Origin of the sequence: Microbacterium halophytorum (genome assembly GCF_002970975.1) — a bacterium.
Lineage (GTDB): Bacteria > Actinomycetota > Actinomycetes > Actinomycetales > Microbacteriaceae > Microbacterium > Microbacterium halophytorum.
Genome location: NZ_PNFA01000012.1, coordinates 1 through 57,104, shown reverse-complemented (window position 1 = coordinate 57,104; position 57,104 = coordinate 1). Strand labels below are relative to the sequence as shown.

General features: G+C 69.9%; 48 protein-coding genes and 1 pseudogene (1 of these 49 running past the window's edge). 27 read left to right on the top strand and 22 right to left on the bottom strand.

Annotation, left to right across the window (positions count from 1 at the left end; translation table 11 throughout):
• The 3 genes in view from aztC to aztB are tightly spaced (at most 26 nt apart) and all read right to left on the bottom strand, a layout consistent with a single transcriptional unit that may run on beyond the window.
• Positions 1-657 carry the 5' portion of a zinc ABC transporter substrate-binding protein AztC gene (gene aztC, locus C0010_RS11480; protein ID WP_105567230.1) on the bottom strand. The gene continues 258 nt to the left of window position 1, outside the view, so 657 of the gene's 915 nt are visible here — the first part of the coding sequence; it begins with the start codon at positions 655-657; its stop codon lies off the left edge, out of view.
• A complete protein-coding gene (locus tag C0010_RS11475) occupies positions 654-1,871 on the bottom strand; it encodes an ABC transporter (RefSeq protein WP_198410818.1) in 1,218 nt (405 codons plus the stop codon). Before C0010_RS11475 ends, aztC begins: the two co-directional genes overlap by 4 nt.
• Before the next feature lie 26 nt (positions 1,872-1,897).
• Positions 1,898-2,782 carry a zinc ABC transporter permease AztB gene (gene aztB, locus C0010_RS11470; RefSeq protein WP_105567229.1) on the bottom strand — a complete coding sequence of 295 codons (885 nt, stop codon included), beginning with the start codon at positions 2,780-2,782 and terminating at the stop codon, positions 1,898-1,900.
• A 51-nt stretch (positions 2,783-2,833) separates the two neighbouring features.
• Between aztB and C0010_RS11465 the strand changes: the two genes are divergently transcribed.
• Positions 2,834-3,472: a metal ABC transporter ATP-binding protein gene (locus C0010_RS11465; RefSeq protein ID WP_105567228.1), complete on the top strand. Its 639-nt coding sequence runs from the start codon at positions 2,834-2,836 to the stop codon at positions 3,470-3,472.
• A 7-nt stretch (positions 3,473-3,479) separates the two neighbouring features.
• Here C0010_RS11465 and C0010_RS11460 read toward each other — a convergent pair whose 3' ends face one another.
• The gene (locus tag C0010_RS11460) at positions 3,480-4,880 is read right to left on the bottom strand and encodes an MFS transporter (protein WP_105567227.1); all 1,401 of its coding nucleotides are present in this window, start codon (positions 4,878-4,880) and stop codon (positions 3,480-3,482) included.
• A gap of 189 nt (positions 4,881-5,069) precedes the next feature.
• On the opposite strand from C0010_RS11460, the gene C0010_RS11455 reads away from it, so the two are divergent.
• Positions 5,070-6,347, top strand: coding sequence for an MFS transporter (locus C0010_RS11455; RefSeq protein ID WP_105567226.1), 1,278 nt, complete (start codon positions 5,070-5,072; stop codon positions 6,345-6,347).
• A gap of 114 nt (positions 6,348-6,461) precedes the next feature.
• Positions 6,462-7,400, top strand: coding sequence for an NAD(P)-dependent oxidoreductase (locus tag C0010_RS11450; RefSeq protein WP_105567225.1), 939 nt, complete (start codon positions 6,462-6,464; stop codon positions 7,398-7,400).
• A gap of 66 nt (positions 7,401-7,466) precedes the next feature.
• Here C0010_RS11450 and C0010_RS11445 read toward each other — a convergent pair whose 3' ends face one another.
• The 3 genes from C0010_RS11445 to C0010_RS11435 are packed head-to-tail and all read right to left on the bottom strand — an operon-like array spanning position 7,467 to position 11,325.
• Positions 7,467-8,795: an enolase C-terminal domain-like protein gene (locus tag C0010_RS11445; RefSeq protein WP_105567224.1), complete on the bottom strand. Its 1,329-nt coding sequence runs from the start codon at positions 8,793-8,795 to the stop codon at positions 7,467-7,469.
• Entirely contained in the window at positions 8,792-10,375 is a 1,584-nt protein-coding gene (locus C0010_RS11440; RefSeq protein WP_105567223.1) for an aldehyde dehydrogenase (NADP(+)), read from the bottom strand. The genes C0010_RS11445 and C0010_RS11440 overlap by 4 nt, the downstream gene beginning before the upstream one ends.
• A 23-nt stretch (positions 10,376-10,398) precedes the next feature.
• On the bottom strand, positions 10,399-11,325 hold the full coding sequence (locus C0010_RS11435; protein ID WP_105567222.1) for a 5-dehydro-4-deoxyglucarate dehydratase: 927 nt from the start codon (positions 11,323-11,325) through the stop codon (positions 10,399-10,401).
• A gap of 477 nt (positions 11,326-11,802) precedes the next feature.
• Here C0010_RS11435 and C0010_RS11430 point away from each other — a divergent pair, with 477 nt between their 5' ends.
• From C0010_RS11430 to C0010_RS15395, 4 genes and pseudogenes are all read left to right on the top strand, one after another.
• A complete protein-coding gene (locus C0010_RS11430; protein ID WP_105567221.1) occupies positions 11,803-13,374 on the top strand; it encodes an ABC transporter substrate-binding protein in 1,572 nt (523 codons plus the stop codon).
• Positions 13,375-13,405: 31 nt separating this feature from the next.
• On the top strand, positions 13,406-14,395 hold the full coding sequence (locus C0010_RS11425) for an ABC transporter permease (protein WP_105567220.1): 990 nt from the start codon (positions 13,406-13,408) through the stop codon (positions 14,393-14,395).
• Positions 14,388-15,350 carry an ABC transporter permease gene (locus C0010_RS11420; protein ID WP_105567219.1) on the top strand — a complete coding sequence of 321 codons (963 nt, stop codon included), beginning with the start codon at positions 14,388-14,390 and terminating at the stop codon, positions 15,348-15,350. Before C0010_RS11425 ends, C0010_RS11420 begins: the two co-directional genes overlap by 8 nt.
• Positions 15,254-16,083: pseudogene (locus C0010_RS15395) on the top strand (sulfite exporter TauE/SafE family protein). Before C0010_RS11420 ends, C0010_RS15395 begins: the two are co-directional and overlap by 97 nt.
• A 99-nt stretch (positions 16,084-16,182) precedes the next feature.
• On the opposite strand, the gene C0010_RS11410 reads toward C0010_RS15395, so the two are convergent.
• On the bottom strand, positions 16,183-17,160 hold the full coding sequence (locus C0010_RS11410; RefSeq protein ID WP_105567218.1) for a 2-hydroxyacid dehydrogenase: 978 nt from the start codon (positions 17,158-17,160) through the stop codon (positions 16,183-16,185).
• Complete coding sequence (locus C0010_RS11405; RefSeq protein WP_232531923.1) at positions 17,154-18,449, bottom strand: enolase C-terminal domain-like protein; 1,296 nt, start codon at positions 18,447-18,449, stop codon at positions 17,154-17,156. The genes C0010_RS11410 and C0010_RS11405 overlap by 7 nt, the downstream gene beginning before the upstream one ends.
• 116 nt (positions 18,450-18,565) lie before the next feature.
• Here C0010_RS11405 and C0010_RS11400 point away from each other — a divergent pair, with 116 nt between their 5' ends.
• Together C0010_RS11400 and C0010_RS11395 are read left to right on the top strand one after the other, a co-directional pair.
• The gene (locus C0010_RS11400) at positions 18,566-19,477 is read left to right on the top strand and encodes a LysR family transcriptional regulator (protein WP_105567216.1); all 912 of its coding nucleotides are present in this window, start codon (positions 18,566-18,568) and stop codon (positions 19,475-19,477) included.
• A 108-nt stretch (positions 19,478-19,585) separates the two neighbouring features.
• A complete protein-coding gene (locus C0010_RS11395; RefSeq protein ID WP_105567215.1) occupies positions 19,586-21,232 on the top strand; it encodes a dipeptide ABC transporter ATP-binding protein in 1,647 nt (548 codons plus the stop codon).
• Positions 21,233-21,247: 15 nt separating this feature from the next.
• Here the strand turns inward: C0010_RS11395 and C0010_RS11390 are convergent, their stop codons facing one another.
• From C0010_RS11390 to C0010_RS11380, 3 genes are read right to left on the bottom strand one after another with little or no spacing between them, the layout of a single operon-like run.
• Complete coding sequence (locus C0010_RS11390) at positions 21,248-21,922, bottom strand: FadR/GntR family transcriptional regulator (protein WP_105567214.1); 675 nt, start codon at positions 21,920-21,922, stop codon at positions 21,248-21,250.
• Positions 21,922-23,052 (bottom strand): L-talarate/galactarate dehydratase, encoded by a 1,131-nt coding sequence (locus tag C0010_RS11385; RefSeq protein ID WP_105567213.1) that lies wholly within the window; start codon positions 23,050-23,052, stop codon positions 21,922-21,924. The genes C0010_RS11390 and C0010_RS11385 overlap by 1 nt, the downstream gene beginning before the upstream one ends.
• Positions 23,053-23,105: 53 nt before the next feature.
• The gene (locus C0010_RS11380) at positions 23,106-23,996 is read right to left on the bottom strand and encodes a LysR family transcriptional regulator (protein ID WP_105567212.1); all 891 of its coding nucleotides are present in this window, start codon (positions 23,994-23,996) and stop codon (positions 23,106-23,108) included.
• Between the two features lie 182 nt (positions 23,997-24,178).
• Between C0010_RS11380 and C0010_RS11375 the strand changes: the two genes are divergently transcribed.
• The 3 genes from C0010_RS11375 to C0010_RS11365 all read left to right on the top strand — a co-directional run bounded on the left by C0010_RS11375 (position 24,179) and on the right by C0010_RS11365 (position 27,265).
• Positions 24,179-25,228 carry a type 2 periplasmic-binding domain-containing protein gene (locus tag C0010_RS11375; protein ID WP_105567211.1) on the top strand — a complete coding sequence of 350 codons (1,050 nt, stop codon included), beginning with the start codon at positions 24,179-24,181 and terminating at the stop codon, positions 25,226-25,228.
• A gap of 72 nt (positions 25,229-25,300) precedes the next feature.
• Complete coding sequence (locus C0010_RS11370) at positions 25,301-25,717, top strand: tripartite tricarboxylate transporter TctB family protein (RefSeq protein WP_105567210.1); 417 nt, start codon at positions 25,301-25,303, stop codon at positions 25,715-25,717.
• 9 nt (positions 25,718-25,726) lie between these two features.
• Positions 25,727-27,265 (top strand): tripartite tricarboxylate transporter permease, encoded by a 1,539-nt coding sequence (locus tag C0010_RS11365; protein WP_105567209.1) that lies wholly within the window; start codon positions 25,727-25,729, stop codon positions 27,263-27,265.
• Between the two features lie 57 nt (positions 27,266-27,322).
• Here the strand turns inward: C0010_RS11365 and C0010_RS11360 are convergent, their stop codons facing one another.
• The gene (locus tag C0010_RS11360) at positions 27,323-28,618 is read right to left on the bottom strand and encodes an FAD-binding oxidoreductase (protein WP_105567208.1); all 1,296 of its coding nucleotides are present in this window, start codon (positions 28,616-28,618) and stop codon (positions 27,323-27,325) included.
• A 99-nt stretch (positions 28,619-28,717) separates the two neighbouring features.
• Between C0010_RS11360 and C0010_RS11355 the strand changes: the two genes are divergently transcribed.
• The 5 genes from C0010_RS11355 (at position 28,718) to C0010_RS11335 (ending at position 33,777) form a co-directional block, all read left to right on the top strand.
• A complete protein-coding gene (locus C0010_RS11355) occupies positions 28,718-29,581 on the top strand; it encodes a sigma-70 family RNA polymerase sigma factor (RefSeq protein WP_105567207.1) in 864 nt (287 codons plus the stop codon).
• A 154-nt stretch (positions 29,582-29,735) separates the two neighbouring features.
• Positions 29,736-31,592 carry a molecular chaperone DnaK gene (gene dnaK / locus C0010_RS11350; protein WP_105567206.1) on the top strand — a complete coding sequence of 619 codons (1,857 nt, stop codon included), beginning with the start codon at positions 29,736-29,738 and terminating at the stop codon, positions 31,590-31,592.
• Positions 31,592-32,200, top strand: a complete 609-nt coding sequence (locus C0010_RS11345; RefSeq protein WP_105567205.1) for a nucleotide exchange factor GrpE — start codon at positions 31,592-31,594, stop codon at positions 32,198-32,200. The genes dnaK and C0010_RS11345 overlap by 1 nt, the downstream gene beginning before the upstream one ends.
• Before the next feature lie 72 nt (positions 32,201-32,272).
• Positions 32,273-33,220, top strand: coding sequence for a DnaJ C-terminal domain-containing protein (locus C0010_RS11340; protein ID WP_105567204.1), 948 nt, complete (start codon positions 32,273-32,275; stop codon positions 33,218-33,220).
• 125 nt (positions 33,221-33,345) lie between these two features.
• Positions 33,346-33,777 carry a heat shock protein transcriptional repressor HspR gene (locus tag C0010_RS11335; protein ID WP_105567203.1) on the top strand — a complete coding sequence of 144 codons (432 nt, stop codon included), beginning with the start codon at positions 33,346-33,348 and terminating at the stop codon, positions 33,775-33,777.
• A 30-nt stretch (positions 33,778-33,807) separates the two neighbouring features.
• Here C0010_RS11335 and C0010_RS11330 read toward each other — a convergent pair whose 3' ends face one another.
• The gene (locus C0010_RS11330) at positions 33,808-34,392 is read right to left on the bottom strand and encodes a hypothetical protein (protein ID WP_105567202.1); all 585 of its coding nucleotides are present in this window, start codon (positions 34,390-34,392) and stop codon (positions 33,808-33,810) included.
• Positions 34,393-34,542: 150 nt separating this feature from the next.
• On the opposite strand from C0010_RS11330, the gene C0010_RS11325 reads away from it, so the two are divergent.
• Together C0010_RS11325 and C0010_RS11320 are read left to right on the top strand one after the other, a co-directional pair.
• Positions 34,543-35,058 (top strand): adenine phosphoribosyltransferase, encoded by a 516-nt coding sequence (locus tag C0010_RS11325; RefSeq protein WP_105567201.1) that lies wholly within the window; start codon positions 34,543-34,545, stop codon positions 35,056-35,058.
• A gap of 15 nt (positions 35,059-35,073) precedes the next feature.
• Complete coding sequence (locus C0010_RS11320; protein ID WP_105567200.1) at positions 35,074-36,126, top strand: VanZ family protein; 1,053 nt, start codon at positions 35,074-35,076, stop codon at positions 36,124-36,126.
• Between the two features lie 44 nt (positions 36,127-36,170).
• On the opposite strand, the gene C0010_RS11315 is transcribed toward C0010_RS11320, so the two are convergent.
• The 3 genes from C0010_RS11315 to C0010_RS11305 form a co-directional block, all read right to left on the bottom strand.
• Positions 36,171-37,448, bottom strand: coding sequence for a winged helix-turn-helix domain-containing protein (locus C0010_RS11315; RefSeq protein ID WP_232531922.1), 1,278 nt, complete (start codon positions 37,446-37,448; stop codon positions 36,171-36,173).
• Positions 37,449-37,571: 123 nt separating this feature from the next.
• A complete protein-coding gene (locus tag C0010_RS11310; RefSeq protein WP_232531921.1) occupies positions 37,572-38,063 on the bottom strand; it encodes a GNAT family N-acetyltransferase in 492 nt (163 codons plus the stop codon).
• 127 nt (positions 38,064-38,190) lie between these two features.
• Positions 38,191-39,630, bottom strand: coding sequence for an NCS2 family permease (locus tag C0010_RS11305; RefSeq protein WP_105567197.1), 1,440 nt, complete (start codon positions 39,628-39,630; stop codon positions 38,191-38,193).
• A gap of 256 nt (positions 39,631-39,886) precedes the next feature.
• Between C0010_RS11305 and C0010_RS11300 the strand changes: the two genes are divergently transcribed.
• The 3 genes from C0010_RS11300 (at position 39,887) to C0010_RS11290 (ending at position 42,024) form a co-directional block, all read left to right on the top strand.
• The gene (locus C0010_RS11300; RefSeq protein WP_105567196.1) at positions 39,887-40,639 is read left to right on the top strand and encodes an SDR family NAD(P)-dependent oxidoreductase; all 753 of its coding nucleotides are present in this window, start codon (positions 39,887-39,889) and stop codon (positions 40,637-40,639) included.
• Positions 40,640-40,750: 111 nt separating this feature from the next.
• On the top strand, positions 40,751-41,296 hold the full coding sequence (locus C0010_RS11295; protein ID WP_105567195.1) for a PadR family transcriptional regulator: 546 nt from the start codon (positions 40,751-40,753) through the stop codon (positions 41,294-41,296).
• Complete coding sequence (locus C0010_RS11290; protein ID WP_105567194.1) at positions 41,293-42,024, top strand: alpha/beta fold hydrolase; 732 nt, start codon at positions 41,293-41,295, stop codon at positions 42,022-42,024. The genes C0010_RS11295 and C0010_RS11290 overlap by 4 nt, the downstream gene beginning before the upstream one ends.
• A 182-nt stretch (positions 42,025-42,206) precedes the next feature.
• Here C0010_RS11290 and C0010_RS11285 read toward each other — a convergent pair whose 3' ends face one another.
• The 5 genes from C0010_RS11285 to C0010_RS11265 form a co-directional block, all read right to left on the bottom strand.
• Positions 42,207-43,142: a 2-hydroxyacid dehydrogenase gene (locus C0010_RS11285; RefSeq protein ID WP_105567193.1), complete on the bottom strand. Its 936-nt coding sequence runs from the start codon at positions 43,140-43,142 to the stop codon at positions 42,207-42,209.
• A 178-nt stretch (positions 43,143-43,320) separates the two neighbouring features.
• Entirely contained in the window at positions 43,321-48,372 is a 5,052-nt protein-coding gene (locus C0010_RS11280; RefSeq protein WP_105567192.1) for a lamin tail domain-containing protein, read from the bottom strand.
• Positions 48,373-48,577: 205 nt separating this feature from the next.
• Positions 48,578-49,282 carry a phosphoribosylformylglycinamidine synthase subunit PurQ gene (purQ, locus tag C0010_RS11275; protein ID WP_105567191.1) on the bottom strand — a complete coding sequence of 235 codons (705 nt, stop codon included), beginning with the start codon at positions 49,280-49,282 and terminating at the stop codon, positions 48,578-48,580.
• Positions 49,279-49,527, bottom strand: coding sequence for a phosphoribosylformylglycinamidine synthase subunit PurS (purS, locus tag C0010_RS11270; protein ID WP_105567190.1), 249 nt, complete (start codon positions 49,525-49,527; stop codon positions 49,279-49,281). Before purS ends, purQ begins: the two co-directional genes overlap by 4 nt.
• Before the next feature lie 132 nt (positions 49,528-49,659).
• The gene (locus C0010_RS11265; protein ID WP_105567189.1) at positions 49,660-50,631 is read right to left on the bottom strand and encodes a DUF308 domain-containing protein; all 972 of its coding nucleotides are present in this window, start codon (positions 50,629-50,631) and stop codon (positions 49,660-49,662) included.
• A gap of 465 nt (positions 50,632-51,096) precedes the next feature.
• On the opposite strand from C0010_RS11265, the gene C0010_RS11260 reads away from it, so the two are divergent.
• The 5 genes from C0010_RS11260 to C0010_RS11240 all read left to right on the top strand — a co-directional run bounded on the left by C0010_RS11260 (position 51,097) and on the right by C0010_RS11240 (position 56,938).
• The gene (locus C0010_RS11260) at positions 51,097-52,371 is read left to right on the top strand and encodes an ABC transporter substrate-binding protein (RefSeq protein ID WP_105567188.1); all 1,275 of its coding nucleotides are present in this window, start codon (positions 51,097-51,099) and stop codon (positions 52,369-52,371) included.
• A gap of 8 nt (positions 52,372-52,379) precedes the next feature.
• Positions 52,380-53,441, top strand: a complete 1,062-nt coding sequence (locus tag C0010_RS11255; protein ID WP_105567187.1) for a carbohydrate ABC transporter permease — start codon at positions 52,380-52,382, stop codon at positions 53,439-53,441.
• Positions 53,438-54,334 (top strand): carbohydrate ABC transporter permease, encoded by an 897-nt coding sequence (locus tag C0010_RS11250; protein WP_105567186.1) that lies wholly within the window; start codon positions 53,438-53,440, stop codon positions 54,332-54,334. The genes C0010_RS11255 and C0010_RS11250 overlap by 4 nt, the downstream gene beginning before the upstream one ends.
• Positions 54,331-55,767, top strand: a complete 1,437-nt coding sequence (locus tag C0010_RS11245) for a GH1 family beta-glucosidase (protein ID WP_105567185.1) — start codon at positions 54,331-54,333, stop codon at positions 55,765-55,767. Before C0010_RS11250 ends, C0010_RS11245 begins: the two co-directional genes overlap by 4 nt.
• A gap of 136 nt (positions 55,768-55,903) precedes the next feature.
• Positions 55,904-56,938, top strand: coding sequence for a LacI family DNA-binding transcriptional regulator (locus tag C0010_RS11240; RefSeq protein WP_232531920.1), 1,035 nt, complete (start codon positions 55,904-55,906; stop codon positions 56,936-56,938).
• Positions 56,939-57,104 lie beyond the last annotated feature (166 nt).

Here is a 57,104-nt window from a genome sequence, read left to right as displayed (position 1 = left end):
GCCGCTCGGGATCACAGCACCGACCGTCTCGAACCCGTACCGGTCCGCGAGGTATCCGAAGACGTGGTGGTTCGTGACGAGCGCCCTGTTCGACTCGGGGATCCCCTCGAACGCGGCCGTCATCTCGTCGTCCAGCGCCTCCAGGTCGTCGAGGTAGGCATCGACGTTGCCGTCGATCGCGGCGGCGTCGACGCCGGGAAGCTCGGCGAGCGTGTCGCCGAGGGCGCTGACGACGCTCGCCATCCGCTCGGGATCGGTCCAGAAGTGCGGATCATCGCCGGTGGCGCCGTCGGCGGAGAAGGCCAGCGGCGTGATGTGCTCGCCCGCCACGAAGCGGGGGGCGCCGGAGCCCGCGGCGGTCTCGAGATGCTGCTCGACGTTCTCCTCCAGCCCCAGGCCGTTCGAGACGAGCAGGTCGGAGTCGGCCAGGCGGGCGGCCTCCTGGGCCGAGATCTCGAACGAGTGCGGGTCGGCGTTCGGCTTCATCAGCACCGTCACCTCGGCCTCGTCTCCGGCGAGCTGCGCGGCGACGTCGCCCAGGATGTTCGTCGTGACCGTGATGGTCGGGCCGCGGTCTCCGGCCGGGGCACAGCCCGAGGCGGCGCCCGCGGCGACCAGCGCGGCGGCGAGGGAGAGACTCCGGATCGCGCGGCTCATCGGCCGAGCTCCGTCGCGACGAACGGGGAGGTCGGGGTCGTCAGCTCGCGCGCGACGCGCGCGCCGTCGGCGTAGTCGATCTCGTAGACCGTTCCGTTGGCCGGGTCGGAGAGGTAGGCCCGCTGCGTATCGACGACGAGGTCGACCTCGTCGCCGGCGGCGAGGCTCTCCGCGACGAGGGGGTCGCTCGACCCGAGCAGGGCGCCCTGCTCGTCGAAGACGAGGACCCGCCCATCGGCGCCGAGGGCGACGACGCGGCCCGCGTCGTCGTCCGCCGCGACCACGTCGACCAGCTCGGCCTCGGTGTCCGCGTGCGACCATGAGCGATCTCGGGTGTCGAGCAGCCAGAAGCCCGATGCGCCCGCGAGGCCCGCGACCGTCGGCCGGTTCTTGCGGCCGGCGAAGCCCGCTGCGCGTGCCTCCGCGTCCTCCGGGTACGGGATCGCCTCCACGCGGGGGTCGTCGATGCGACCCGTCACGAGGATCGCCCCGTCGGCGCATCCGACCACGGTTCCGACGCGCGTCGTGACGGCACCGGACGGCTCGGCGCAGTTGATCGGTTCGATCTCGGCGCCCGACGCGTCGCGCACCGCGGCGCCGTCGGGCGTGGCGACGATGGCGCCCGTGTCGAACGGCGCGGCGACGCCCTCGCCTGCGCCGGTGTCGATGCGGAAGCGCTCCGAGACCTCGCCGTCCGCGAGCGCCTCGTTGTCGAGCAGGACCGCTTCGCCGGATCCGGAGAAGAACAGGCCGGTGCCGCCCGCGGTCGCCAGCGGCGCACCCGTGACCGTGACCGGTCCGGCACCCTGGACCGACCCGGGCAGTGCCGCCTCCGCCCTGTAGTAGTGGAAGTGGTCGCCGTGGTCCCAGCTCCAGCGCCCGCCGTCGATGATGTCGACGCCGTCCGCTGTCGTGACGAACGCGTAGCGGCCGTCTGATGCGATCGCCTCGGGCGGGCCGACCGTGCCGAGCTCCTGGGTCTCGTCCGTGAGCAGGTCGAGCAGTCCGACGTTCCCGCCCGCGTCGACCGAGACGAGCTGTGACTGCGGCTCGGCGACCTGTGCGGCCCCCGACACGTCGCCGTGGCCGGCCGGAGCGGAGTCTTCGGGCGGGGCGCCGTCGGCAGGCGCGGCCGGTTCGGCCGAGCAACCGGCGAGCAGGGCGGTGAGGGTGAGCGCGGCGAGGGGCGCCGCGGACATGATGCTGCGTGGCATTGCTGCTTTCTGTGTGGGTGTGCGGCTCAGGCGGCCGCGGGTTCTGCGGTTCGGTGCGCGGGCGCGGATTCCGCGCCGAGGTGCCCCGCGCGGGCGGTGCGGGATCGGTGCCATGCCCCCGCCGTCAGCGCGGACAGGCCGGCGAACACGATCGCCGTGCATGCGATCGTGGGGCCCGCCGCCGTTGCGGCGTACCACGAGACGGTCAGGCCCGTCGCGACGGCGGCGATGCCGAACACCGCGGCCAGCGCCATCGTCGAGGGGAGGGAGCGCGCCCAGCGGCCGGCCGCGACCGCCGGGGCGAGCAGCATGCCGACGACGAGGAGCGAACCCACGCTCTGGTACGACGCGATCACGGCGATCGTGACGAGGGCGGTGAGCAGCGTGTGCGCGAGCCGTGGCCGCATCCCGAGGGTGTGGGCGACGCGCCGGTCGAAGGCGGCCGCGATGAACGAGCGGTGGAAGGCGACGGCGATCGAGGCGACGACGACGAGGGCGACGGACAGCGTCGCGATATCTCCCCACCCGATCGCGAGGATGTCGCCGAAGAGCATGTTCGTCGCATCGGTCGCGAAGCTGCGCGAGTGAGAGACGATGATGACGCCCAGAGAGAGCATGCCGACGAACAGCAGCCCGATGCTCGTGTCCCACGAGAGCCTGCCTCGGCGCTGCAGGAGGCCGATCGCGCCGCTCATCGCCGCCCCGCTGATCGCCGCGCCCCAGAGCGGGGGAGCGCCGACGAGCGTCGCGATCGCGACGCCGGGCAGCATGCCGTGGCCGATGGCCTCGCCGAGGAACGCCATGCCGCGCACGACGACCCAGGTGCCGACGATCGCGCAGATGATCGCCACGAGGGAACCGCCGACGAGGGCGCGCAGCATGAACTCGGAGGAGAAGGGAAGGTCGAGCATATGCCGGCAAGCGTAACGCAATTCAGAATCATTATCGATTAGGATCGAGGAATGCCCGACATCCTGCTCCGAACGAGGAGACTCTGCTTCGCCTACGACGACGTCGACGTGCTCCACGACATCGACGTCGAGCTCGAGGCGGGCGCGATCACGGCGATCGTGGGGCCGAACGGCAGCGGGAAGTCGACGCTGATCGAGCTGATGGCGGGCACGGCCGTTCCCCGCCTCGGCGTCGTCGAGCGGTTCGCGACCGTCGCGTTCGTCGTGCAGCGCACCGCCATCCTGGACACGCTGCCGCTCTCGGTCCGCGATGTCGTCGACCTGGGCACGTGGGGCCGCGACGCCGCCGGCAGTTCGCGATCGGAGCGTCGCCGGGCGGTCGCAGAGGCGATGGAGCGCGTGGGCGTGGCCGACCTCGCCAGGAGATCCATCCACGAGGTCTCCGGAGGCCAGCGGCAGCGCGCCCTGATCGCCCAGGCGCTCGCGCGCACGGCGCGCACGGGGGGAGTCCTGCTCCTCGACGAACCGAGCGCTGGCCTCGACTCCGAGAGCAGGGGCACGATCAGGGGAATCCTCGCGGAGGAGGCGTCCCGCGGAAGGGCGATCGGGTGGGTCACGCACGACGACGAGGACGTTGCGGGCGCGGACGCCGTCATCCGGCTGCGGGCGTCCGCCGCCGTCGCCGAGTGACCGCGGCTCAGGCGGCGCGCGCGGGCGCCTTGATCGGCAGCACCAGCACGAGCCCGATCGCCAGGATCGCGACGATGCCCAGCACGCCGTAGGCGGTGTTGGCGAACAGGACGACCAGGAGCGTCCACGCGGCCGACGACATCCAGCTCGTGACGCGACCGGTCGTGGCGTACAGCCCGAAGATCTCGCCCTCGTGGCCGGCGGGAGTGACGCGCGCGAGGAACGAGCGGGAAGCCGACTGCGCGGGGCCGACGCAGCAGCACAGCAGCAGCCCGAAGACCCAGAAGACGATCTTGCCGGAGTCGAGGAGCACGAAGATGAGGGTGCCCGCGACGATCATCGTGCCGAGCGCGGCGACGATGATCGCCTTCGGCCCGAAGCGGTCGTCCCAGCGGCCCGCGAGCAGCGTCGACAGGCCGGCGACGAGGTTCGCCGCGAGCCCGAACACCGCGAGTTCGAGGAACTCGAAGCCGAACACCACGCCGGCGATCACCGCGCCGAACGTGAACACCCCGCTCAGTCCGTCGCGGAACACGGCACTGGCCAGCAGGAACCAGAACGTCGGTCGGGTCTCGGGCGAGCGGTACAGAGCGATCACGTCGCGCACGAGAACGGCGTATGCGGCGAAGAAGTTCACGCGGCGCTCCGGGGTGCCGAGCGGCTTCGGCTCGGGCACCGCGAGGAACACGGGGATTGTGAACACGATGCCCCAGACGGCGCAGCCGACGGCCACGAGCCGGAACGGAAGGCCGTCGTCGGTCGGCAGGCCGAACCAGTCCATGGCGTAGAAGACGATCACGAGCGTGAGGGCGATGACGCCGCCGAGGTAGCCGAAGCCCCAGCCGAGCCCCGAGATGCGGCCCACGTTCTTCGGCGTCGCGATCGAGACGAGCATGGCGTTCGAGTTCACGGTGCCGATCTCGCTCGCCACGGCGCCGAGGCCGAGCAGGGCCACGCCGAGCCAGAACAGCCCCTGCCCCGGTTCGACGAACCACAGGCCGAACGAGCATCCGATCACGCCTGCCGTGCCGATGCCGAGCCACAGCTTCTGCTTGCCGGCCGCATCGGCCTGCTGCCCGAGCACGGGGGCGAGCAGCAGGATGAGCAGGCCCGCGATCGTCGTGCCGATGCCGAGCCCGCTCGTCAGTTCGGCGATCGCGGCGTCGTGCGCCGCGCCATCGGGCAGCGCCTGCTGCTCCGGCGGGAGGAACGCGTCGGTCGTCAGGTACAGCGGCGTGAAGATGAAGGTGACGAGCACCGTGTGGAACGGCTGCAGCCCCCAGTCCCAGAACGCCCACGCGAAGACCTTCGACCGCTTGGTCGGTTGCTTGTCGAGCTGGTCGGCGAGCCCGAGGATCGGCAGCGCCGAGCTGTCGGCGGTGGCTTTGGGCCTGTGTGGGTCGGTCACGGTTGCGGCTCCCGGGTCGTGTCGCTTCGCATCGTCGCGGAGCTGCGCGGGCCGGCCCCTGGCCGGTGCCGCTCAGCCCCACCATATCCGCGACATCAGACACGGCCCGGATGAACGCGAGGTTGCCGTTCGGCAGATTCCAAGGCGATCCGGCGTCCCGAGCGCCCAGCGGGCTCATAGGGTGGGGGGATGACCTCCTCGACACTCTCGAGGGGTGCGGCGATGCGGGCGCTCCTCTCCCTCGCCATCGGCGCCTTCGGCATCGGCATGACCGAGTTCGTCTCGATGGGCCTCCTCCCCGGTATCGCGGAGGACCTGCTCCCGATGCAGTACCAGGCCTCGCCGGAGGACGCGATCGGCCAGGCCGGCATCCTGATCAGCCTCTACGCTCTCGGCGTCGTCATCGGTGCCCCCACGATCGCCGCGTTCGTCGCGCGGTTCCCCCGGCGCACCGTGATCGTCTGGCTCGTCGTCGCGCTGCTCGTGTTCAACGCCCTCACGTTCATCCTGCCGACCTTCGGCACGGTCGCCGTCTCGCGATTCCTCGCGGGTCTGCCCCACGGCGCCTACTTCGGCATGGCCGCCGTGGTGGCCGCGTCGCTGTACGGGCCGGAACGGCGCGGCCGCGCCATCGCGATCGTGATGAGCGGCCTGTCGGTCGCCAACCTCATCGGTGTTCCGGCCGGCACGCTGCTCGGCCAGCACATGGGCTGGCGCGCCGCCTACGGGATCGTCGCCATCGTGTTCGCCCTCGCGCTCGTCCTCATCCGGATCAGCGTTCCGCAGCAGCAGGGCGACGCCGACAGCACCTTCCGCCGCGAGCTCGGCATCTTCCGGATCGGCCAGGTCTGGTTCACGCTCGCGATCGCGGGCATCGGGTTCGGCGCGTTCTTCGCCGTGTACAGCTACATCGCGACCATGGTGACCGAGGTCGCGGGCGCACAGGAGTGGGTCGTGCCCGCGACGCTCGTCGCGGTCGGCGCCGGCATGGTGATCGGAAACTTCGCCGGCGGCGCGCTCGGCGACAAGAGCGTGCGCGGCACCCTGCTCTACGGCCTCGTCGTGCTGTTCGCGGCCGGTCTCGCGGTCGGCCTCGTCGCCGAGAACATCGGCCTCCTGATCGGTGCGCTGTTCGTCTTCGCCCTCACCTCGGCGACGGCCGTTCCCGCCGTGCAGCTGCGCCTGTTCGACGTGGCGCAGAACTACCTCGCCATCGCGTCGTCGCTGAACCACTCGGCGCTCAACATCGGCAACAGCCTCGGCGCGGCCCTCGGCGGCGCCGTGATCGCGGCCGGATGGGGCTACGTCGCGCCCGCATGGGTCGCGGCCGCGCTCGCCGCGATCGGCGTCGTGATCGCGCTCATCGCGTTCGGGGCGGAGCGCCGCCGCACGACGCAGGTGATCGGAGAGCTCGAGCGCGAGTTCGACGACCGGAGCGTCGGGACGGACACGATCCCGACCGTGTGAGCCGTCGCCATCCGATGCGGATCGAGAACGCATCGATGGCGAGCGAGAACGCATCGATCGCCGGCGTACGGGGCATGGAGCGGCGCATAGTCTGAAGCCGTCGAAAGGACTGCAATGAAGCTTCTCATTCCCGACAGTGTCAGCCTCGAGCGCGATGTCGACCCCCGAGTCGAGGTGTGCGTGTACGACGCCTCGCTGCCGATCCCGGATGAGCACGAGGACACCGAGATCTTCGTGGCGTGGGGGAACAATGCGGCGAATCTCGAGAGCGCGACGCGGCTGCCTCGCTTGAAGTGGGTGCAGGCGCTCAGCGCCGGGGCGGAGAAGATCACCGGCGCGGGGTTCGCGGACGACGTCGTGATCGCCAACGGCTCCGGCGTGCACAATCGCACGGTGGCCGAGCACGCGACGGCGCTCGCTCTTGCCCTGCTGCGCCGCCTTCCCGCCTCCGCGGCGGCCCAGCGCGAGCACGTGTGGTCGAGCGAGCTCGGCGGCATCCAGCCGATGCATCCGTCCGGCGCCGTCACCTCCCTCATCCGGGCCCGCGTGCTGGTCTGGGGCTTCGGACAGATCGGCCAGCACCTCGCCCGCATCCTCGACACGATCGGTGCGGACGTTCGGGGGGTCGCGCGCAGCGCGGGCGAGCGCGGCGGCTTCGAGGTGATCGCGGAGACGGACATCGAGGCTGCGCTGCCCGAGACCGATGTACTGATCATGATCCTCCCCGGCGTCGCGGCTACGAAGGACTCGCTGAACGCCGCGCGCCTCGCCGCGCTCCCGAAGCACGCTTGCGTCGTCAACGTCGGCCGCGGCACCACCGTCGACGAGGTCGCCCTGGTCGATGCCCTCGAATCCGGATCGATCGCGGGAGCCGCGATCGACGTCACGGCGGTCGAGCCCCTCCCCGCCGAATCACCGCTGTGGGACGCCCCGAACCTCATCATCACACCGCACGCCGCGGGCGGACGCCCCGACCTGGGGCCCGAGCTGATCCGCGAGAACCTGGCGCGCTACCTGGCGGGGGAGCCGCTGAAGAACGTCGTCAAGCGCTGACGCACACGACAGAGCGCAAGGGGCCGCGGCGAGGATCATCCTCGCCGCGGCCCCTTCACATCCGGTTCAGCGCACCAGGCAGGGGCGCTTCGGGTCGAACTCCCACCCCTCGACGAGGTACTGCATCGCGGCGGCGTCATCGCGCTGGCCGAGGCCGTGCTCGAGGTAGAGCTCGTGGGCCTCCGCCAGGCGATCGCGGTCGATCGTGACGCCGAGGCCCGGAGCGGTCGGCACCTCGATCGCGCCGTCGATGATCTTCGGCGCGTTCGTCGTGAGGTCCTGGCCGTCCTGCCAGATCCAGTGCGTGTCGAGCGCCGTGATCTCGCCGGGGGCCGCCGCGCCGACGTGCGTGAACATCGCCAGCGAGACGTCGAAGTGGTTGTTCGAGTGCGAGCCCCAGGTCAGGCCGAAGTCATTGCAGAGCTGCGCGACGCGCACACTGCCCGCCATCGTCCAGAAGTGCGGGTCGGCCAGCGGGATGTCGACCGCGTTCGACCGGACGGCATGGGCCATCTCGCGCCAGTCGGTCGCGATCATGTTCGTCGCGGTCGGCAGGCCCGTGCGGCGGCGGAACTCGCTGACGACCTCGCGCCCGGAGAACTTGCCCTCCGCTCCGCAGGGGTCCTCGGCGTACGCCAGAACGCCCTTCAGCCGCTCGCCGATGCGCACGGCGTCCTCGAGCAGCCATCCGCCGTTCGGGTCGAGGGTGATGCGGGCCTCCGGGAACCGCGCGGCCAGCGCCTCGATCGCGTCGGCCTCCTCGTCGCCCGCGAGCACGCCGCCCTTGAGCTTGAAGTCGCTGAAGCCGTAGCGCTCTGCCGCGGCCTCCGCGAGGCGCACGACGCCAGCCGGGTCCATCGCCTTCTCGCGGCGCACTCGCTCCCACGCGTCGTCGCCGGCCGGCTCGCGCAGGTACGGCAGGTCGGTCGCGTCGGGGTCGCCGACGTAGAACAGATAGCCCAACATCGGCACGCTGTCGCGCTGCTGGCCCTCGCCGAGCAGCTCCGCGACGGGCACGCCGAGCTCCTGTCCGTGCAGGTCGAGCAGGGCGGACTCGAGGCCGGTGACGGCGTGGATCGTCGTGCGCAGGTCGAACGTCTGCAGGCCGCGGCCGCCGGCGTCGCGGTCGGCGAAGCGCGAGGCGACCGCGCGCAGCAGGGAGCGGAATCGGGCGACGGGCTGGCCGATGAGGATCTCGCCGGCCTCCGCGATCGTCGACCGGATGGGCTCACCGCCCGGCACCTCTCCGACGCCCTCGCGGCCATCGGAATCGGTGATGATCGCGATGTTCCGCGTGAAGAACGGTCCGTGTGCGCCCGAGAGGTTCAGCAGCATCGAGTCGTGCCCGGCGACGGGCACCGCCTCGACCTTGGTGATCGTGGGTGCGGGCATCAGGCGGTCTCGATCCGGCCGTCGACGAGGCGCGGAACGCCCCAGGGGTTCGCCTCCTGCACGGGCTCGGGCAGCAGCGCCTCCGGCAGGTTCTGGTAGGCGACGGGGCGCAGGAAGCGCTCGATCGCGAGCGAGCCGACGCTCGTCGTGCGCGAATCGCTGGTCGACGGGAACGGGCCGCCGTGGACCATCGCGTGGCCCACCTCGACGCCCGTCGGCCAGCCGTTCGCGAGGATGCGGCCCGCCTTGCGCTCGAGCACGGGGATGAGCGCCCTGGCCTCGGCGGCATCGGCATCGGTCAGGTGCAGCGTGGCGGTGAGCTGACCCTCGAGGCGCTCGGCCGCTGCCGGCAGTTCGGAGACGGTGTCGTACCGGATGATCAGCGACGCCGCGCCGAAGATCTCCTCGTGCAGCACGTCGTCGGCCAGGAACCGATCGAGCGAGGCCGAGTGCACGACAGGGGCGGGGGCGTACGGGCCCTCGCCCTCCGAGCCGCGCGCGGCGACGTCAGCATGCTCGTCGCGGGTCGCGACGCCCTCTCGCCACGCGCCGGCGATCGACGGCGACAGCATCGTGAGGCCGCTCGCCGCCGTGATCGCTCTCTGCACGGCGGCGACGAACGCGTCGCCCTGCTCGCCCCGCGGAACGAAGACGTTCCCGGGCTGGGTGCACAGCTGGCCGCTCGAGCCGAGCGCGCTGGTGACGTAGCCGGCGGCGAGTTCGTCGACGCCGTCGGCGATCGCGCCGGGCAGGATGAAGACCGGGTTGACCGAGCTCATCTCGGCGTAGACGGGGATGGGCACCTCGCGCGATGCCGATGCGGCCACGAGCGCCATGCCGCCCGAGCGCGATCCGGTGAAGCCCACGGCCTGGATGGCGGGGTCCGTGACGAGCGACTGGCCGACGGTGCGGCCGGGGCCGAAGATCGCGGAGAAGACGCCGGGGTGCAGGTCGTGCGCCTTCACGGCGCGGGTGATCGCCGCGGCGACGATCTCGCTCGTGCCGGGGTGCGAGCTGTGCGCCTTGAACACGACGGGGCAGCCGGCCGCGAACGCGCTGGCGGTGTCACCGCCCGCCGTCGAGAACGCCAGCGGGAAGTTCGAGGCGCCGAAGACGGCGACGGGGCCGAGCGCGACCTTCCGCTGCCGGATGTCCAGGCGCGGCATCGGGGACCGCTCGGGCTGGGCGAGGTCGACGCGCACGCCGCGGAACAGGCCGCTGCGCACGACGCCCGCGAACATCCGGAGCTGGCCGGAGGTGCGGGCGACCTCGCCCGTGAGGCGGGGCGCGGGCAGGCCGGTCTCGGCGGCGGCGCGCTCGATGATCTCGTCGCGCACGGCGTCGATCTCGTCGGCGACCGATTCGAGGAACGCCGCGTGCTTCTCGGGCGGAAGCGTCGAGAACGACGGGAATGCGGCGGCCGCGGCCGCCGTCGCCTCGTGGAGCTGGTCGACGTCGATCTGCGAGTACGCGGGCTCGAGGCTCTCGCCCGACGCAGGGTCGATCGCCTGGAACGGCTTGCCGGTGCCCGCGACGGTGCGGCCGGCGATGACGGAATGTCCGGTGAGCTCAGTGGAAGTCATGTGTAGATCCTCTCGCGATCGGGTCAGGCGCGGGCGATACCGGCGGCGCTCATCAGGCCCCGCAGGTCGGCGATGTCCTGCGGGCTGAGGTTCTTCAGCGGCGCGCGGACGGGGCCGACGGGGCGGCCGATGACCTCGAGGCCGGCCTTCACGATCGAGACGCCGAAGCCCTGGCCCCGGTCCCGGATGTCGAGGTACGGCAGGACGAAGCTCTTCAGCTTCGCGGTGACGGCGGCGCGGTCCTGGGCTCGGACGTCCGCGTAGAACTCGAGCGCGAACTCGGGGGCGAAGTTGAACATCGCCGATGAATAGGTGCTCATGCCCATCTGGAGCAGCGGCAGGGCGTACGTCTCCGCGGTCGGCAGGCCGCCGAGGTAGAAGAGGCGGTCGCCCGCCTTCGCTGTCACCTTGGCCAGGTGCTCGATGTTGCCGATCGCGTCTTTGAAGCCGATGAAGCTCTCGTAGCGGTCGGCGAGGGTCGCGACGGTGTCGGCCGAGTAGATCGCATTCGCACGGTTGTAGACGATGAGCGGGAGCTCGGTGGCCTCCGCGATCGCGCCGACGTGGGCGACGAGGCCCTCCTGCGAGCACTCAGTGAGGTACGGGGGCAGCACCAGCAGACCCGCGGCGCCCGCCTCCTCGGCGGCCTGCGCGTTCGCGACGGCGTTCTTGGTCCACCCGCCCGCCGAGCCCAGAACGGGAACCTCGGCACGGGCCGACTCGACGGCGGCGCGCACGACGCGCGCGTTCTCCTCGGGGCTCAGGCTGAAGCCCTCGCCCGTGCCGCCGGCCGCGAACAGGCCGTGCACGTCGTAGCTCGCCTGCCACGCGACGTGGTCGCGATACGTCGCCTCGTCCACCTCGAAGTCGGGCGTGAACGCCGTCGCGGGGAACGACAGCAGGCCGTCCTTGAGGTGCTCGGCGAGCTCCGCCGGGGTGAAGTTGGTCACAGTGTGCTCCTTTTCCGGGCTTGTTCCTACTGTTCACGCTATGGGTGAATCGATACTCAAACAAACCTGATTCGATATAGAGCGATACCCTGTGGGTATTACTCCATGAGGCTATCGCGCGTACCGGGGTGTCTCGAGGCGATGGCGCTCCTCCGGTCGACCGCAACGGCATCGTTCCGGCGCCCGCCCGAGGCTCGTATCCACTGCAGCCTCGGACATGCGTGAGACTACGAGTGGCGACCGATGCGCGTCTATGAGCAAGTTCGCATGGATCAATACGCCCCGTGTATCCATTCGCATTCTGGTGCGGGATTCCGCGCCTCTGCGGCGGCAGGTTGCCGGCGCATCCGGTGCGCGGCGGACGTCGGCGGGCAGGCAGGCGCCCGCCGGCCCCTTGACCCCTCCCTGCGCGCGGTGCGACATTCTGAACAGCCGAGGACCAATGGCGGCCTCGGCGATCCCTACCTGGAGGAACCGATGAAGACTTCTCCCCATCACCGCAGCCTCGCGCGCATCGGCACGGCCGTCGTCGCGATCGCATCGTTCTCAGTTCTGGCCTCGTGCTCGGTCGCGAACTCCGAGTCGACCGACGGGGGCGCCGGCGGTGGAGCCGACGACAAGCTCACCGTCGTGCTGCCGCAGGAGCCGCCCACGCTCGAGGCGTGCGACTCGAACCTGACGTCGACCGGTGTGGTCGTCAGGAGCACTGTCACCGAGCCCCTGGTGGAGAGGAACCCGTCCACCGGCGACCTCGAGCCGCTCCTCGCGACCGAGTGGGAGCAGTCCGGCGACACGGAGTGGACATTCCGCCTGCGAGAAGGCGTCACGTTCCAGGACGGCGAGCCGTTCGACGCGGAGGCGGCTGCGCACTCGATCGATCGTGCGGTCAACGGCAGCCTGGGCTGCGACGTCGAGGGGTATGTCTTCGGCGACCCGGATCTCGAGCTCGAGGTGGTCGACGACCTGACGCTGAAGGTCACCACCGAACAGCCCGACCCGATCCTCCCGCTCAAGCTCTCGTTCATCGAGATCGTGTCGCCGGCCACCCCGAGCGACGAGATGCAGCGCGAGCCCGTCGGCACCGGACCGTACGCGATCTCCGACTGGCAGGCGGGAACGAGCATCACTCTCGACCGGAACGAGGACTACTGGGCCGATGCGCCCCAGGCAGCTCAGGTCGAGTATCAGTGGCGAGACGAGGGCACGGTCCGGGCCGCCATGGTGACGAACGGCGAAGCGGACATCGCGCTCGGCCTCGGGCCGGAGGACGGCGCGGGCGAGCTCGGTGTGAGCTACCCGAACAACGAGACGATCGCCCTCCGCTTCTCGGGCGAAACGGCGCCGTTGGACGACATCCGGGTGCGCCAGGCGATCAACTACGCGATCGACAAGGAGGGGATCGTCTCCTCGCTCTACCCGGACGGCGACAAGGTCGCGGCCGAGCTGATCCCCGAGGGCATCGTCGGTTACAACGCGGATATCGAGCCGTGGCCGTACGACCCGGAGAAGGCGAAGGAGCTCATCGCTGAGGCGGAAGCGGACGGCGTTCCGGTGGACACGACGATCGTGATGCCCGTGCGCAATGCACAGTTCCCGAAGGTGTCGGAGCTCGGTGAGGTACTCGCGGCCCAACTGACTGAGATCGGCCTGGACGTCGACATGCGGATGATGGACACGGCGCAGCACCTCGAATACCAGAACAAGCCGTTCGTGACGGACCAGGGCCCTGTCGCCATGCTGATCCAGCACGGCAACCAGGCGGGAGATGCCCAGTTCTCCGTCGAGCAGTACTTCCTCACGGGCGCGCACCAGGCGGAGTTCGGCGACCCCGGCCTCGACGCACTGATCGAGGACGCGGCGACGCAGTCGGACGAAGCGCGCCAGGCCGCGTACGAGGAGGTGTTCCAGTACGAGCGCGACAACGTCGTCGCCATCGCCCCGCTCGCGCATCAGACCGTGATCATGGCGATCGCGGACCGTGTGAGCTACGAACCCAACTCGTCGACGGGCGACGAACTGCGGATCAAGGAGATCTCGCTCGCGGGTTGACCGCGGCGAGAACGAGTGAAGGAGGGCGAGCATGTGGACCTACCTGAGGAGACGGATCCTCCAGAGTGCTCTGCCTCTCGTGGCCGTGATCCTGGGCGTCTTCGTGCTCGCCCGCCTCACCGGCGACCCGTCGAACCTGTACCTGCCGCTGAGCGCGACCGACCAGATGCGGGAGGACTTCGCGGCGGCGAACGGCCTCGACCAGCCGATCTGGAAACAGATGGCCGACTACTTCTGGGGCGTGCTGCACCTGGATTTCGGGACGTCGCTGCGCACGGGTGAGCCGGCGTCGACCATGGTGATGCGGGCGTTCCCCGCGACGCTCCAACTGGCGGGGACGACGATGCTGCTGGCGATCGTGATCGCCGTGGTCTTCGGCAGCTGGGCCGCGCTGAAGCCCAACGGCATCGCCGACCGAATCGTCAGCTTCTTCGCGATGGTGGCTGCCGCCGTTCCGGACTTCTGGGTCGCCATCCTGGGCATCTGGATCTTCGCGATCACGCTCCAATGGCTGCCGACATCCGGTGTCGACGCCGGCGGGGCCTCGTGGGTCCTGCCGATTGCGACGCTGATGCTGCGGCCGGTCGGCGTGCTCGCTCAGATCGTGCGCGGATCCATGGTCACCGTTCTCGGCCAGCCGTATGTGAAGGTCGCCAAGAGCCGGGGCGCGGGTCAGCTCCGCATCGTGACGCACCATGCCCTGCGGAACGCGGCGGCGCCCGCCCTCACGGTTGCCGGCGACCTGACGGTCGGCATGATCAACGGAGCCGTGATCGTCGAAACCATCTTCGGATGGCCCGGCATCGGGAAGCTGATGATCGATTCGATCCTGCAGCGCGACTTCGCGGTGCTGCAAGCGGCGGTGCTGATCACGGCGATCGCGATCTTCCTGCTGAACATCGTCATCGATATGGGGTACGCGCTGCTGGATCCCCGGGTGCGACCAGTCACGAAGCAACGGAAGTCTATGGCGGGCGGCGCCCCCGAGAACAAGAAGAAGGAGGAGGCGGCCGATGTCTGACGTCACACCCACCGTCACCGTCCTGACGAACAGGGCGAAGCAGAGGAGCGACAGGCCGAGCCTGTTCCGACTGCTGCTGAAGGACCCGTTCGCATCTACGGCGTCCGTGATCCTCCTCCTGATCGCCCTCGCCGCAGTCTTCGGGCCGATCCTGCTGGGCGACCTCGCCCAGCGGCAGGATCTCGTGGCGCGCAACCTGCCACCGTTCAGCATCGATGCGGGTTGGGAGTACATTCTCGGAAGCGACTCCCTCGGCCGCAGCATGTTCGCGCGCATCGTCGCCGCGACGGGCACGACGCTCGGCGTCTCGATCTCGGCGGTGCTCGTGTCGGGCATCGTCGGGTCGGTATGGGGGATGTGGGCGGGCTTCCATCGCGGCTGGCGCGAGACCGTCTCGATGCGCGTGGCCGACGTGATCATGAGCTTCCCGTCGCTGCTTCTCGCCGTTGTGATCCTGTACGTCTTCAATCCGAGCGCCGCGAACATCGTGCTCGTGCTGGCGATCACCCGCATCCCGATTTACCTCCGCACGGCTCGCGCGGACGCGGCCGAATTGCGGTCTCGGATGTTCGTCGACGCGGCGCGGAACTTCGGCACGAAGCAGCGCACGATCGTCTTCCGCCATATCGTGCCCAACGTTCTGCCCACGCTCGTCACGCTCGCGACGCTCGAGCTCTGCTACGTGATGCTCGCCGAATCGTCGCTGAGCTTCCTCGGCATCGGCATCCAGCCGCCCGAGGTCAGCTGGGGTCTGATGGTCGCCCAGGGGCGCCAGTACCTCGCCGAGGCATGGTGGCAATCGGTTCTCCCCGGTGTGGCGATCGTCATCACCACGGTGTCGGCGAACGTGCTCGCTGCATGGCTCCGGCTCGCGACCGACCCCGGTCAGCGCTGGCGCTTGCAGCAGAAGAAGAAGCGTCGCCGGATGATCGCCTCGGTCGGCGCGCGCGGCTGACCCGAATGGCGACGACGGAGCTCATCCTTCTGTCGATCCCGATCTTCTTCGCCGCCTGCCTGCAGGGGTCGATCGGGTTCGGCATGGGGATGGCCGCGGCGCCGTTCATCGCGATCGTCGATCCCGAGCTGCTGCCGGTGTCGATCATCCTGCTGGCGATCGTCGTGAGCGGTGTCGTGATGCTCCTCGACCGCAGCGGGCTCGACTTCCGCGGCGCCGGTTGGGCCCTGGCCGGTCGCGTCCCGGGAAGCCTGGCGGGCGCTGGCCTCGTCGCCGTCATGTCCTCGGCGCTGCTGTCGTGGTTCGTCGCGGCGACGGTGCTCGTCGGCGTGCTCGTCTCGCTGCGCGGTTGGGCGCCTCGGGTGACGCGCACGTCGCAGGTGATTGCGGGGCGCTCTCCGGACTGATGGGCACCACCACCTCCATCGGGGGAGCGCCAATGTCGATTCTCTGGCAAGCGTCAGAGGGGCCGAAGCTCCGGGGAACGATGGCCGCGTTCTTCCTGGCGGGGTCCGCGTTCTCTCTGGGCGCGCTCCTGCTCTTCGGTGCGATTTCGCACAGGACCATCGTCTTCGCCGCGTGGATGCTGATCCCGGTGGTGCTGGGCCTCGTCGCATCACGCTTCCTGAACCACTACCTGAACCGGAAGAGGACGAGGGCGATCGCGCTCGCCGCATCGTCGATCGGCGCGAGCGCGCTCATCGTGACGCAGACCGTCGAACTGTTCGCCTGAGGATGGCCAGCGCGAGAGCACCGGGATCCGAGTTCGGGCACCGATCCATCGCTGCCGCGGGCGGTCATCGGCAGCGCCCGAGCCGTCGGATCAGTGCCTTCAGTGGACCCGGCGTTCGAGGGGCTGGCCGCGGTCGAGGAGATCGATATTCCGGGCGATATCGGCGGCGCGCTGTTCGAACACCTCGCGCGCGTGGCCCGAGAAGTGCGGCGTCAGCACGGTGTTGCCCAGCGCCGCGAATCGGGCGACGGATGCCGGCGGCGTCGTGCCGTCCGGGGCGCCCCACCACACGTCGATCCCGGCACCGGCGAGGCGACCGGATACGAGGGCGTCGAAGAGTGCATCCTCATCCACCACGGGTCCTCTGGCGACGTTCACGAGCACGGCATCCGGTCTCATCACCGCGAGCGCTGCGGAGTCGATCAGCCCGCGGGTCTCGTCGGTGAGCGGTACCGTGACGACCACGACGTCGCTCTCCGCGAGCATCTCCTCGAGCCCGTCGTCTGCGTATACGCGGTCGGCAGCGGCGCCCTCCGGCAGCGGCGCCTCCGGTCGGCGCCGGGTCGCCGTGATGCGTGCGCCGAAACCGGCCGCGAGCCGTGCGACGGCCTGGCCGATCTCACCGAAGCCGACGATGCCGAACGTCGAACCGGCCAGCGTGCGGTGGAACGGCGTGCCGGGAGCCGTCGCGACCGTACGCCACTCGCCCCTGCGCATCTGCGCGTCCGCCTCCAGGGCGCGCCGCCGCAGCATCAGGGCGGTCATGATCACGTGCTCCGCGATGGCGGGGCCGTGGTGCCCCGTCGTGCAGATCGCAGCATCGGAGGGGATCGCCTCACGGTCGATCCGGTCGATGCCTGCGCCCGAGGCGTGGAGGAGCCGGGCCGACGGGGTGATCGGCATGTCCTGCGGCGTCAGGACTGAGCAGACGACCACGTCGGCGCCATCGGTCGCCGCGCGCTTCGAGGGGAAATCCGCGGCGTAGTGCCATGAGTGCCTGCGCTCAGTGCGCTCGAGATGCTCGGCGAACCCGGCGATGATCGGGTCGGTGACGGCGATGCGCAAGGGCCTCACCATCGCGGGGCCGTGTTCTCGAACGACGGGTCGAACCGCTTCATATACCCCGTATCGTCGCGTTCGCGGATGCCGCAGTCGATGTATTGGCGGTGGAGGCGTTCGAGGCCCTCGGTGTCGAGCTCGACGCCGAGGCCCGGGTCGTTCGGCACGGCGAGGGCGCCGCCGTCGAACGCGAACGTTCCGGGTGCCACGACGTCCTCGTCCTCGCGCTTCCACGGCCAGTGCGTGTCGCACGCATAGTCGAGGACCGGCGTTGCGGCCGCGAGGTGGGTCATCGCCGCGAGACTGATGCCGAGATGCGAGTTGGAATGCATCGACAGCCCCCAGCCCATGGCCTCGGAGATGCCGGCGAGCAGCTTGGAGCGCTCGAGCCCGCCCCAGAAATGGTGATCGCTGAGCACGATGTCGATCGAGCCGAGCCTCACCGCTTCTGCGATGTGCTCGAAGGCGACGACCCACATGTTCGTGGCGAGGGGGAGCGACGTCCGGCGGCGCACTTCGGCCATCGCCTCGAGCCCGACCGTCGGGTCCTCGAGATACTCGAGCACGTCCTTCAAACGGTCGGCGATGCGAACGGATGTGTCCACGCTCCAAGCGCCGTTCGGATCGATTCGCAGCGGCACCTCGGGGAATGCCTCGCGCAGGGCCAGCATCGCCGCAGCTTCTTCGTCGGGTGCGAAGACACCGCCCTTGAGCTTGAGCGCACCGAAGCCGTAGCCGTTGATGAAGCTCCGCGCCTGCTCAACGATCCCCTCCGGATTGAGTGCCGGGCCCCAGCGGTCCGCACCGGCGCTGGGGTGTCCTTCCCACTTGTAGAAGAGGTAGCCGCTGAACGGAACGCGCCCCCGCACGCGGCCGCCGAGCAGCTCGCTCACGGGCACTCCGAGGATCTTGCCTCTGATGTCGAGGGCGGCGACGTCGAACGGACTCAGCACGCGGTCGGCCGTGCTGGTTCCCGTGACCATCCCGGACATGCCGTGCCCGCCGGTCACGGACCGTTGCGCGAGGGCCCTCGCGACGCGGGTGCGCATGTCGTTCGCCGCGAACACGTCGCCGCCGAGCACTGCTTCGGCAGCGAGGGCGAGGCGCGCGAGGTGCGCCGCGTCGCCGTACGTCTCGCCGAGGCCGACAGCGCCGCCGCCCGTGCGCATCTGCACGATGGCGCGCAGCGCGAACGGCTCGTGGACGCCGACGGTGTTCAGCAGCGGCGGGTCCGCGAATGCGACGGGGGTGATCCGGATGTCCCGGATGGCGTTGTCTCCCACGGCCGTTCCCGCAGGTGCGGCCACGAAGATCTCCTCTGACATCTCATCTCCACATCGTTGTGCGCTCAGCCCGACGCTATGGTCGATATTGATGACGGCGCAAGCCAAAGTGTGCACAGATCAATACGGGGAGTGGATGGATGTTTTCTCTCGTGCAGCTGGAGTGCTTCATCGCCGTGGCCGAGGAGCTGCACTTCGGCGCGGCGGCGAACCGGCTGAAGATGACGCAGCCGCCGCTGAGCAGGCAGATCCAGCAGCTCGAGCGGGAGCTCGACACACCGCTGTTCGCCCGGACGAGCCGCCGCGTCGAGCTGACCCAGGCGGGCAAGGCGCTGCTCCCGAACGCGCGGCGTCTGATCGATCTCGCGGCGAAAGCCGTCGCCGATGTCAGGTCGGTGGGCCAAGGGGCGTCGGGGACGATCACGATCGCGTACACCGCGATGGGAGGGCAGGCCGTGATGCCTGAGCTCCTGCGCAAGGCCTCGGCGGCCTTCCCGGATGCGACGATGCTGCTCAGAGAGCTGGTCACGGTCGAGCAGGTCGAGGCGATCGAGAAGGGTACCGTCGACATCGGCATCATGCGGCCTCTGCTGAGCCGACCACAGATCCGGACACGCCCCGTGTACCGGGAGAAGCTCGTCGCGGCGGTGCCCGGCGAGTCCGACATCGCGCACCGCGGCGAACCGGTGAAGCTGATCGACCTGATCGACGAACCGATGCTCATGTACTCACCGGGTGTCGCGCGCTACTTCCATGACCTGATGCTGTCGATGTTCGTCGCGAGCGGCGTGCATCCGCGCATCGCGCAGTACGCCGGGCAGGTGCCGACTCTCCTCGCGCTCGTCAGCGCCGGGCTCGGCGTCACGTTCGTCCCCGCCTCGGCGTCGCGGATCTGTCCCAGCGCCGTCGTCCTCCTGCCCGTGGCAGAGAACGACCCTTCGGACCGCGTGAATCAGGTGGAGCTCGACGTCGCGTGGAGCGTCGAGAACCAGAACCCTCTCGTGCCAGCGGTCCTCGCCCTCATCGACGAGGCGCGGGACGGCCTGGCCTGATCGATGCGGGTCCTGCATATAGCTATGCGGATCTTGCTGTTGATCGGATGAATCCGCGTCCTTAGTGTGAGATGGTCATCGCCAGCGCTCAACGAGGAGGACGGCTAGATGGTCGAAGCGAACACGGCACCTGCCGCCGAGGCGCTGTTGCGCGTCGAAGGGCTGCGGGTCAGCTACTACATCGGCGACCGCGAAGTCGATGCGGTGCGCGGCGTCGACCTGACCGTCCGCCGTGGCGAGGTCGTCGCGATCGTCGGCGAGTCGGGCTCGGGCAAGAGCACCGTGGCTCAGACGATCATGAATCTGCTGGCTCCGAACGCGGAAGTGCGGGAAGGCACAATCGCGTTCGACGGTGAGAGCCTGCGCGGCCTCAGCGAGGCGCGGTGGCGGGATCTGCGAGGGCGCGTGATGGGGCTCGTGCCGCAGGATCCTGCGCTGAGCCTGAATCCGGTTCGGAAGGTCGGGGTGCAGGTCGCCGAGCCGCTCGTCGTGCACGGGCTCGGCTCGAAGCGCGCTGCGGAGGAGAAGGCCGTCGAGCTCCTCGAGATGGCCGGGCTGACGTACCCGGCCGAGCGCGCCAAGCAGTATCCGCACCAGTTCTCGGGCGGGATGAAGCAGCGCGCCCTGATCGCCGGCGCGCTCGCGGCTGAGCCGGCGCTCCTGATCGCCGATGAGCCGACGAGCGCCCTTGATGTGACGGTCCAGAAGCAGATCCTCGACCACCTCGCGCACCTCGCCGAAGAGCTCGGAACCGCCGTGCTGCTCATCACGCACGATCTCGGCATGGCCGCTGAACGCGCCGACACGGTCGTTGTGATGCGCAAGGGTGAAGTCGTCGACTCCGGCCCTGCGGCGCAGGTGATGACCGAGCCGTCGCACGAGTACACGCGGGCCCTGATCGACGCGGCGCCGCGGATGCACGGCCACGAGCGCCGTGCCGAGGCGACGCGTGAGCGCATCGCCTTCGCGGATGAGCCGATCGTGTCGATCCGGAACCTGACCAAGATCTTCCCGCTGCCGAAGGGTGAGGGCGGCCGGAAATCGCTCACGGCCGTCGACGACGTGTCGATCGATGTTCGTCGCGGGGAGACGCTCGCGGTCGTCGGCGAGTCCGGCTCGGGAAAGAGCACGCTCGCACGGCTCGTGCTGCGCCTGGACGACCCGACCGCGGGGTCGATCTCGTACGGCGGCGCGGACATCACCACGACCAAAGGTGAGGAGCTGCGACAACTGCGCCGTCGCTTCCAGATGGTGTACCAGAGCCCCTTCGACTCGCTGAACCCCCGGATGACGATCGAGCAGCTGATCACGGAGCCCCTGCTGTCGTTCGGCGAAGGCGACAAGGCGTCGCGCGCTCTGCGTGCGCGGGAGCTCGCCGATCAGACTGCTCTGCCCGGCGGAATGCTCGATCGCTACCCGGATGAGCTCTCCGGTGGGCAGAGGCAGCGCGTCGCGATCGCTCGGGCCCTGGCGCTGGACCCTGAGTTCATCGTGCTCGACGAAGCCGTTTCGGCCCTCGACGTCTCAGTGCAGGCGCAAGTGCTCAGGCTCCTGGACGACCTTCAGCGCGAACGCGAGCTCACCTACATGTTCATCACGCACGATCTCGGGGTCGTCGCGGAGAACGCGGATCGTGTCGCGGTTCTGAAACACGGGGTGCTCGTCGAATCGGGCGACACCGGTGCGCTGTTCACGAACCCGCAGGAGGAGTACACCCGGATGCTGCTCGACGCGGTGCCCGCCTTCACCGCCTGACGGCGGGCGCTCGCCCTACGCCGCGTCCCGGCGCTTCGCCGACGCGAACAGGTGCGCGCGCATCGCCGCGGCCGCGGCCGTCGGGTCGCCCGCGCGGATCGCGTCCGCGACCGCCGCGTGCTCGGCCGTGACGACGGCGGCGGCCGCCGGGTCGCGCTCGGCGGCGGCGATGCGCGCCTCGGGCAGCACGATCGCGCGTGCGCCGATCCGGTCGATCGCCTCGAGCAGGAATCGATTGCCGGACGCGGCGGCCACAGCCCGGTGGAACGCGAAGTCGGCGTCAACGGTCTCGGCCGGCAGCGACGCCGACGCGAGTCGTGCGAGGGCATCGTCCATGGCAGCGAGGTCCGCGTCTGCGCGCCGACGCGCCGCGAGCGACGCCGCCTCCTGCTCGATCGCGGTGCGGAAGGCGTGCAGCTCGGCCCGTTCCGCGGGGCCCTTCGCCGACAGCCAATCGTCGTCGCCGACCGACCTCGGGGGCGTCAGAGCGTAGCTGCCCGACCCCGTGCGTGTGCGCACGTAGCCCTGCGTCTGGAGGCGCTGCAGGGCCTCCCGCACGACCGAGCGGCTGGCGTCGAACTCGGCCGTCAGCTTGGCCTCGCTGGGCAGGCGCTCGCCGGGGGCGATATCGCCCTTGACGATGCGCCCGGCCAGCTCGGTTGCGATCTGCTCGCCTCGTGACTGCGCCATCAGGCCCCGATCGCGACCCGCTCGGTGGTCCAGGCGCGCGCCTGGTCGCTGAACGTGATGCCGAGACCGGGGCGATCGGGCACGATCATCCGGCCGTCGCGCGTCTCGAGGCGCTCCTCGAACAGGGGGTCGAGCCAGTCGAAGTGCTCGACCCACGGCTCGCGCGGATAGCACGCCGCGAGGTGCAGGTGGATCTCCATCGCGAAGTGCGGGGCGAGGTCGAGGCCGGCCCGGTCGGCGAGCGTCATGAGTCTCAGGAACTGCGTGATGCCGCCGACGCGCGGCGCGTCGGGCTGGATGATGTCGCACGCGCGGGCCTCGATGAGGCGCTCGTGCTCGGCGACGGATGCGAGCATCTCGCCGGTCGCGATCGGGGTGTCGAGCGCGAGCGCGAGCGCCGCATGGCCCTCGGCGTCGTAGGCGTCGAGCGGCTCCTCGATCCAGACGAGGTCGAGCTCCTCGAGCCGGCGGCCCATGCGCAGCGCCGTCGTGCGGTCCCACTGCTGGTTCGCGTCGACCATGAGGGGCACGTCGTCGCCGATGTGATCGCGGACGGCGCGCACGCGGCGCAGGTCCTCGGCGCTGTCGGGCAGCCCGACCTTGATCTTGATGCCGCCGATGCCCTCCTCGAGCGATTGCGTCGCGCGGATGCGCACTTCGTCGATCGAGGCGTTCAGGAATCCGCCCGATGTGTTGTAGGTGCGCACGGAGTCACGATGCGCGCCGAGCAGCTTCGACAGCGGCAGCCCGGCGCGCTTGGCCTTCAGGTCGTAGAGGGCGATGTCGATCGCGGCGAGCGCCTGTGTCGCGACGCCCGAGCGGCCGACGGACGCGCCGGCCCAGAGCAGTTTCGTGTACAGCTTCTGGATGTCGTTGGGGTCTTCTCCGATCGCAGCGCCCGCGACCTCCTTGGCGTGCGCGTACTGCGCAGGTCCGCCCGCGCGCTTCGAATAGCTGAAGCCGTGGCCGGTGAAGCCCTGCTCCGTCGAGATCTCGGCGATCAGGAAGATCACCTCGGTCATCGGCTTCTGCCGTCCGGTGAAGACCTTGGCGTCGGAGATCGGCACGGACAGTGGCAGGCGCAGCGTTGACAGTTCGATCGACCGGATGGCGTCGGGTGCGTAGGTCATGGGTCTCCTCCTCGAGTGCGACCCGAGCCTATCAGACAGATTGCGAATCTGTCCTACAGGAAGTCCGGATGCGCCTCGAGCACGCGCAGCGCCCTGTGCAGGGCCGGATTCGTGCTGTCGGGGTTCCAGATCGCATCCAGCTCGACGATGCGCTCGGCCGCGGGCCCGAGAGGAACGAACGAGACGCCCCGGATGCCGAGGGTGCGTGCCGAGGCCGGAACGAACGAGATGCCGCGGCCGGCCGCGACGAGCGTGAGGATCGTCGTGACCTGGCTCACGGTGTGGACCTCCTGCGTGCGGTCGAACGGGAGCACGCGCACCGCGAGATCGTAGAAGTACCAGGCCTTGCCCGAATCGGGCATGATCAGGCTCTCGCGACCGAGCTGCTCGCTCGACGGCGGCTCGGTCGATTCGGCGAGCGGGTGGCCGCTCGGCACGGCGAGCACGAGGTCCTCCGTGAGGAGGCGCCGGATGCCGAAGACCTTCGGATCGAACGGAGGTCGGGCGATCCCGAGATCGAGCTCCCCCGCGAGGACGCCCTGGCGCTGCGGCACCGTGACGAGCTCCTCGAGTTCCACGCGTACCCCCGGCAGCTCCTCATCGAACAGGGACAGCAGGGGGCCGAGCACGCTGTAGGCGCTCGCGGCCGTGAAGCCGATGCGCAGGACGCCGGCGCGCCCCGATGCGATCTCCCGCGCCGTCTCCGGGGCGCGCTCTGCGGCCGCCAGGATCCCGCGTGCTTCGCGCAGGAACGCGTGCCCCGCCTCGGTGACCGAGACCCGCCGGTTGTCGCGCTCGAGCAGGACGACGCCGAGCTGCTCCTCGAGTCGTTGGATCTGTCGGCTCAGCGGCGGCTGGGTCATCCGGAGCACTTCGGCCGCGCGGCCGAAGTGGAGCTCCTCCGCGACGGCGACGAAGCACCGGAGCTGATCGAGCGTGAACATGATGTCGCGAAGGTATCACGCCATGCGAATTGGGCCTTTGACGGGCATTGGCGCGCGTGCCTAGTGTCGGACCGAACCACCCGTACCTGCACCACGGACAACGAGGTCCCCGCCGCCGATTCGACAGAGCATCCGCGGCACCCCCGACCGGGAACTCGTGCCCGTCCCGACGAGGATGTGACATGAACAAGAAGTCCCTGAAGATCGCTGCGGCAATCGCCGCGCCCGTGATGGCTCTCGGCCTGGCGTCCTGCTCCGGCGGCGGTGGCGGCGAGGACGGCGGCATCGACGTGAACCGCGTCCGCGTCGTGCTGGGCTCGAGCTCGACGACGGCCGACACCTACCAGAACGCGCACGCGTTCACCGAGAACGTCGGCGAAGCCCTCGACGTCGACATGAAGGCCGACGCCATCGGCGCGAATCAGGCGTTCCAGGCGCTCGACAAGGCCAAGGACGACGGCAGCACGATCATGTTCTTCCACGACATGGCATACCTGTCGGTCAAGTACGGCAGCCAGCCCGAGAAGTTCGCGCTCGACAACTGGACGGTGGGCCCCGTCGTCTCGACGAACCCGGGTGCCGCTTTCCTCGCTGCGCACGATGCGCCGTACGACGACATGGTCGAGGCGGCGGAATGGCTGGCCGACAACGGATCCGAGGAGCTCACGTTCGCGGTCGAGGCCGGCGGCACGTCCGAGCTCTCGCTCGACGCGTTCTACATCTGGGTCGCCGACGAGTACGGCCAGGACGTGGCCGAGCGGATCAAGGTGTTCGCGACCGGCTCCGACGAGGAGAAGAACCAGGCGCTCTGGGCGGGCAACGTCGACATCGTCTACGGATCGATCGGCGGCAACGAGCAGTACACGGGCGACGACGTCGAGGCCAAGGTGCGCGAGAAGTTCCTCGGCATCACCGCCAGCGAGCGGGTCGAGGGCTACGACATCCCGACCTTCGCCGAGATGGGCATCGCCGTCGACGGTGAGCCCTTCACCTTCGACAAGGAGTTCTTCACGCTGCTGCCGAAGGAGATCGATGAGGGCTTCGCCTCCGCGCTCGACGAGGCGACGGCCGAGGCCGTCGAGTCCGACGCGTACGTCGAGGAGCTCACCGCGAACAACTTCCTCACCAACTACGTGCCGATGGACGAGAGCACGGAGTACATCGAGGCGAAGCGCGACCGGCTCGAGAGCCTGATCGACCAGGCCCCCGACTTCAACGACCTCGCGTCCTGACCCGACTTCGGCGCGGCCCCGCTCGGCGGCCGCGCCGAAGCGACCCTGCCGCACTCCTAGGGATCCACGCACATGAGACACCTCCTCACCCTCGACATCCCGTTCGACAGCTACCACCTGGTCTTCCCCTATGCCATCGGCGGGATCCTCGTGCTGCTGCTCGTCGCGATGGGCATCCAGAAGCTGATCTCGCTCGTCGTGAACCGCGCGGGCAAGAGAGGTGAACCGCGAGAGCGGCGCCGCTTCTTCGACGCCGGATTCGATTGGAAGAAGCTGTTCGGCACGCTCGTGCTGGCCATCGCCTACGTCTTCCTGCTGGATCCGCTCGGGTTCCTGATCTCGAGCATCCTCTTCATCGCGGCCGTGTCGTTCGTGCTGCGCCCGGTGTTCACACCGCGCGCGATCATCGGCGTCGCCCTGAACGCGATCCTCACCCCGACCATCATCTGGTTCGTCTTCGGCCAGCTGTTCGACATCACCCTCCCGTAAGGAGCGCGCATGGATATCGCAGACATCATCACGCCCATGTCCGTGCTGCTGGTGATCTTCGGCGTCTTCGTCGGCATCATCTTCGGCTCCATCCCGGGCCTCACCGCGACGATGGCGCTCGCGGTCTTCCTCCCGCTCACCTTCGGGATGGACCTCACCGAGGGGCTCGCGCTCCTGCTCGGTCTGTACGTCGGCGGCATCAGCGGCGGCATGATCCCCGCCGCTCTGCTCAAGATCCCCGGAACGCCGTCCTCCGTCGCGACGACCTTCGATGCGTACCCCATGGCGCAGAAGGGGCAGCCCAAGCGCGCGCTGAAGATCGGCATCACCGCCTCGCTCGTCGGCGGGCTCGTCAGCCTCATCGTGCTGTACTTCTTCGCTCCCGTGCTCGGCACGCTCGCGATCAACTTCACCCCCGTCGAGAAGTTCCTCATCATCATCTTCGCGCTGACGGTGATCGCATCGATCGCCGAGGGCAAGATGCTCCCCGCGCTGTTCAGCGGTGCGCTCGGCGTCATGGTCAGCCTCATCGGCGTCTTCCCGACGAACAACGAGCTCCGACTCGTGCCTCCGTTCCTCGAGGACTATCTCTGGGAGGGCTTCTCGCTCCTGCCGGTCCTGATCGGGCTGTTCGGCATCGCCGAGATCCTCCGCAACGCGGAGCAGGGTCTGAAGGCCGACACGTCGAACAAGATCTCGCTCACGAAGGGCAGGGGCGGCAAAAGCAGCGGCGACCGGTTCAGCCTCCGCGACTTCAAGGGGCAGGTCGTCAACCTGTTCCGCTCGGCGCTCATCGGCACGGGCATCGGCGTGCTCCCGGGCGTCGGCGGCAGCGCCGCGTCGCTCGTGTCGTACTCGCAGGCCAAGAACTTCTCGAAGAACCCGCAGAAGCTCGGCCACGGGTCCCGAGAGGGAATCATCGCGAGCGAGGGCTCCAACAACGGCCTCACCGGCGGTGCCATGGTGCCGCTGCTCTCTCTCGGAATCCCCGGCGACAGCACGACGGCCGTGCTGCTCGGAGCGTTCGTCCTGCAGGGCATCGCGGTCGGCCCGCTGTTCATCACCGACAACCCGGAGCTGTGGGACGGGATGATCCTCTCGCTCCTGATCGCGAACGTCGTGATGTTCGTGATGATGTTCATCGCCATCCGGTACTTCGCGAAGATCATCGAGATCCCGAAGTACATCCTGTTCCCGATCATCCTCGTGATGTGCGTGCTCGGCGCCTACGCCATCAACAACGGCGTGATGTTCGACGTCTGGACGGCGCTGATCTTCGGCGTGATCGGCTTCATCTTCATGAAGATCGGCGTGAACATCACGATCTTCCTGATCGGGTTCATCCTGGGCCGCGACCTCGAGAAGAACTTCATCGACAGCATGCAGGCGTCCGGCGGCGACCTGACGGTGTTCTTCACGCGCAGCCCCATCGACTGGGTGCTGTGGGCCCTGATCGTCGGCTCGCTCGTCTTCGGAATCATCAGCGGGCGCCGGCACCGCAAGGACGCCCCGCCCTACCCTTCCGCCATCCGCCCGACGAAGAAGTAGCGGCGCCGCGCGGGGGCCCGCCGAGACCATCCGGTCGCGGCGGGCCCCCGCGCGCGATCACCCCGCGGTCGCGAAGTTGCCCCGGATGAGGTCGTCGGGGTCGCGCTCCGCCTTCAGGCGACGCAGCCTCTCGAGCGAAGCGGGCGGGAGCGCGTCCGCGAGCGACTCGGACGGCGAGAGGAAGCTGATCGGCGCGCGCCCGCTCGTCGACAGGGCGTCGAGGAGCGATGTCTGCCTGGCACGGATCGCCTCGTCGACCTCGGGCGTCGCGGGAACGCCGAAGAGGTAAGCGGCGAACGGCTCGACGAGGGGACCGTGCGGGTTGTCGGTCGGGTCGGCGAACGCGCCGCCGAGGTGGCGCACCTGCACCGTGAGGAGCGGATCCGTCGGGTGCGTCGCGAAGACGTCGGCGTCGAACGCCGTGAGGAGGGCCGCGCGCGATCGGCCGGGTGCCGGATCGGCCGGCTCCCCGGTGATCGAGCCGACGTCCGCCGTGCTCAGGGGAGCGAAGGTGTCGGCGATCCGGCCGCCGACGAGCTCGGCGTCGCGCAGCAGCGCGCGCCCGGCGGCCGCGTCGCCGAGGTGCGTGGCGTCGATCGCGATCATCGGTTCGGCGCCGGGGAACTGCAGGAGCTGCAGCCACGCCGTCAGCTCGCGAGGCGCGTCGGCGGTGATCGCGCGGAACGCGTCGACGACGTCGCGGGCGCGCGTGCGCGGCCAGAGGAAGCGCCCGCCGAACAGCGCGGGCGCGCTGCGCAGGGCGAGCTCGACGGCCGTGATGATCGCGATGTCGCCGCCGCCGCCGCGCAGCGCCCAGAACAGCTCCGGGTCCTCGTCGCGGCCCACCCTGCGGGCGCGGCCATCCGGGGCGACGACGTCGAACGACGTGATGCTGTCCGAGATCCACCCGGCGGCTCGGCCGAACCAGCTCAGGCCGCCGCCGAGCGCGGCGCCCGTCACGCTCACGACGGGGGAGCTGCCGGGCAGCCCCGTCAGTCCGTGCGCGGCCGCGGCGCGCTGCAGGGCGCCGGAGGGCACCCCCGCGCCGATGCGCGCGGTCCTGGCGACCGGATCGATCGTGATCCCGTCGAGGCGTGCGGTGCGCAGCAGGATCGCGCCGCTGGCGCGGCCGGTCGCGCCGTGCCCGCTCGGCTGGGCCGCGACGGGGACGCCGCGGTCGGCCGCGAAGGCGACGAGCGCGGCGACGTCGGCGGCGTCGGCGGCCTCGACCACGGCGAGCGGGCGCTGTGCGACGGCGAGGTTCCAGGGGCGGTGCGCGGCATCGAAGCCGTCGTCGCCGGGGAGGAGGACGCGGCCGCGAACGGCCGAGCGGAGGGTGGTGAGCGAAGACATGGGGACTCCCGGATGTGTTGTGGAAAAGCGTCTCACCCCGTCGTCGCACGGGGCCCCGCGGATGTGACACACTCGGGACGGATCGCCACGGAGGTGCGCATGTCGGCAGACGGGCTCGCGCAGGAGTTCGAGCGCTTCCGCCCGCGCTTGCATGCGATCGCACGACGCATCCTCGGCTCGCCGTTCGCCGCTGACGACGCCGTGCAGGAGACCTGGCTGCGCCTCGATCGGGCAGCCGCGGGCGACATCGACAACCTCGGCGCGTGGCTGACGACGGTCGTCTCGCGGGTGTGCATCGATCTCATCCGGCGGGAGTCGGCACGGCGCGAGGAGCCGGCGCTCGACGACGGCGCGGCCCCGGATGACCCGCCCGACGCCCGTGCGGTCAGGGAGGAGGATCTCGCGCTCGCCCTGGACGTCGTGCTCGACGAGCTCTCGCCCGTCGAGCGGCTGGCGTTCGTCCTGCACGACGTGTTCGGGCTGCCGTTCGACGAGATCGCCCCGATCGTCGAGCGCACGTCGGTCAACGCCCGTCGGTTGGCCTCCCGGGCCCGCGCACGGATCCGCGCCGTCGATGTGACACGGGTGCGCAGGAGCCGGCGACAGGCGGTCGACGCCTTCCTCGCCGCCGCACGCGAGGGCGACTTCGGCCGGCTCCTGCAGCTCCTGGACCCCGACGTCGAACTGCGGGCCGACGAGGCGGCGGTCGCGCTCGCCGCGGGTGGTGCGCAGCACGGCGCGCCCCTGCTCGACGGTCGGGTGCGCGGCGCGGATGCCGTCGCGCGGGCGTTCGCGGGGCGCGCGGAGCTCGCCGCGGGGGCCGACGTCGCCCAGCTTCCGGCGGCCGTCTACGCTCCCGATGGATCCGTGCTCGCCGCGTACGTCGTGCGTTTCGCGGGCGGGCGGATCGCGGGGCTCGATGTCATCGCGGAACCCGCCGCGCTCGCGGACCTCCTGGCCTGATCGTCGCGCGGATCCGCCTGGTCCGCCCATCCGGATTCAAAAACTTGAGCTAACTCATAGCAAGTTCAATTTGATCCCAGACGACTCAGGTTCTACACTTGAGTCATCGCGGCTGAAGTTCCGCGAGCAAGCTTCACGAGAGAAGGAGTCAGACATGGCACGTGCTGTGGGTATCGACCTCGGAACGACGAACTCGGTCGTCTCGGTCCTCGAGGGCGGCGAGCCGAAGGTCATCGCCAACGCCGAGGGCGCGCGCACCACTCCGTCGGTGGTCGCCTTCACGAAGGACGGCGAGGTGCTCGTCGGCGAGACCGCCAAGCGCCAGGCCGTGACCAACGTCGACCGCACCCTGTCGTCGGTCAAGCGCCACATGGGCACCGACTGGAAGACGCAGCAGATCGACTCGAAGGCGTACACGCCTCAGGAGATCTCGGCTCGCATCCTGCAGAAGCTGAAGCGCGACGCCGAGAACTACCTCGGCGACAGCGTCACCGACGCGGTCATCACGGTTCCTGCGTACTTCAACGACGCCGAGCGCCAGGCCACCAAGGAGGCAGGCGAGATCGCGGGCCTCAACGTGCTGCGCATCATCAACGAGCCGACCGCTGCCGCCCTCGCCTACGGCCTCGACAAGGGCCAGGAGGACGAGCTCATCCTCGTCTTCGACCTCGGCGGCGGAACCTTCGACGTCTCGCTCCTCGAGGTGGGCAAGGACGACGACTTCTCGACGATCCAGGTGCGCGCCACGAGCGGTGACAACCGCCTCGGCGGCGACGACTGGGACCAGCGCATCGTCGACTACCTGATCGAGCAGTTCAAGAAGTCGACCGGCGTCGACGTCTCCGGCGACAAGATCGCGCTGCAGCGCCTCAAGGAGGCCGCGGAGCAGGCGAAGAAGGAGCTGTCGAGCTCGACCTCGACCTCGATCACGCTGCCGTACCTCTCGCTCACGTCCGACGGCCCCGTCTCGCTCGACGAGACGCTGTCGCGCGCCAAGTTCGAGGAGCTCTCGAGCGACCTGCTCGAGCGCACCAAGAAGCCGTTCCACGACGTCATCGCCGAGGCGGGCGTGAAGCTCAGCGACATCGCGCACGTGGTGCTCGTCGGTGGTTCGACCCGCATGCCGGCCGTTGCCGATTTCGTCAAGAAGGAGACGGGCAAGGAGCCGAACAAGGGCGTCAACCCGGATGAGGTCGTCGCCGTCGGCGCCGCCCTGCAGGCCGGCGTGCTGAAGGGCGAGCGCAAGGACGTCCTCCTCATCGACGTCACCCCGCTCTCCCTCGGCATCGAGACCAAGGGCGGCCGGATGACCAAGCTCATCGAGCGCAACACGGCCATCCCGACCAAGCGCAGCGAGACCTTCACGACCGCCGACGACAACCAGCCGTCGGTCGCGATCCAGGTCTTCCAGGGCGAGCGCGAGTTCACCCGCGACAACAAGCCGCTGGGGACCTTCGAGCTGACCGGCATCGCGCCGGCCCCGCGCGGCGTTCCGCAGATCGAGGTCACGTTCGACATCGATGCGAACGGCATCGTGCACGTGTCGGCGAAGGACAAGGGCACCGGCACCGAGCAGTCGATGACCATCACGGGCGGCTCGTCGCTGCCCAAGGAGGACATCGACCGCATGGTCCGCGAGGCCGAGGAGAACGCGGCCGAGGACAAGAAGCGCGCCGAGGCTCTCGAACAGCGCAACCAGGCCGAGTCGCTCGTCTACTCGATCGAGAAGCTCATCTCGGAGAACGATGACAAGCTCCCCGAGGACGTCAAGACCGAGGTCCAGGGCGACGTCGACGGGCTCAAGACGGCGCTCGCCGGCGAAGACGACGACGCGGTGAAGACCGCGCTCGACAAGCTGAACGCGTCGCAGACGAAGCTCGGCGAGGCGATCTACGCTCAGGCGCAGTCCGAGGCGGCCGCCGGTGAGGCGGGCCCCGAGGCCGCGTCGGCCGAGTCCGACGAGGACGTCGTCGACGCCGAGGTCGTCGACGACGAGGACGAGAAGAAGTAATGACGGATCAGGGCCCCGACGAGAACGACGAGGTCCGCCCCGACGCCGAAGGGTCGGAGGCAGCAGCCTCCGGCCCCGAGGCCGGCGAAGCGCCAGAAGAGGGCGCGGCCGCCGAGGGCGAAGACCTGACGGTCGACGACATCCTCGACGCGGAGCAGACCGAAGAGGCCGCCGAGGCAGAGCACAGCGACTACGAGACGCAGCTCCTCCACGACCTCAAGCGACTGCAGGCGGAGTACGCGAACTACCGCCGCCGCACCGAGGAGCAGCGCCACGTCGAGATCGACCGCGCCAAGGGCGAGGTCGCGAAGAACATGCTGTCGGTGCTCGACGACCTCGACCGCGCCGCGAAGCACGGCGACCTGGAGGAGGGCTCGCCCTTCGCCCTCGTCGCCGACAAGATGCGCGGCGTCGCCGAGAAGGTCGGCCTCGTGAAGTACGGCGAGGCGGGCGAGGCGTTCGACCCGCAGCAGCACGAGGCTGTGTTCCAGCAGCCCACCCCCGGCGCGACCGAGTCGACGATCCTCGAGGTCGTCGAGGTCGGCTACCGCCTGGGAGATGTGGAACTGCGACCCGCCAAGGTCGTGGTCGCCGTTCCCGCGGAATAACCACCTTCGGATGGCCCTGCCGCGCGCACGTGTGCGGCAGGGCCATCCGGTCCCGAACGAAGAGGGTGCACGTTGGCCAGCCAGGATTGGTTCGACAAGGACTTCTACGCCGTGCTCGGAGTGTCGAAAGACGTCACCGACGCGGAGCTGAAGAAGGCCTACCGAAAGCTCGCGCGCACGCACCACCCGGATTCCAACCCGGGCAATGCTGCGGCCGAGGCGAAGTTCAAGGAGATCAGCGAGGCATACTCGGTGCTCTCCGACCCCGAGCAGCGCCGCGAGTACGACGAGATCCGCGCGATGGGCGGCGGAGCGCGCTTCACGGCGGGCGGCCCGGGCGCTGGCGGCTTCGAGGACGTCTTCAGCCACTTCGGCGGAGGCGGCGCCGGCGGCGCGACGAACTTCGACGACATCTTCTCGATGTTCGGCCAGTCCGGCGGCCGCAGAGCGGGCTTCGGCATGCCGACGAAGGGGCAGGACCTCACGGCCCGCACCACGCTCGACTTCATGAAGGCCGCCAAGGGCGACACCGTCACGCTGCAGAGCGCGGACGGGACGTCCTTCAAGATCAAGGTGCCGGCCGGCGTCGCCGACGGCCAGAAGATCCGCCTCCGCGGCCGCGGTCGTCCCTCGCCGAACGGCGGAGAGAACGGCGACATCGTCGTCGAGGTCTCGGTGAAGCCCCACCCGGTGTTCACGCGCGACGGGCTGAACCTGCGCGTGCAGGTGCCCGTGACGTTCACGGAGGCGGCCCTCGGCGCCACGATCGAAGTTCCGACCCTCGAGGGCGACACCGTGCGCCTGAAGGTCGCGGCGGGGACCCCGTCCGGTCGCGTCCTGCGGGTCAAGGGCCGCGGCATCGCGTCGAAGAAGGGCACCGGCGACCTGCTCGCCGAGGTCCAGATCGTGGTGCCGGGCAACCTCACCGCCGACCAGCGCGAGGCGCTCGAGGCGTTCCGCGCGATGGAGTCGTCGGAGAGCCCCCGCGACGAATGGCTCCACCGCGCCGGCGCGGCGTAAGCCGCCGGCCCAACTCTTCATTTCTGGCACATCTCATGCGGCGGCCACCGCCGGAGATGTGCCAGAAATGAAGAGATAGCGTGAGATGGGCACGTAGCCTGGAGAGCGGCGAGGAGGAGCAGCGGATGCACGAGTTCGACGACGTGGACGAGGACGCGCCGCTGCTGCGCATCGGCCCTGCCGCCGAGCTCGCCGGCATGCACCCTCAGACGCTGCGGCAGTACGACAGGCTCGGCCTCGTCGTCCCCGGGCGCACGCCGGGCGGCTCGCGCCGATACTCGCTGCGGAACATCCGACAGCTGCGCCAGGTGCAGGAGCTGTCGAACGACGGCATCAGCCTGCCGGCGATCGAACGGATCCTCGACCTCGAAGACGAAGTAGCGGAACTGCGCCACCAGGTCGTACAGCTTCAGACCGAGCTGCAGGCCGAGCGCGAGAACCGCCCGGGGTCGAGGGTGTTCGCCGCCGAGACCTCAGGCGCGGTCGTCCGGCTGCAGCCGGGAACGACGCGCGTGCGCCGTCGCACCGAGGTCGTGCTCTGGCGGCCGCACCCCTGAGCCCAGCACTCGGCGGCCCGTACCCGCCGCCTACTGCGGCGGCAGCCGCAGCACGTCGGTCTCCCCGGCTTCGACGTCGTCCGCGATCCGGAGGCTCCTGGCCAGGTCGTCGAGGGGGCCGATCACGGTGCCGAAGCGGGCGCGGTCGGAGCACATCGCGCTCAGCGTGATCAGGTGCGTGCCCGTGTCCCACGTGTAGGTCGCGGTCGGCGGCTGGTTCGGGTCGCGCGGCAGATCGAGCACGAGCTTCTCGCCCGTGCCGAGGTGCGGGTTGCGGAAGTCGACCGTGTCGTCGTACTCCATCGGCGCCATCGCGCGCGCCGCGCGCAGGTTCGCGGTCATCTCCTGCGTCTGCGCGATCGCGAACAGCAGTTCGGCGTCGTCCCGCCACACCCACGCGAGCATCCGGCCGTCGGCCCTCTTGATCAGCGCGGGCGCGGCCTGGCTGATCGCCCAGGCTCCGAACTTCCCGGCTGCGCCGTCCATGCCGAGCTGGCGGCGCGTCTGCGTCATCAGCATCCGGATGGCGGTTTTGCGATGGCGGCGCCCCTTGAAGCCCATCGACCCCGTGATGGGGACCCAGAGCTCGGCGTCGGCATCGGCGGTCAGTCGCATGCGACCAGCCTAGGGCGCGTCGATCGGCGCGGGGTGAGCGCCGTCGCACCCGCCCCACCCTGTGGGGTCGCCGTGCGACCGGGAAGCGGATGATGCGTCGAACGCCCGCTCTGCGGGCGGCCTGCCAGGGGCGCTCGCTACCCTGGTTGCGTGAACGCCGCGCTGGAACGTGCCGAATCCCTGATCGCCCAGATCCCCGACTACCCCGAGCCGGGTGTGCTCTTCCGCGACATCTCGCCGATGATCGCCGACGGCGGGGCGATGCGCGCGGTCTGCGACGCGATCGTGGCACCGTTCCGCGGGCAGTTCGATATCGTGGGCGGCATCGAGGCCCGCGGCTTCCTCCTCGCGGGGTACATCGCCGCGCAGACGGGCGTCGGCATGCTGCCGATCCGCAAGGCGGGCAAGCTTCCGCGGCCGGCGGCGGCCGTCTCGTACGCCCTGGAATACGGCACGGCGACGATCGAGGGTCCGGATGTCCTGAAGCCGGGGGAGCGCGTGCTCCTGCTCGACGACGTGCTCGCGACCGGCGGTACGCTCGCCGCCGCGCAGCGCCTCGTCGCGGAGCTGGGGGCCGAGGTGGCGGGCTCCGCCGTCATCCTGGAACTCGATGGCCTCGGCGGCCGCGCCCACGCGGGCGACGTGCACACCGTGTTCACGGCCTGAAGCAGGGGTGTTCGGATGAACTCACAGGTCACCGCCGGCGTCCTGGCCGTCGCGCTGGGCACCATGATCGGCGTGCTGCTGTTCGTTCCGTTCGTCGCGATCCAATACCGTCGTCACGGCCGTCTGACGCTGCGCCAACTCGTGCTGTGGTCTGCGTTCCTCGTCTACGGCGTCGCGCTGTGGACTTACACCCTGCTGCCGTTGCCGGCGAGCGGCGACTTCGCCTGCCGCCCCGCGCAGACGACACCGCTGAGCTTCCTCTTCGACATCCGGGACTACCCGCACTCGTCGGTCGGCGCGCTCTTGCACAACCCGGCCGTGATGCAGGTCGCCCTGAACGTGCTCCTGTTCGTGCCGCTCGGCTTCTTCATCCGGATGATCTGGCGCCGCGGCGTCGTCGTGTCGACGCTCGTCGGCTTCGCGATCTCGTTGGCGATCGAATGCACGCAGGGCACGGGCGTCTGGGGGCTGTACCCGTGCGCGTACCGCCTCTTCGACGTCGACGACCTGCTGGCGAACACGGCCGGTGCGTTCGCGGGCGGCGTCCTATCGATAGCACTCAAGGGCCGCGTCGCGAGGCTCGGCGAAGCGCAGCTCGACGCAGTGGGGCCGACACCGGTCACGTTCTGGCGCCGTTCGGTCGGCATGCTGTGCGATGCGCTCGCATTCTGGCTGCTCGCGGCGGTGGCCGGGATCGTGCTCCAGTGTTTCCGGGTCATCGTGCTCGGCCGCGAGCTGTCGAGCGAGTCGGGCACGGTCGAGGTCGTGGCCGAGATCGTGCCGCTCGTCGCCTTCGGTGTTCTCGCTGTGGTGACCGGCCGCACGCTCGGCGACATGGCCGTGCAGATCACGTGGCGAGGAGGCGTGCGCCCGCTGCAGCTGCGCGGGCTGCTCCGCTTCGTCGGCGGCATCGGCGGATGGCAGGCGCTCGCTGCCTTCACCCCCGGCCTCGACAGCCTCTTCCTCCTCGTGACGATCATCGCCCTCATCGCGACGCCCCGCCGCGGCGGCCTCCCCGGGCTCGTCTCCGGCAACGCCGTTCCCGTGGACGTGCGCGCCGTGCGCTGACGCGCCGCCCGGTCGGGCCGCGCGGGGCTCATTGAGCCGTGCCGCTATGCCCTGACCTCGGCGTTCGGATGCGCGTGGCGCTCGGCGTCGAGCGCGGCCGCGAGGTGGTCGGTGGCATCGCCCCAGTGCGAGACCGAGACGCCGCCGAGGCCCTGCCAGGCGGCGGCGTGCAGCAGTTCGTCGGCGATGCGATCGGCCGCATGCCCGGACGCCGCGTGGTCTTCCCACCAGGCCGACTGCACCCGCAGCATCGAGGACCGGCGGTCGGACTTCAGGTCCACTCGCCCGACGACGCGATCGTCGGCGAGGACCGGCAGTGAGTAGTAGCCGAACTGCCGCTTGGGCTGCGGCACGTAGATCTCGATGCGGTAATGGAAGTCGAACAGCCGCTCGGCCCGCTCCCGGAACCACACCGCGGGGTCGAAGGGTGTGAGCAGCGCCGTGTGCTCGACCCGGCGCGGGACTCGCGCATCGCGATGCATCCAGGCCGGGGTCGCGCGGCCGCGCGCGTCGCGCCAGCCCTCGACCTCGACGGGAAGGAGCTCGCCCGCATCGACGAGCTCGTCGACCGCCGCGCGCACGCCCTTCTGGCTCGGCAAGCGGTAGTAGTCCTTGAGGTCGGAGACGGTCGCGACGCCGTAGGAGGAGGCGGCGCGGCGGACGAGCTCGCGTACGGCGTCGGGCTCCGGCAGGTCGGTGCCGAGCAGCGAGGTCGGCACGACGTGCTCGGTGAGCGCGTAGACGCGCTCGAAACCGTCGCGCCCGGCGATCGCGACGTCTCCGAACCGCCACATCATCTCGAGGGCGCGCTTCGCGTGGTCCCAATCCCACCAGGGGCCGCGCGAACCGCGCCGCACGACCGACTCGATCTCGGACGGACGCAGCGGGCCTCGGTCGCGCAGCTCGGCGCGCACGTTCGCGACGACCTCCGCGCCGTGCGGCTGCGCGACCCACGAATCGGCACCGCCGTACCTGCGTCGCATCAGGTCGCGCTTGAACCCCCACACCGGCCAGTGGTCGACCGGCATGAACGCCGCTTCGTGCGCCAGGTACTCCACGTAGGGAGCGGGGCGCGCGGACGTGCCGCGCCGGAAGACGAGCCGGTCGAGCAAGGAGGGGTCGTACGAGCCCGCACGCGAATAGAGGGGCATGTAGTGCGAGCGCGCGAACACGTTGACCGAGTCGATCTGCAGCACGCCCATTCGCCCGATCGCCGCGGCCAGCGTGCGCCCGCTCGCCGCGCCGTCGCGCGCTCGCCCGAACCCCTGTGCCGCCAGCGCCGTGCGCCTGGCCTCGCCCGCCGAAAGAGTCGTCCTCGCCACGCCCTCGACGCTATCCGGTACCGGTGACATCGCTTCGGCACCGCACGCTGGAGATGGGGAAGTCGCTCCGACGCGGACCGCGTGGGTTCCCGACACGATCATCCGTGTGCCGGTCGCTGGTGCTCAGCGACGCAGAGCCGGGCGCGACATCCGGATCTCGTGAACTCCGTCTTCTTCCTTGGCCTCACCATCGGGCCGGAAGCGATTGCGCCGGTAGAACGCCTGTGCACGGGGGTTCGGATCGGCGACCCAGAGCGAGGCCGCCTCGGTGGGATCGATGACGGCATCGAGCAGCGCCTGCCCCGCACCTGATCCGTGCGCACGCCGCAGGAGATAGATGAGGTGCAGCTGAGCCTCGGGCCCCGATGCCGCCCCTGACATTGCGATACCGACGACCTCGTGGTCTCGTTCCGCAACAGCGACGCGATTCGTCCGGTAGCGGGGGTCCGTGAGCGCTGCCTCCCAGAAGCGTTCCCGCCGCGTCAAGAATGAAGGGTCGTCGAGCACGGCATCGGGCATGAGCCCTCGGTACGTCTCTCGCCACGATGCGACGTGGACGCTCGCCATCCCGGCCGCGTCGGCGGGGGCTGCCCGGCGCACCCGAATCTCGCTCACGGCATTAAGCCAATCACATGCGTGCGCACCGCTCGGCGCGCACGACAGCGAGCCCGGCACGACGCCCTGCGCCGCCCATGAAGAAGCCGCCCGCGCTCTGTCGAACGCGGGCGGCTCATCCGGATGATCAGACGCCGAGCGCGGCGCGGATCGGGTCGATCGTGAAGTACAGCACGAACAGAGCGCCCACGACCCACATCAGCGGGTGGATGTCGCGGGCCCGGCCGCGCGCGAGCTTGACGATGATGTAGGCGATGAAGCCCGCGCCGATGCCGTCGGCGATCGAGTAGGTGAACGGCATGAACGCGATCGTGAAGAACGCCGGCAGGGCGATGTCGATGTTCTTCCAGTCGATGCCGGCGACCTGCGTCATCATCAGGAACCCGACGAGCACGAGCGCGGGCGCCGCGGCCTCGTAGGGAACCAGCGCGACCAGCGGCGACAGGAACGTCGCGAGCAGGAACGCAATGCCGGTGACGACCGACGCGAGACCCGTGCGCGCGCCCTCGGCGACACCGGCCGTCGACTCGACGAACGCCGTGTTCGAGGAGGTCGAGCCGAGGCCGCCCGCGATCGCGCCGACCGAGTCGACGATGAGGATCTGCTGCGCCTTCGGCGGGTTCCCCTCCTTGTCGAGCAGCTTCGCCTCGGCTCCGATAGCGACCATGGTGCCCATGGTGTCGAAGAAGTCGGCGAGCATCACGGTGAAGACGAGCAGCACCAGCGTGAGCGGCCCGATGTGCATGATGGCGCCGACGATGTCGAAGTTCCCGAGCAGCGAGAAGTCGGGAACGTCGAAGACGCCCTGGAAGGTCGGCGCGGTGTTGAAGCCACCGGGGTTGTCCTCGCCGGCCTGGCCGATGTGCAGCGTGTTCTCGAGGATGACGGCGAGCACGGTCGCGACGAGGATCGAGATCAGGATGGCGCCGCGCACCTTGCGCACGTGCAGAACGATCGCGAGCACGAGGCCCACCACGAACACGAGGATCGGCCACGTGCCCAGGTTGCCCATGGCCAGGATGGTGCCGCCGCCGCCCACCACGAAGCCGGCGTTGACGAGGCCGATCAGCGTGATGAACAGGCCGATACCGGCGCCGATGGCGATCTTGAGCGGGCCGGGGACCGCGCGGAACACCGCGGTGCGGAAGCCCGTCAGCACGAGGATGAGGATGAGCACACCCTCGATCAGGATGACGGCCATCGCGTCTGCCCAGGTGACATCCGGGAGCGCCGCGATCGAGAACGCGACGATCGCGTTCACGCCGAGGCCGGCGGCCATCGCCATCGGGAAGTTGGCCACGACGCCCATCAGGATCGACATCACGCCGGCGATCAGGGCGGTGGCCGAGGCGATCATCCCGAGGTTCGGGCCTTCGCCGCCGCCCAGGAACTCACCCGTGCCATCGGGGGACGTGCCGATGATGAGCGGGTTCAGGACGATGATGTAGCTCATCGCGAAGAAGGTGACGAGACCGCCCCGGATCTCGGTGCCGATCGTGGAGCCGCGCTCCGTGATCCGGAAGAAGCGGTCGAGGCCGTTCTTGGGCGCGGCTGTGCTGGTCGTCATAGATGCATCGTTCCATCGGAGGGGGTTTTCCGCGAGAGGTTCCCCGCGGCGGGGAGCGGCTCGGGGCGCAGCGCGGGCGTTCAGCGAACCGATAAGTATTCAATCAGCCGGATGCCGGGAGCCGGCTCCGTACCGGTGGGGATGCCGGGATTCATCCGGTCGCGAACCGTACCCGACGGGCGGCGCAGGCGTACGATGGAATGAGGGATTCATGCAGACGCATGGATTCGAATCGCGTGGAACCGGAGGTTCAGCAATGGCATTCGAAGGCAAGGTCGCACTGGTCACGGGCGGCGGCTCCGGCATCGGCGAGGCGACCGCCAAGGATCTCGCGTCGCTCGGTGCGAAGGTCGTCGTCACCGACATCAACCTCGAGGCGGCGCAGCGCGTCGTCGATGAGATCGCCGAGGCGGGCGGCGAGGCCGCGGCCGTCCAGGGCAACACGGCCGTCGCCGCCGACAGCGAGAAGGCCGTTGCCTTCGCCGTCGAAACGTACGGCAAGCTCAACTACGCCGTGAACAACGCGGGCATCGGCGGCGCGTCCGCTCCGGTCGGCGAGATGGACACCGACGCGTGGGACGCGGTGGTGGGCATCAACCTCAACGGCGTCGCGTACGGCATGCGCTACCAGATCCCGGCGATGCTCGCCGCGGGCGCCGAGGAGTCGGCGATCGTCAACATGGCGTCGATCCACGGCACCGTCGCCGCCCCGGGCAACGCGGCCTACACCGCCACGAAGCACGCGGTCGTGGGCGTGACCAAGAACGCCGCGGCCGAGTACGGCCCCCAGGGCCTGCGCGTCAACTCTGTCGGCCCCGGCTACATCGACACCCCGCTGCTCGCGGGTGCGCCCGCCGAGGTGAAGGACGGCCTTGTCGCCAAGCACCCGCTGGGCCGCCTCGGAAGGCCGGAGGAGATCGCGAAGGTCATCCGGTTCCTGCTCTCCGACGACGCCTCCTTCGTCACGGGTTCCTACTACCTCATCGACGGCGGCTACACCGCCGTCTGACGCACCAGACGAGAGCGCCGGCCCCGACTCGGGGTCGGCGCTCTCGTCGTTCCCGGCTCCGGATGTGCGCCACTAGTTGACTTATCGACTAGCGAAGCGCACACTGGCCGCATGATCCTCGCGCGCATCATCCTCGGGTTCCTCGCTGTGCAGCCCATGACGGGGTACGACCTCACGCGCGCGTTCGCATCATCGGCGACGTACTTCTGGTCGGCCGACAAGGCGCAGATCTACCGCACGCTCGTGAAGCTTGTCGCCGACGGGTACGCGCGCATCGAGACGGTGCCGGGCACGGATGCCCCGGATCGCGTCGTGCACCACCTCACGGCGGCCGGGCGCGAAGCGCTCGACGCGTGGCTCGCGTCGGACCCCGACCGGCAACCGGAGCGGGACGCGTTCCTCGCGCGGATCTTCTTCGCGGGCGACCTCGACGGCGCCGACCTGATCCGCGTCATCTGTGCGCGTCGAGCCGACGCGATCTCGGTGCGCGACGAGCTGCGGGGCGTGAGGGTGCGCACGCCCCATCCGGATCCCCGCGCGGACCGCGCGAGCTGGCTGCGGTCGATGACGCTCGAGCAGGGGATCCGCGACCACGAAGCGCACATCGACTGGCTCGACGAGCTGCTCGCCGGGATCCTCGAAGGGGAGAAGAGATGAAGCGACCCGTGATGTTCCTGCACGGCGGCAACGTCGGCGGCTGGATCTGGGAGCCCCAGACCGCCGCGCTCGACGACCGCCTCGCGCTCGCCCCCGACCTTCCCGGGTATCGGTCGCGCCGGGGCGACGAATGGATCGGCTTCGACGCGGTCGCCGACCGGATCGCCGAGGCGATCGACCAGGAGGCGGGCGAGCCCGTCGACCTCGTCGGGCTGTCCCTCGGCGGTATCACGGCTCTGCACCTCGCGGCCCGCCACCCGGATCGCGTGGCCTCCGTGTTCGTCACGGGTGCATCCGTTCTGCCGTACACGTGGCGGATGCGCGCCGTGAACCGCGTAGCGCTGGCGCTCTGGAACCGGCGGTTCTACTGGGCCGGCACCGCGCGCCAGTTCGGGCTGCGGGGAACCGAGGCCGACGAGTTCCTCGCTACCGCGCCGCCGGCCACGCGCGAGAACATCCGCGCACAGCTCGTCGAGGTCTATCCGGGGCGGCTCATCGCGCCCGAGCGCATCACCGCCCCGATCATGGCGGTGGCCGGCGAGAAGGAGATCCCCTACTTCTTCGACTCGATACGAGCGATCCGCGCGGCCTCGCCGCGTGCGCAGACGGGCCTCGCGCCCGGAATGCACCACGCGTGGAACGGGGAGGATCCCGACCTCTTCAACCGCATCCTGCGCACGTGGCTCGACGAGCGCACGGCGCATCCGGAGCTCCTGCCGCTGCCCTGAGCGCCGCCCGCCGCCGCCCGGCCGCCCGACCCACGCCGCCCGGCCGCCCGCTCGCCGCCGCCCCGGCCGCTCGCCGGTGTCACCGCCGACCCACTCCTGTCGCCGTCGCAGATTCTGCGCTTCAGATCGCGTTCAGAACGCGTTCGTTGCGACCGCGACGGGGGCGGCGACTTGAGGGCGAGTCAGTCGTTCAGCACGACGTTGATGGGGCGCTCGCCGCGGGCGAGGCGGCCGGCCTGCTCGGCGACGAGCTTCGCGACGCGGCCGAACATCGCCCGGCTGATGCCGCCGGCGTGGGGCGTGACGATCGCGTTCGGCAGCGACCACAGCGGGTGATCGGCCGGAAGCGGCTCCGGATCGAACACATCGCTCGCCATCCGGAGCCGTCCGCGCCGGAGGTGGTCGACGAGCGCGTCGGTGTCGACGCTCGTGCCGCGGCCGACGTTGACGACGAGGGCGTCGTCAGGCAGGGAGCTCAGCAGCGCGTCGTCGACGATGTGGCGCGTCGCCGGGCCGCCGGGGAGTGCGTTGATCAGGATGTCGGCCGTCGCGGCGAGCTCGTGGAGCTCGGAGATCGCGCGCACTTCGACGCCGCCTTCCGCGCGGGCGCGCGAGGCGACGGGCACGACCTCGACCTCGAAGGGAGCGAGGCGGGCGGCGATCGCCTTGCCGACGCCGCCGTAGCCGAGGAGGACCACGCGGCGGTCGGAGAGCCCGCGCGACCAGGTCTTGCCCCATTCGGCGCGATCCTGCTGGCGCACGAAGTCGGCCAGCTGGCGCTGCGCCATGAGCAGCAGCCCGATCGTCAGCTCGGCCGTCGCGGTCTCGTGCACGCTCGCGGCGTTGGCGAACGGCAGGCCGTCGGGCAGGTACTCCTCGACGCCGTCGTAGCCGATCGACTGGCCCTGAACGAGCCGCGGGCCCAGCGCGGCGAAGTGGCCGGGCATCGAACCGACCTCCGACATGTACGGCATCACCACCATGTCGGCGCGCTCGACGGGCGGGGCGTCCTCATTCGGCCACACCACGACCTCGATGCCGAGCGCCGGGTCGAGCCTCGCCCTCACGTCGTTCGCGAGGTGCTCGGTCGGAACGGTGACGATGAGGTGCTCTGCCATGGTCCAACGCTAGCCGACGCTGCGCGCGGCCCGTCGTGCACAGCGCAGGAGCTCCTCCACCGGCGGAGCACGTCGGCCGCGGAATCAGGGGAGTGGGCTCCGGTGACCCGCGCGGATCGACTGCGTTGGGTATGCGCGGGTGTCCGAGGGGGCGGGGTCAGAATCCCGCCCCCTCGGGTCACCGAAGCGCTCGGCGCCGGATGAGCAGCCAGGCTCCGAGGCCGAGCAGCGCGATGCCGCTGACGCCGAGCACGCCGACGGCGACCGTCCCTCCGGTTACGGCGAGCTCACCGTGACCGGAAGCGTCGGCGTCGCCGCTCTGGCTCGAGGCGGCGGTGCCGGACGGCCCGGCGTCGGCGTCGTCACCGCCACCCGAGCCTCCGTCATCGGCGCCGTCGGTTCCGGCGTCGTCCGAACCGCTGCCGTCCGAGCCGCCGTCGGTTCCGGCGTCTTCCGAATCGCCGTCGGTTCCGGTGCCGCCCGACCCGTCAGAGTCGGTGCCGGTGTCGTCCGTGCTGTCGCCACCGTCGTCGCCGGCTCCGTCCGATCCGGTGTCGTCGGTTCCGTCAGTTCCGGTGTCGTCGGTGCCGTCCGATCCGGTGTCGTCGGTTCCGGTGTCGTCGGTGCCGTCCGAACCGTCGTCGCTGGACCCGTCGTCCCCGGTGCCGTCCGAACCGCCGTCGTCGGAACCGTCGTCACCGGTCCCGTCGGAGTCGTCGTCCGCAGCCGTCACCTCGAGCTCGGCCTCCTGCAGAACGTCTCCCGACGCGGCGCGCAGCATGTACCCGCCCGGCGACGTGCCGGCCGGGATCGTGAGGCCGCCCGTCGCGGCACCGTCTGCGTCGGTCGTGAGCGTGCCGATCGGGGCGTCGGCGGCCAGGACCGCGGCCACGAGCGCCGGTTCGGCGGCGCCGGTCGGGCCCACGAGCGAAAACTCGACCAGGTCATCCGGCGGGAACCCGGTCACGCTCACGCGCACGGTCTCGCCCGCCGACACCGACTCGGCGCCGAGCGCCAGGTTCGGGTCGACGGGGTCGGGGGTCGGCTCCTCGTCGCTCTCGACCAGCGCGAACGTCTGCACGGGCGAGTCATCGACACCGCCGTGCACATCGGTGGTGTGGACGTACCAGCCGTAAGCGCCCGGCTCCTCCAGGGCCCACGTCGCCGTCGCGACGCCGCCCGAGGCGACGCCCTGGTGCAGGCCGATCTCGGTCGTGCCGAGGATCTCGGCCGTGAACCCCGTGGTCGCGAGCCGCTTCTCGGTCACCCGGATGCCGAGGTCGGCATACGAGATCACGAAGTCCTGGTCGGCGTTCGGGTCCTCGCCGTCTGCGAGAAGCGACGCCTCATCCGAGTTGTAATCGGCGAGCGAAGGCGAGAACGTGCGCACGCGCATGTCCTGACCCACGTTGTCGAACTGCATCAGGCGCAGGTAGCCGAGGCCACCCTCCGGCAGGCCCTGGTAGTCGAACAGCATCGAGTGCACCTTGCGGTCGTTCGCGCCGTCGCCGTCGTCGTCGAACTCATCGACGCGAGTGAACGCGTCGTGGTAGTGGCCCGACATCACCATCTTGACGTTCGGGTTCGTCGCGACGACCTCGTCCAGGATCTGCTGCGGCACGGGGCCGAGGCCGCCCGTCGTCAGCAGGAACTCGTGCAGGTCGATGATCGCCACCCGCTCGGGGTAGCGCGCCAGCACGTCGTTCATCCACTCGAGGGCGTTCGGCTGCGGGTCCCAGCCCATGTACACCGTGATGAAGTCGATCCCGCCCGCTGTGAACAGGTCGTAGTGCCCGCGGTTGTTCTCGAAATCGCCCCCGTACCAGGGGTTGGACGAGTATCGGTCCGCGCCGAAGTGCGTGCCGAAGTTCGTGTAGTCGCTGACGCCGTGGCCGACGTCGTGGTTGCCGGCGAGCACGCCGTACGGCAGGCCCGCGTCGTCGAGGCGCTGGTACTGCGGGTCGGCGTTCTCCCACTGGTAGGGCTGGTCGTAGTCGTCGACGACGTCGCCCGTGTGGAACATGTACTGGATGTTCTGCGCCTCGCGCTGGTCCAGCACGTAGTCGTGGATCGCCTCCTGGTGCTGCGTGAACTCCTCGTTGTAGTACTGCGTGTCCGACTCCCAAGCGAGCGTGAAGTCGTACTCGCCGCGAGGGGTGTCCTCCTCGTGGTGCGCCGTCACATCGCTCTCGCGGGTCGACAGGTCCTCGCCCGCGAATCCCTCCGAGTGCTGCACGAGCGCCGTGACGGTGCCGTCGACCGCGAACTCGCTCAGCGGTGCCGAGCCCGTCAGGGCGAATTCCTCGCCGTCCTCGGCGGTCGCGTGCCGGTCGAGCTCCGCCCAGCCCGAACCATCCGCGCGCAGGCCGTACAGGATGATCTGGGCATCGGCGTTCGCCGTTCCCTCCCAGCTGACACGAGCGGACGCATCCGGCTCGGCGTCATCCGGAACCTCGATCTCGAAGACCTGGTACGGCAGCCCGGACGAGGTGGCCACGGGGTCGAGACCCGTCGTGACGGCGAGGTCGTCGGCGGCGAGCGCACCGCCGTCGAGCAGACCGTCCGCCCCCGTTCCCTCGCCGCCCGCGGCGCGGATGCCCTCGTCGCCGAGCCGCTCGACGCTGCCCGTGCGGAACGACGCGTCGAGCACGTCGTCGGTCGGGTCGTTCAGCGTCGCCTGCAGGATGACGTCTCCGGCCGGCACCTCGGAGCCGTCGTCGGGCGCGAAGCCGTCGGCGCCGGGGTTCTCCTCCGGGATGACGAAGACCACCGTCTTGGCCGACGAGTTCCCGACGGAGTCGGTCGCGACGACGTGGAAGGCGTGCTCGCCTGCATCGAGCGTCGTCGAGTCGGTCGTGTGGCCGAGCTCGATGCGCTCGCCGTCGAGGTACGCGACGGTCTCGACCGGCGAGGCGTCGCCGACCTCGGCGTCGAGCGCGAACTCGCCCTGATACGCCCTGCCGTCCTCGACGGACGGGACGATCTCGGGGGCCGTGTTGTCGACGACGACGGTCGCCGCTGCCTCATCGGTGCCGTCGGTCGCGGTGACGGTGTGCTCCCCGTCGTCGACCGCTGTCGTGTCCCAGTCGTTCGCGACGGCCGTGAACGCGTCCTCGGGCAGCGCGAACTCGCTGGTGAAGTAGTCGTTCTTGCCCGTGCTGTCGCCCATCTGGATGATCTGGGTCGGGTCGGCGTATCCGTCGGGCCGCAGCGTCCTGCCGTCGGGCAGCACCAGGCGCATCCCGGAGATCACGAAGTCGTCGTTGTTCTCGCCCTCGTCGATCCACGGGCCCGCCTTCGTCCCGGCCCAGACGTCGACTGCCAGCGGCTCGCCCTCGGCGATGTGCGACAGCGGCACGGGAACGGCGATCGTCTCCGTCTTCTCGTACGTGCCCTCGTCGAAGATGTGCAGCACCTCCTCGCCGATGCGCACGCCGTTGCGGAAGTAGAAGTCGGTCTGCGAGGTCTCGAAGACGAACTGCGGCGCATCCTCCAGCGACGCGTAGGTCTCGACGGCTTCGCCGTCGATCGACAGCTCGATCGGCGAAGGGTAGGCGTCGCCCGACGCCGCGACGGTGGAGGTGCCGCCGACGATGTCGCCGTCCGCGACGCTCAGGCGCACGGCCGCATCGTCGGAGCCCGCCACGCTGACGCGGCGCGGCTCGGTGGTGACGGTGTGGGTGCCGTCGCTCGCGGTCACGGTGTACTCGTACCAGCTCTTGCCGGTGACGTCGGCCGCGGCGACCGCGTACGCGTAGTCGTCCGCGTCCTCGGCGCGCAACAGGTTCACGGTGCGGGGTTCGTCGTCGATGTCGTTGCGCAGCTCGACGGACACGGTGCTGACGCGGATGTCGTCGGTCACGCCCAGGTCGAGCCTCAGCGGCTCGCCCTCGGCGACCTCGGCGGCCGTGCGGTCCTCGATGACCGGTTCCGCCGCATCCGGCGCCCGCACGACGAGCCCCCCTGGCACCTGGTCGACCTGCACGCGCCCGGGGGAGGCGGGCAGCGGGTCGATCATCTCCTGCAGGGTCGCGTCGTCTGTGGGGGCGTACCGGATGCCGCGGTTCGCGGCGACGTCGCCGGGCGGCGTGCCCGGCATGTTGTAGTAGGCGCGGTTGACCTCGATGCCGGTATTGGTGCGGATCGCGATGCCGCGGGGCGACCCGTTCGCCATGCCGGCGGAGTCGATCTCGACCAGGTCCTCGCCGAGCACGGCATCGGAGGAGTACTGGCTGTTGAAGTCGCCGTCGGTGAGGTGGTCGTTGTTGCCGTTCTTGACCCAGAGCACGAGCGCCTCGCCCGCGGGGATCGTGACGTCGGCGGGCTCGGCCGGCCACAGCGCCTCGTTCGTGTTGACCTCGGTGTCCTGCGGGTACAGGTAGCTGAGCGCGTACTCGCCGAAGTCGACGGGCTCGCTCGACGCGTTGAAGACCTCGATGAACTCGAATCCGTCGCTGCCGCCGACGTTCGTCGAGTCGGGCACGAGCTCGGTGACCTGCAGCTCCGCGCCGGCGGCATCCGGGTCGGGCTCGAGGTCGGCGACGTCGTCCGGGGTGTCGTCCTCGGCCGGTTCGCCCGGCGTGAGCTGCTCCGCGTCGACGGCGCCGGGCGTGTACTCGGCCTGCTGGCGGAACACCTGCGAAGCGACCCCGGACGCCGCGGGCGCGCGGAAATCGACCCCGGCGGCCTGGGCGGCCGAGCCAGCGGGGTAGTGCGACCACGTGAGGTTGCCGGACGCGTTGTTCACCCGCACGGTGCGTCCTCCGCCGTTCGCGAAGCCGTTCTGCCCCGTGACGCGCACGACCTGCGTGTCGGCGGCGGCGCCCGTGTGCGCGCGGAAGTCGTCGAACGAAGCGGAGTAGGAGTCGACCTTCCCCGTCGTGTAGCTCAGCCACAGCACGACCGACTCGCCGGCGGCCAGGGTGACGTCGGCCTCGAGCTCGAGCGGGATGTTCGTGCCTGAGTCGCCGGAGTCGTCGTACGCATACGAGAACGTGATGCCCGCGTCGGCGAGCGAGAGCTCGGCGCCGGACGTGTTCGTCACCTCGAAGTATTCGAAGTGGTCGTCGCCGGCGTTGTCGGGCACGATCTCCGAGACGAAGACGGGCGGCGCGGGTTCCGCCGCGAGGGCGGGCACGGCGGCGAGGCTGAGCGTCGAGACGAGCAATGCGCCGGCCGTCGAGAGCGCGGCGGCGCGGACGGATCTGCGCGGGGTCGGGGAAGCGGTCATGGGCTCTTCCGTCGGAGGGAGCCGCGAAGCGGCCGGACCTTCGCACGCTAGGAGGGCCGCGTAGCGCCGGGATGAACGCCAGGTGACGGGAGTCGGGGACAATCAGCGTCGCCGGCGCTGATCGTGAGCCTATTTCTTCATTTCTGGCACATCTCCTGGGGTGACCACCACCGGAGATGTGCCAGAAATGAAGAGTTGCGCGAAGTCAGGCCGCGGCGAGCGTTGCGCGCAGTGCGCTCGTGAAGAACTTCAGGCCGTCGACGCCCGAGCGCATTGCGGCGGGGGTCGCGGGGCCGAAGCCCGGCTCGACCGCGTGCTCGGGGTGGGGCATGAGGCCGACGACGTTGCCGCGCGCGTTCGTGACGCCGGCGATGTCGCCCAGCGAACCGTTCGGGTTCACGCCGAGGTAGCGGAACGCCACCTGGCCCTCGCCCTCGAGGCGCGCGAGCGTCTCGGCATCGGCGGTGTAGCCGCCGTCGGCGTTCTTCAGGGGGATGATGATCTCTTCACCGGCGCTGAACTCGTTCGTCCACGCCGTCTCGGCGTTCTCGACACGCAGCCGCTGGTCGCGCCGGATGAACTGCTGGTGGGCGTTGCGGATCAGGCCGCCCGGCAGCAGGTGCGCTTCGACGAGCATCTGGAAGCCGTTGCAGATGCCGAGCACGGGAACGCCCTGGGCGGCCGCCGCCTTGACCTCGGCCATGATCGGTGCGTGGGCCGCGATCGCGCCGGCGCGCAGGTAGTCGCCGTACGAGAAGCCGCCGGGCAGCACGATCGCGTCGACGCCGTCGAGGTCGTGCGAGCCGTGCCAGAGGGCGACGGGCTCGGCGCCCGCGATCTTGATCGCGCGTCGGGCGTCGCCGTCGTCGAGCGAACCCGGGAAGGTGATGACGCCGACGCGGGCGGTCATTCCGCGACCTCGATGCCCACGACGTCCTCGATGACCTGGTTCGAGAGCACGTCCTCGGCGATCTTCTTCGCCTCCGCGAGGACATCGTCGGTCACGGGGCCGTCGACCGTCAGCTCGACGCGCTTGCCGATGCGGACGTTCTGGAAGGAGCCGTGCCCGAGGCGGGCGAGCGAACCGGTGACCGCCTTGCCCTGGGGGTCCAGGAGCTCGGCCTTGGGCATGACGTCGACGACGATGGTGGGCATTGAGGAGCTCCGGATGTCGCGGGAAGGTGTGCGCTCACATCTTATCCGGGCGTGCCGACATCCGGCGACCTGCTCGGCAAGGCCGAAGCGGCCCGGCCCCATGAGGGGCCGGGCCGCTTCGGGTCGGCGTCGTTACGGCAGCGAGACGAACACGTCGTCGCCGAGGAAGCCGGGGGTGACGCGGATCAGACCGTCGAGGTCGTCAGGAACGAGCAGCGCGACCTTGCCCGTGGCGGATCCGCCGTCGTACAGCTCGGCGGATGCGTCGAAGCCGTCGTCGAGGATGACGATGTTGGTCAGCGAATCGCTCACCGAGCCGTCGGCGCCGACGTACGCGAACTGGACCTCGGCCGCATAGCCGGACTCTTCGCCGTGGTACGTCACGGTCGGCGTGAACTCGATCCAGACCTCGCCATCGCCGGGTGCGTCGTTGATGCCGTTCGCGGCGACGTCGTCGTTCGCATTCGGCACGAAGTCGGCGAGCGTGACGGTCCAGTCGTCGTTCTCGATCGTGGCGTCGAACGAGACGGGGTTCTCGCGCGTGCCCTGTTCGCCCGACGCGTCGTCCGCCGAGTCATCCGGTGCGGCGTCCTCTGCGTCGTCGGCAGCGCCCTCGTCCTCTGCGGGCGCTTCGGTCACGGTGGTCTCGCCGCCCGAGGCTTCGTCGAAGGCCTCGTCGAAAGCGCCGACAACGAGCGTCGTGAACACGATGCCGGCCACGATCGGACCGACGATCCCGAGGATCAGACCCGTGAGGCCCATCCACTTGCTCTTCCCCTTCAAGCAGAGCGCGATGATTCCCAGGATGAACGCGGCGGGCAGCAGGATCCAGGCGACGATGAGCGCGCCGGGGATGAACGCGAACACGAAGCCGACGACGCCCAGGATCAGCGAGATCAGGCCGACCGTGTTCTTCTCTTTCGGCTGCTGGGGAGGCAGCCCGCCGTGCGGCGGAACGGGTGCACCCGGGTGGTTCGGCGGCGGAGCGTAGCCGCCGGGAGTCGGGCCTCCCTGGGGCGCGCCGCCCGGGGGAATCGGTGCGCCGCCGCCCGGCGGAACAGGCCCATTGGGCGGCGGCGTCTGTCCCGTGTTGTCGAAGCTCATGTTCTCCTCCTGAAGACCCGGTGCGCACGTGCGGATCGCACTCTTCGGCCGTTTGCGTACGTCGATTCCTACACGCAGCGGATCCGCCGCGGTTCGTAGGTCACCCGATTCGGATGGGCGATCGGCGGCAGCTGAATGCCATCGCGTCGAACGATATGCCGGATGTACGACATTGGCGAACTTCCGCGCGTCCGCGCGTTTCTCGGCGCCGGTATTCGCGCGTCCCTTCGCGCAGATCGCCCCGGAAGCGCCGGCGAGGCAGATCCCCGTCGCAGGGAGCACAAGCCGTGCGGTGCCGCCGGATACGTTTCGATCACGGCCTTGACATCTGTGGGAGCGCTCCCATAAGTTGTCCCGCAGAAGGTGTGGGAGCGCTCCCACGTAGCGCTCGTCGCACCGATCACGCACTGACGATTCCGACAACGGCCCCGATCCGGGGCCCTACCACCACAAGGGAGTGGACAAGTGATCACACGCACCAACCGACGTGCCGCAGCCGGCGCGGCAGTCGTCGCGGCCGGGGCCCTCGCGCTCACGGGCTGCGGCGGAGGCGACGGAGGAGAAGAGGCGGCCGCCGACCCGGATGCCCCGGTCGAGCTGAGCGTCGCGACGTTCAACGATTTCGGCTACACCGACGAGCTTCTCCAGGAGTACATGGACGAGCACCCCAACGTCACGATCGTGCACAACAAGGCGGCCACGAGCGACGACGCGCGCGCGAACTACTTCCAGAAGCTCGGCAGCGGCGGCCTCAGCGACATCGAAGCCGTCGAGATCGACTGGATGCCCGAGCTCATGGAGTACTCCGACATGCTCGCCCCCGTCCCCGACGACCTGAAGGGCCGCTGGCTCGACTGGAAGGAGGCCCAGGCGACCGACCCCGACGGCAACCTCATCGGCTACGGCACTGACATCGGCCCCGAATCGGTCTGCTACCGCGCCGACCTGTTCGCCGAGGCGGGCCTGCCGACCGACCCCGAGGAGGTCGCCGGTCTGTTCACCACGTGGGACGACCTGTTCGCCACGGGCCAGGAGTACGTCGACGAGACGGGCAAGCCGTTCCTCGACTCGGCGAGCTCGGTGCTGCAGGCGCTGATCAACCAGCAGGACGAGACCTTCGAATCCGCGGACGGCGAGGTCATCGCCACCGAGAACCCGGCCGTCGAGGACGTCTACTCCACGACCGTCGAGAAGGGCATCCCGATCGCGGCCTATCCCGACCAGTGGAGCGAGGACTGGTACGCCGCGATGGCGAACGGCGAGTTCGCCGCCGCGCTGTGCCCGCCGTGGTTCCTCGGCATCATCGAGGGCGAGGCCCCCGACATCACCGACTGGAACATCGCCAACGTGTTCCCCGGCGGCGGTGGCAACTGGGGCGGTTCGTTCCTCACGGTTCCCGCCGACGGCGCGAACGTCGAGGCCGCTCAGGAGCTCGCCGCCTGGCTGTCCTCGCCCGAGACGCAGGTGAAGGCGTTCCAGAACGCCGGCACCTTCCCGAGCCAGGTCGACGCCTACGAAGACCCGGCACTGACCGACTACACCAGCGACTACTTCAACGGTGCGCCCGTCGGCCAGATCGGCATCGAACGTGCAGAAGCGGTCGAGGTCGAGCCGTACAAGGGCCCGATGTACTTCCAGCACCGCGACGCACTCAACAGCGCGGTGACGCGCGTCTTCAACGGAACGGAGTCCGAAGAAGAGGCCTGGGACTCCTGGGTCGACGAAGTCTCGAGCTTCTGAGGCGCCGGATGACGCTGCAGGACACGCGGCCGGGAGGGCGCAGCCCGCTCTCCCGGCCTGACCGCACCGACGCGCCCGAACGCCCCATCCGGGTGCTGTCGTTCTCCCAGAAGCTCAGTCGATGGGACCTCAAGGTCTCGCCGTACCTCTACATCTCACCGTTCTTCATCGTCTTCGCGGTCGTCGGCCTGTTCCCGATCGCCTACACGGCCGTGATCTCGTTCATGGACTGGGACCAGGTGCGCGGCGAGGGCGAGTTCATCGGCTTCGACCAGTACCTGTGGATCCTCGGCCAGGAGAAGTTCTGGATCGCCCTGCGCAACACGTTCAGCATCTTCCTGCTGTCGTCGATTCCGCAGATCATCCTGGCCCTATTCATCGCCTCGGCTCTCGACCGCAACATCCGCGCCAAGACGTTCTGGCGGATGAGCTCCCTGCTGCCCTACGTGGTCGCACCGATCGCGGTCGGACTGATCTTCAACGCGCTGTTCGCCGACCAGTCCGGCACCGTCAACCAGTGGCTGCAGTTCTTCGGGATCCCCGCGATCCCGTGGCACGTCGAGCCGTTCTGGAGCCATGTCGCGATCGCGACGATGGTCAACTATCGGTGGACGGGCTACAACGCCCTGATCCTCCTCGCAGCGATGCAGGCGATCCCGCGCGACTACTACGAGGCCGCGCACGTCGACGGCGCGGGCTCGTTCCGACAGTTCTGGAGCATCACGCTGCCGTCGCTGAAGCCGACCCTGATCTTCGTGATCATCACCTCGACGATCGGCGGCCTCCAGATCTTCGAGGAGCCGCAGACGTTCGACCAGTACGGCCAGGGCGGGCCCGCCTCGCAGTGGCTCACGATCACCCTCTACCTGTACGACATCGGCTGGGGGCAGTGGGACTTCGGCCGCGCATCGGCGCTGGCCTGGCTGCTCTTCATCATCATCGTCCTGATCGGCGTGATCAATCTCGCCGTCACCCGCGCGCTCGTGCGCGACGAAGGCTCACGCGGCGGGCTGTCGCGAGCGGAACGGCGCGCCCGCGCGCGGGCGGCACGGAAGGAGGCTCGGCGATGACGCAGACGCTCGACACCCACGCCATCACCACGGCACCGGATGCACGGGGCCGCAGGCACAACCGCATCCGGGGCATGCGGCCCGGCTTCTGGACCTACGCGGGCCTCGGCGTCGTGCTGATCGCGAGCGTGTTCCCGCTGTACTTCTCGTTCCTGATCGGCTCGGGCGACTCGACGACGCTGCGCGATCCGAACAAGTCGTGGATCCCCGGCGGCAACTTCTTCGAGAACGCGGCGGCGGTCGTCAGCGACCCGTCAGTGAACTTCTGGAAGGCGCTGTGGAACAGCATCTGGAGCTCGACCCTCATCGCGATCAGCGTCGTGACGTTCTCGACGCTCGCGGGCTGGGCCTTCGCGAAGCTCCGCTTCCGGGGCTCGAGCATCCTCCTCGCGTTCGTGGTCGCGACGATGGCGGTGCCGCAGCAGCTCGGCGTCGTTCCGCTCTACATCCTGTTCAGCGAGATCGGCTGGACGGGTAAGGTCGGCGCGATCATCATCCCTTGCCTCGTCACGGCGTTCGGGGTGTTCTGGATGACGCAGTACCTGCGCCAGGCGGTTCCGGATGAGCTGATCGAGGCCGCGCGCGTCGACGGCGCGAGCATGCTGCGCACGTTCTGGACGGTCGGCGTCACGGCCGCCCGCCCTGCCGCCGCGATGCTGTTCCTGTTCACGTTCGTGCAGGCGTGGAACAACTTCTTCTGGCCGTTCATCGTGCTCGACCGGCAGAACCCGACGCTGCCCGTCGCGCTGAGCCTGCTCCAGTCCAACCATTTCGTCGACTACTCGATCGTCCTCGCCGGCGTCGTGCTCGCGACCGTGCCCCTGCTGCTGCTGTTCGCAGTCGCGGGCAAGCAGCTGGTCAGCGGCATCATGGCCGGTGCGGTGAAGGGATGACCATGACCCGCCAGTTCCCGTCCGACTTCCTCTTCGGGGCCGCGACCGCGGCCTATCAGGTCGAGGGCGCCGCGTTCGAGGGCGGTCGCACGGCCTCCATCTGGGACGCCTTCAGCCGACATCCGGGCGCGGTCATCGACGCCGACAACGGCGACGTCGCGTGCGATCACTACCACCGATACCGCGACGACGTCGCGCTGATGCGCGAGCTCGGCCTCGGCAGCTACCGGTTCTCGACGTCGTGGTCGCGGGTGCGGCCCGACGGCGGGGCGGCGAACCCCGAGGGCGTCGACTTCTACTCGCGCCTGGTCGACGAGCTGCTCGAGGCCGGCATCACGCCGTGGCTGACGCTGTACCACTGGGACCTGCCGCAGGCGCTCGAGGAGCGCGGCGGCTGGGCTCATCGCGACACGGTCGGCCGCTTCGTCGAGTACGCCGCGACGATGCACGACGCGCTCGGCGACAGGGTCGACGTCTGGACGACCCTGAACGAGCCGTGGTGCTCGTCGTTCCTGTCCTACACGGCCGGTGCGCACGCGCCGGGGCGGCAGAACGTGCGGGACGGCCTGCTCGCGTCCCACCACCTGATGCTGGCGCACGGGCAGGCGGCACGCGAGCTGCGCCGCCGCGACGCGTCGCTCGAGGTCGGGCTGACGCTCAACCTCACGGTGGCAGACGCGGTCGACCCCGCCGATCCGGCCGACGTCGACGCGGCCCGCCGCATCGACGGGCAGTTCAACCGCTGGTTCCTCGACCCGATCCTGCGCGCTCAGTACCCGGATGACGTCGTCGCGGACATCCGGAACGTCGACGCGGAGGCGATGGCCGAGTTCGAGCGGGCCGTGCGCCCCGGCGACCTCGAGGCGATCTCGGCGCCGCTGGACTTCCTCGGCGTGAACTACTACCACGGCGAGTACGTCGGCGGGCGCCCGCCCGCGCGGCCGGTGCCGGGGGGCCAGGCGCCGACGTCGCGCGCGACGAGTTCGCCGTTCCCGTCGCACGACGGCATCCACTGGCACGACCGCGGGCTCCAGCGGACCAATATGGGCTGGGAGGTGCAGCCGGACGGGCTCACGCGTCTGCTCGAGCGGGTCGCGGAGGAGGCGCCCGGCGTGCCGCTGTACGTGACCGAGAACGGCGCGGCGTACGACGACGCCGTGGTCGGCGGCGAGGTGGATGACGCCGAGCGCGTCGCCTACCTGCGTTCGCACCTCGGCGCCGTGCTCGACGCCGTCGAGGCGGGTGTCGACGTGCGCGGCTACTTCTATTGGTCGCTCTTCGACAACTACGAGTGGGCGTGGGGCTACGCCAAGCGCTTCGGCATCGTGCACGTCGACTACGACACCCAGGTGCGCACCGTGAAGGCATCCGGCAGGGAGTACCAGCGGATGATCGCGGCGCGTGCGCTCGAAGCGGCGGAGAGCCGTGTCTGAGGTGGGGTCGGCCGTGCGGTGCGGGGCTCCGCGGAGCTCGGCTCCGCCCCGCGCGGCCGTCGGCGCCGCGACGCGGGCGCGTCCCGCACCGGACGATGCGGGTGCCGGGGGCCGATGAGGGCATACTGAAGCACGGATGAGCGAGGCGGGCGAGATGGCCGATCACGGCACGAAGACGGCGCAGGCGACGATCGAGCAGGTCGCCGCCCTCGCCGGGGTGTCGCGCTCGACGGTCTCGCGCGTGCTCGGCGGCGGCGAGCGCGTCAGCCCCGCGGCGCTCGAGGCCGTGCACGCCGCGATCGACGAGCTCAACTACGTGCCGAACCGCGCGGCCCGCACGCTCGCAACCCGGCAGACGCAGGCGATCGGCCTGGTCGTGCCCGAGGACACGACGCGCTTCTTCGGCGACCCGTTCTTCGCGGCGATCGTCTCGGGCATCCACTCGCGTCTGTCGCGCACCGAGCACGTCCTGAACCTCTTCATCGCGAGCGACGACGCGGGCGACAAGACGACGCGGTACCTGCGCAGCGGCAACGTCGACGGCGCGATCATCGTGTCGCACCACACGAGCAACACTTACATCGACCGCATTGCCGACGCCGTGCCCGTCGTGTTCGGCGGCCGCCCCGTGCGCGAGCGGCCCGGCGATTACTACGTCGACGTCGACAACGTCGCCGGCGGCGCGGACGCGACCGAGTACCTGATCTCGCGCGGTGCGCGCCGCATCGCCATGATCGCAGGCCCCGCAGACATGCCCGCCGGCATCGACCGCGTCGACGGTTATCGGCGCGCGCTCGCCTCGGCGGGCCTCCCGGACGGGCCCGTCGTCGCGGGCGACTTCACGCAGGCGGGCGGCGCCGCGGCTGCGCGGCGCCTCGTCGCGGACGGCGCCGAGTTCGACGCGCTTTTCGTCGCGAGCGACCTGATGGCGCGCGGCGCGCTCGAGGCGCTGCGCGACGCGGGCATCGCCGTGCCGGGCGACCTGAAGGTGATCGGTTTCGACGACTCGCCCATCGCGACCAACTCGGAGCCGCACCTGACGACGGTGCGACAGCCGTCCCGCCTCCAGGGCGAGACGATGACGGATGTGCTCCTGGCCCGCCTCCGAGGCGAGGACCCGCCACGGGTGACCACCCTCCCCACGGAGGTCGTGGTGCGTCAGACGGCGTGAGAACCCCGCCGCGGTGACAGGATCCGCGCTCTCCGGCGCGGCCGTTTCAGATTCTTAGTGCAACGCTCCTGATGGGGATGGGGTTGTTGATGGGTGTCGTGTTTGATTGGTCGGTCCGGTTGGCGGCGTATCGTGCGTTGATCGCGGGGACGCCTTCGATCAGGGT

Bases quoted from the DNA above. Each gene is read 5' to 3' on its own strand.
- C0010_RS11475 (WP_198410818.1), bottom strand. From the start codon at position 1,871: ATGCCACGCAGCATCATGTCCGCGGCGCCCCTCGCCGCGCTCACCCTC.
- aztB (WP_105567229.1), bottom strand. From the start codon at position 2,782: ATGCTCGACCTTCCCTTCTCCTCCGAGTTCATGCTGCGCGCCCTCGTC.
- C0010_RS11465 (WP_105567228.1), top strand. From the start codon at position 2,834: ATGCCCGACATCCTGCTCCGAACGAGGAGACTCTGCTTCGCCTACGAC.
- C0010_RS11455 (WP_105567226.1), top strand. From the start codon at position 5,070: ATGACCTCCTCGACACTCTCGAGGGGTGCGGCGATGCGGGCGCTCCTC.
- C0010_RS11450 (WP_105567225.1), top strand. From the start codon at position 6,462: ATGAAGCTTCTCATTCCCGACAGTGTCAGCCTCGAGCGCGATGTCGAC.
- C0010_RS11440 (WP_105567223.1), bottom strand. From the start codon at position 10,375: ATGACTTCCACTGAGCTCACCGGACATTCCGTCATCGCCGGCCGCACC.
- C0010_RS11430 (WP_105567221.1), top strand. From the start codon at position 11,803: ATGAAGACTTCTCCCCATCACCGCAGCCTCGCGCGCATCGGCACGGCC.
- C0010_RS11425 (WP_105567220.1), top strand. From the start codon at position 13,406: ATGTGGACCTACCTGAGGAGACGGATCCTCCAGAGTGCTCTGCCTCTC.
- C0010_RS11420 (WP_105567219.1), top strand. From the start codon at position 14,388: ATGTCTGACGTCACACCCACCGTCACCGTCCTGACGAACAGGGCGAAG.
- C0010_RS11410 (WP_105567218.1), bottom strand. From the start codon at position 17,160: ATGGTGAGGCCCTTGCGCATCGCCGTCACCGACCCGATCATCGCCGGG.
- C0010_RS11400 (WP_105567216.1), top strand. From the start codon at position 18,566: ATGTTTTCTCTCGTGCAGCTGGAGTGCTTCATCGCCGTGGCCGAGGAG.
- C0010_RS11395 (WP_105567215.1), top strand. From the start codon at position 19,586: ATGGTCGAAGCGAACACGGCACCTGCCGCCGAGGCGCTGTTGCGCGTC.
- C0010_RS11390 (WP_105567214.1), bottom strand. From the start codon at position 21,922: ATGGCGCAGTCACGAGGCGAGCAGATCGCAACCGAGCTGGCCGGGCGC.
- C0010_RS11385 (WP_105567213.1), bottom strand. From the start codon at position 23,052: ATGACCTACGCACCCGACGCCATCCGGTCGATCGAACTGTCAACGCTG.
- C0010_RS11380 (WP_105567212.1), bottom strand. From the start codon at position 23,996: ATGTTCACGCTCGATCAGCTCCGGTGCTTCGTCGCCGTCGCGGAGGAG.
- C0010_RS11375 (WP_105567211.1), top strand. From the start codon at position 24,179: ATGAACAAGAAGTCCCTGAAGATCGCTGCGGCAATCGCCGCGCCCGTG.
- C0010_RS11370 (WP_105567210.1), top strand. From the start codon at position 25,301: ATGAGACACCTCCTCACCCTCGACATCCCGTTCGACAGCTACCACCTG.
- C0010_RS11365 (WP_105567209.1), top strand. From the start codon at position 25,727: ATGGATATCGCAGACATCATCACGCCCATGTCCGTGCTGCTGGTGATC.
- C0010_RS11360 (WP_105567208.1), bottom strand. From the start codon at position 28,618: ATGTCTTCGCTCACCACCCTCCGCTCGGCCGTTCGCGGCCGCGTCCTC.
- C0010_RS11355 (WP_105567207.1), top strand. From the start codon at position 28,718: ATGTCGGCAGACGGGCTCGCGCAGGAGTTCGAGCGCTTCCGCCCGCGC.
- dnaK (WP_105567206.1), top strand. From the start codon at position 29,736: ATGGCACGTGCTGTGGGTATCGACCTCGGAACGACGAACTCGGTCGTC.
- C0010_RS11345 (WP_105567205.1), top strand. From the start codon at position 31,592: ATGACGGATCAGGGCCCCGACGAGAACGACGAGGTCCGCCCCGACGCC.
- C0010_RS11335 (WP_105567203.1), top strand. From the start codon at position 33,346: ATGCACGAGTTCGACGACGTGGACGAGGACGCGCCGCTGCTGCGCATC.
- C0010_RS11330 (WP_105567202.1), bottom strand. From the start codon at position 34,392: ATGCGACTGACCGCCGATGCCGACGCCGAGCTCTGGGTCCCCATCACG.
- C0010_RS11320 (WP_105567200.1), top strand. From the start codon at position 35,074: ATGAACTCACAGGTCACCGCCGGCGTCCTGGCCGTCGCGCTGGGCACC.
- C0010_RS11305 (WP_105567197.1), bottom strand. From the start codon at position 39,630: ATGACGACCAGCACAGCCGCGCCCAAGAACGGCCTCGACCGCTTCTTC.
- C0010_RS11300 (WP_105567196.1), top strand. From the start codon at position 39,887: ATGGCATTCGAAGGCAAGGTCGCACTGGTCACGGGCGGCGGCTCCGGC.
- C0010_RS11295 (WP_105567195.1), top strand. From the start codon at position 40,751: ATGATCCTCGCGCGCATCATCCTCGGGTTCCTCGCTGTGCAGCCCATG.
- C0010_RS11290 (WP_105567194.1), top strand. From the start codon at position 41,293: ATGAAGCGACCCGTGATGTTCCTGCACGGCGGCAACGTCGGCGGCTGG.
- C0010_RS11285 (WP_105567193.1), bottom strand. From the start codon at position 43,142: ATGGCAGAGCACCTCATCGTCACCGTTCCGACCGAGCACCTCGCGAAC.
- C0010_RS11280 (WP_105567192.1), bottom strand. From the start codon at position 48,372: ATGACCGCTTCCCCGACCCCGCGCAGATCCGTCCGCGCCGCCGCGCTC.
- purQ (WP_105567191.1), bottom strand. From the start codon at position 49,282: ATGACCGCCCGCGTCGGCGTCATCACCTTCCCGGGTTCGCTCGACGAC.
- purS (WP_105567190.1), bottom strand. From the start codon at position 49,527: ATGCCCACCATCGTCGTCGACGTCATGCCCAAGGCCGAGCTCCTGGAC.
- C0010_RS11265 (WP_105567189.1), bottom strand. From the start codon at position 50,631: ATGAGCTTCGACAACACGGGACAGACGCCGCCGCCCAATGGGCCTGTT.
- C0010_RS11255 (WP_105567187.1), top strand. From the start codon at position 52,380: ATGACGCTGCAGGACACGCGGCCGGGAGGGCGCAGCCCGCTCTCCCGG.
- C0010_RS11250 (WP_105567186.1), top strand. From the start codon at position 53,438: ATGACGCAGACGCTCGACACCCACGCCATCACCACGGCACCGGATGCA.
- C0010_RS11245 (WP_105567185.1), top strand. From the start codon at position 54,331: ATGACCATGACCCGCCAGTTCCCGTCCGACTTCCTCTTCGGGGCCGCG.
- C0010_RS11240 (WP_232531920.1), top strand. From the start codon at position 55,904: ATGAGCGAGGCGGGCGAGATGGCCGATCACGGCACGAAGACGGCGCAG.